The organism is Arthrobacter sp. NPDC093128 (assembly GCF_040683875.1).
GTDB lineage: Bacteria > Actinomycetota > Actinomycetes > Actinomycetales > Micrococcaceae > Arthrobacter.
Genome location: NZ_JBFBEY010000007.1, coordinates 110,612 through 165,283 on the forward strand (window position 1 = coordinate 110,612; position 54,672 = coordinate 165,283).

At 67.9% G+C, this 54,672-nt stretch carries 58 protein-coding genes (2 of these 58 only partly in view); 21 read left to right on the forward strand and 37 right to left on the reverse strand.

What is annotated here, in order from left to right:
- The 3 genes from AB0N24_RS10285 to AB0N24_RS10295 form a co-directional block, all read right to left on the reverse strand.
- Positions 1-618 carry the 5' portion of a class I SAM-dependent methyltransferase gene (locus tag AB0N24_RS10285; protein ID WP_364123430.1) on the reverse strand. Its footprint begins 138 nt before the window's first position, so 618 of the gene's 756 nt are visible here — the first part of the coding sequence; the start codon lies at positions 616-618; its stop codon lies beyond the left edge, outside the window.
- Between the two features lie 78 nt (positions 619-696).
- Positions 697-1,446 (reverse strand): 3-hydroxybutyrate dehydrogenase, encoded by a 750-nt coding sequence (locus tag AB0N24_RS10290; protein WP_364123432.1) that lies wholly within the window; start codon positions 1,444-1,446, stop codon positions 697-699.
- Positions 1,447-1,523: 77 nt separating this feature from the next.
- Entirely contained in the window at positions 1,524-2,903 is a 1,380-nt protein-coding gene (locus AB0N24_RS10295; protein ID WP_364123434.1) for an MFS transporter, read from the reverse strand.
- A gap of 132 nt (positions 2,904-3,035) precedes the next feature.
- Between AB0N24_RS10295 and AB0N24_RS10300 the strand changes: the two genes are divergently transcribed.
- Both AB0N24_RS10300 and AB0N24_RS10305 read left to right on the forward strand, forming a co-directional pair.
- Positions 3,036-3,932, forward strand: coding sequence for a LysR family transcriptional regulator (locus AB0N24_RS10300; RefSeq protein WP_104173765.1), 897 nt, complete (start codon positions 3,036-3,038; stop codon positions 3,930-3,932).
- A 45-nt stretch (positions 3,933-3,977) separates the two neighbouring features.
- Positions 3,978-4,175, forward strand: coding sequence for an ANTAR domain-containing protein (locus tag AB0N24_RS10305; protein ID WP_364123436.1), 198 nt, complete (start codon positions 3,978-3,980; stop codon positions 4,173-4,175).
- A gap of 190 nt (positions 4,176-4,365) precedes the next feature.
- Here the strand turns inward: AB0N24_RS10305 and AB0N24_RS10310 are convergent, their stop codons facing one another.
- Genes AB0N24_RS10310 through AB0N24_RS10320 form a run of 3 tightly spaced genes read right to left on the reverse strand, consistent with a single transcriptional unit; the run spans position 4,366 to position 8,348 of the window.
- Positions 4,366-5,298 (reverse strand): fused MFS/spermidine synthase, encoded by a 933-nt coding sequence (locus AB0N24_RS10310; RefSeq protein ID WP_364123438.1) that lies wholly within the window; start codon positions 5,296-5,298, stop codon positions 4,366-4,368.
- A 33-nt stretch (positions 5,299-5,331) separates the two neighbouring features.
- Positions 5,332-6,885 (reverse strand): D-glycero-beta-D-manno-heptose 1-phosphate adenylyltransferase, encoded by a 1,554-nt coding sequence (gene rfaE2 / locus AB0N24_RS10315; protein ID WP_364123440.1) that lies wholly within the window; start codon positions 6,883-6,885, stop codon positions 5,332-5,334.
- The gene (locus tag AB0N24_RS10320; RefSeq protein WP_364123442.1) at positions 6,882-8,348 is read right to left on the reverse strand and encodes an aldehyde dehydrogenase family protein; all 1,467 of its coding nucleotides are present in this window, start codon (positions 8,346-8,348) and stop codon (positions 6,882-6,884) included. Before AB0N24_RS10320 ends, rfaE2 begins: the two co-directional genes overlap by 4 nt.
- A gap of 241 nt (positions 8,349-8,589) precedes the next feature.
- Between AB0N24_RS10320 and AB0N24_RS10325 the strand changes: the two genes are divergently transcribed.
- The gene (locus AB0N24_RS10325; protein ID WP_364123444.1) at positions 8,590-9,822 is read left to right on the forward strand and encodes a glycosyltransferase family 9 protein; all 1,233 of its coding nucleotides are present in this window, start codon (positions 8,590-8,592) and stop codon (positions 9,820-9,822) included.
- Here the strand turns inward: AB0N24_RS10325 and AB0N24_RS10330 are convergent.
- Genes AB0N24_RS10330 through AB0N24_RS10360 form a run of 7 tightly spaced genes read right to left on the reverse strand, consistent with a single transcriptional unit; the run spans position 9,776 to position 16,598 of the window.
- On the reverse strand, positions 9,776-10,513 hold the full coding sequence (locus tag AB0N24_RS10330; protein WP_364123446.1) for an SDR family oxidoreductase: 738 nt from the start codon (positions 10,511-10,513) through the stop codon (positions 9,776-9,778). The two genes, AB0N24_RS10325 and AB0N24_RS10330, sit on opposite strands and share 47 nt — an antisense overlap.
- 33 nt (positions 10,514-10,546) lie before the next feature.
- Complete coding sequence (locus AB0N24_RS10335) at positions 10,547-11,965, reverse strand: PfkB family carbohydrate kinase (RefSeq protein ID WP_364123448.1); 1,419 nt, start codon at positions 11,963-11,965, stop codon at positions 10,547-10,549.
- Complete coding sequence (locus tag AB0N24_RS10340; protein WP_364123450.1) at positions 11,962-12,708, reverse strand: SIS domain-containing protein; 747 nt, start codon at positions 12,706-12,708, stop codon at positions 11,962-11,964. Before AB0N24_RS10340 ends, AB0N24_RS10335 begins: the two co-directional genes overlap by 4 nt.
- Positions 12,705-13,961 (reverse strand): glycosyltransferase, encoded by a 1,257-nt coding sequence (locus tag AB0N24_RS10345; RefSeq protein WP_364123452.1) that lies wholly within the window; start codon positions 13,959-13,961, stop codon positions 12,705-12,707. Before AB0N24_RS10345 ends, AB0N24_RS10340 begins: the two co-directional genes overlap by 4 nt.
- A complete protein-coding gene (locus AB0N24_RS10350; protein ID WP_364123454.1) occupies positions 13,958-14,974 on the reverse strand; it encodes a glycosyltransferase in 1,017 nt (338 codons plus the stop codon). Before AB0N24_RS10350 ends, AB0N24_RS10345 begins: the two co-directional genes overlap by 4 nt.
- The gene (locus tag AB0N24_RS10355; protein ID WP_364123456.1) at positions 14,971-16,047 is read right to left on the reverse strand and encodes a glycosyltransferase family 9 protein; all 1,077 of its coding nucleotides are present in this window, start codon (positions 16,045-16,047) and stop codon (positions 14,971-14,973) included. Before AB0N24_RS10355 ends, AB0N24_RS10350 begins: the two co-directional genes overlap by 4 nt.
- Positions 16,044-16,598 (reverse strand): HAD-IIIA family hydrolase, encoded by a 555-nt coding sequence (locus AB0N24_RS10360; RefSeq protein WP_364123458.1) that lies wholly within the window; start codon positions 16,596-16,598, stop codon positions 16,044-16,046. Before AB0N24_RS10360 ends, AB0N24_RS10355 begins: the two co-directional genes overlap by 4 nt.
- A 111-nt stretch (positions 16,599-16,709) precedes the next feature.
- Between AB0N24_RS10360 and AB0N24_RS10365 the strand changes: the two genes are divergently transcribed.
- Positions 16,710-17,663: a glycosyltransferase family 9 protein gene (locus AB0N24_RS10365; RefSeq protein ID WP_364123460.1), complete on the forward strand. Its 954-nt coding sequence runs from the start codon at positions 16,710-16,712 to the stop codon at positions 17,661-17,663.
- Here AB0N24_RS10365 and AB0N24_RS10370 read toward each other — a convergent pair.
- Positions 17,621-18,421: a sigma-70 family RNA polymerase sigma factor gene (locus AB0N24_RS10370; RefSeq protein WP_364123462.1), complete on the reverse strand. Its 801-nt coding sequence runs from the start codon at positions 18,419-18,421 to the stop codon at positions 17,621-17,623. The genes AB0N24_RS10365 and AB0N24_RS10370 overlap by 43 nt on opposite strands.
- A gap of 192 nt (positions 18,422-18,613) precedes the next feature.
- On the opposite strand from AB0N24_RS10370, the gene AB0N24_RS10375 reads away from it, so the two are divergent.
- From AB0N24_RS10375 to AB0N24_RS10405, 7 genes are all read left to right on the forward strand, one after another.
- Positions 18,614-19,657: an NAD-dependent epimerase/dehydratase family protein gene (locus tag AB0N24_RS10375; protein WP_364123464.1), complete on the forward strand. Its 1,044-nt coding sequence runs from the start codon at positions 18,614-18,616 to the stop codon at positions 19,655-19,657.
- A gap of 141 nt (positions 19,658-19,798) precedes the next feature.
- Entirely contained in the window at positions 19,799-20,824 is a 1,026-nt protein-coding gene (locus AB0N24_RS10380; RefSeq protein ID WP_364123466.1) for a hypothetical protein, read from the forward strand.
- Complete coding sequence (locus tag AB0N24_RS10385) at positions 20,821-21,243, forward strand: phage holin family protein (protein WP_364123468.1); 423 nt, start codon at positions 20,821-20,823, stop codon at positions 21,241-21,243. Before AB0N24_RS10380 ends, AB0N24_RS10385 begins: the two co-directional genes overlap by 4 nt.
- 15 nt (positions 21,244-21,258) lie before the next feature.
- Entirely contained in the window at positions 21,259-21,867 is a 609-nt protein-coding gene (locus AB0N24_RS10390; RefSeq protein WP_364123470.1) for a DUF3618 domain-containing protein, read from the forward strand.
- A gap of 75 nt (positions 21,868-21,942) precedes the next feature.
- A complete protein-coding gene (locus tag AB0N24_RS10395) occupies positions 21,943-23,094 on the forward strand; it encodes a YihY/virulence factor BrkB family protein (protein ID WP_364123472.1) in 1,152 nt (383 codons plus the stop codon).
- 88 nt (positions 23,095-23,182) lie between these two features.
- Complete coding sequence (locus AB0N24_RS10400; protein WP_364123474.1) at positions 23,183-24,037, forward strand: universal stress protein; 855 nt, start codon at positions 23,183-23,185, stop codon at positions 24,035-24,037.
- A gap of 85 nt (positions 24,038-24,122) precedes the next feature.
- Positions 24,123-25,109 carry a zinc-dependent alcohol dehydrogenase family protein gene (locus tag AB0N24_RS10405; protein ID WP_364123655.1) on the forward strand — a complete coding sequence of 329 codons (987 nt, stop codon included), beginning with the start codon at positions 24,123-24,125 and terminating at the stop codon, positions 25,107-25,109.
- Between the two features lie 31 nt (positions 25,110-25,140).
- Here the strand turns inward: AB0N24_RS10405 and AB0N24_RS10410 are convergent, their stop codons facing one another.
- The 8 genes from AB0N24_RS10410 to AB0N24_RS10445 form a co-directional block, all read right to left on the reverse strand.
- Positions 25,141-25,365, reverse strand: coding sequence for a hypothetical protein (locus tag AB0N24_RS10410; RefSeq protein WP_364123476.1), 225 nt, complete (start codon positions 25,363-25,365; stop codon positions 25,141-25,143).
- Positions 25,366-25,368: 3 nt separating this feature from the next.
- Positions 25,369-26,124: a polysaccharide deacetylase family protein gene (locus tag AB0N24_RS10415; RefSeq protein ID WP_364123478.1), complete on the reverse strand. Its 756-nt coding sequence runs from the start codon at positions 26,122-26,124 to the stop codon at positions 25,369-25,371.
- 40 nt (positions 26,125-26,164) lie between these two features.
- Positions 26,165-26,878, reverse strand: a complete 714-nt coding sequence (locus tag AB0N24_RS10420) for a glycosyltransferase (protein WP_364123657.1) — start codon at positions 26,876-26,878, stop codon at positions 26,165-26,167.
- A 77-nt stretch (positions 26,879-26,955) separates the two neighbouring features.
- The gene (locus tag AB0N24_RS10425) at positions 26,956-28,365 is read right to left on the reverse strand and encodes a bifunctional PIG-L family deacetylase/class I SAM-dependent methyltransferase (protein ID WP_364123480.1); all 1,410 of its coding nucleotides are present in this window, start codon (positions 28,363-28,365) and stop codon (positions 26,956-26,958) included.
- Positions 28,359-29,414 carry a hypothetical protein gene (locus AB0N24_RS10430; RefSeq protein WP_364123659.1) on the reverse strand — a complete coding sequence of 352 codons (1,056 nt, stop codon included), beginning with the start codon at positions 29,412-29,414 and terminating at the stop codon, positions 28,359-28,361. Before AB0N24_RS10430 ends, AB0N24_RS10425 begins: the two co-directional genes overlap by 7 nt.
- 142 nt (positions 29,415-29,556) lie before the next feature.
- Complete coding sequence (locus tag AB0N24_RS10435; protein WP_364123482.1) at positions 29,557-30,036, reverse strand: DNA starvation/stationary phase protection protein; 480 nt, start codon at positions 30,034-30,036, stop codon at positions 29,557-29,559.
- Positions 30,037-30,159: 123 nt separating this feature from the next.
- A complete protein-coding gene (locus tag AB0N24_RS10440; RefSeq protein WP_364123484.1) occupies positions 30,160-30,837 on the reverse strand; it encodes an O-methyltransferase in 678 nt (225 codons plus the stop codon).
- A gap of 88 nt (positions 30,838-30,925) precedes the next feature.
- Complete coding sequence (locus tag AB0N24_RS10445; protein WP_364123486.1) at positions 30,926-31,279, reverse strand: thiamine-binding protein; 354 nt, start codon at positions 31,277-31,279, stop codon at positions 30,926-30,928.
- Between the two features lie 112 nt (positions 31,280-31,391).
- On the opposite strand from AB0N24_RS10445, the gene AB0N24_RS10450 reads away from it, so the two are divergent.
- Positions 31,392-32,027 carry a TetR/AcrR family transcriptional regulator gene (locus AB0N24_RS10450; protein ID WP_364123488.1) on the forward strand — a complete coding sequence of 212 codons (636 nt, stop codon included), beginning with the start codon at positions 31,392-31,394 and terminating at the stop codon, positions 32,025-32,027.
- On the opposite strand, the gene AB0N24_RS10455 is transcribed toward AB0N24_RS10450, so the two are convergent.
- The 6 genes from AB0N24_RS10455 to AB0N24_RS10480 form a co-directional block, all read right to left on the reverse strand.
- Positions 32,010-32,366 carry a hypothetical protein gene (locus AB0N24_RS10455; protein WP_364123490.1) on the reverse strand — a complete coding sequence of 119 codons (357 nt, stop codon included), beginning with the start codon at positions 32,364-32,366 and terminating at the stop codon, positions 32,010-32,012. The two genes, AB0N24_RS10450 and AB0N24_RS10455, sit on opposite strands and share 18 nt — an antisense overlap.
- Positions 32,367-32,397: 31 nt before the next feature.
- Positions 32,398-32,715 carry a hypothetical protein gene (locus tag AB0N24_RS10460; protein WP_364123492.1) on the reverse strand — a complete coding sequence of 106 codons (318 nt, stop codon included), beginning with the start codon at positions 32,713-32,715 and terminating at the stop codon, positions 32,398-32,400.
- 119 nt (positions 32,716-32,834) lie between these two features.
- Entirely contained in the window at positions 32,835-33,146 is a 312-nt protein-coding gene (locus AB0N24_RS10465; RefSeq protein ID WP_364123494.1) for an AzlD domain-containing protein, read from the reverse strand.
- The gene (locus tag AB0N24_RS10470; protein ID WP_364123496.1) at positions 33,143-33,925 is read right to left on the reverse strand and encodes an AzlC family ABC transporter permease; all 783 of its coding nucleotides are present in this window, start codon (positions 33,923-33,925) and stop codon (positions 33,143-33,145) included. The genes AB0N24_RS10465 and AB0N24_RS10470 overlap by 4 nt, the downstream gene beginning before the upstream one ends.
- Positions 33,922-34,404 (reverse strand): hypothetical protein, encoded by a 483-nt coding sequence (locus AB0N24_RS10475; RefSeq protein WP_364123498.1) that lies wholly within the window; start codon positions 34,402-34,404, stop codon positions 33,922-33,924. Before AB0N24_RS10475 ends, AB0N24_RS10470 begins: the two co-directional genes overlap by 4 nt.
- 44 nt (positions 34,405-34,448) lie before the next feature.
- The gene (locus AB0N24_RS10480) at positions 34,449-35,348 is read right to left on the reverse strand and encodes a glycerophosphodiester phosphodiesterase family protein (protein ID WP_364123500.1); all 900 of its coding nucleotides are present in this window, start codon (positions 35,346-35,348) and stop codon (positions 34,449-34,451) included.
- Between the two features lie 50 nt (positions 35,349-35,398).
- On the opposite strand from AB0N24_RS10480, the gene AB0N24_RS10485 reads away from it, so the two are divergent.
- Complete coding sequence (locus AB0N24_RS10485) at positions 35,399-36,739, forward strand: DUF445 domain-containing protein (RefSeq protein ID WP_364123502.1); 1,341 nt, start codon at positions 35,399-35,401, stop codon at positions 36,737-36,739.
- Here the strand turns inward: AB0N24_RS10485 and AB0N24_RS10490 are convergent.
- The 3 genes from AB0N24_RS10490 to AB0N24_RS10500 all read right to left on the reverse strand — a co-directional run bounded on the left by AB0N24_RS10490 (position 36,736) and on the right by AB0N24_RS10500 (position 39,080).
- Positions 36,736-37,485, reverse strand: coding sequence for a 5-oxoprolinase subunit PxpA (locus tag AB0N24_RS10490; RefSeq protein WP_364123504.1), 750 nt, complete (start codon positions 37,483-37,485; stop codon positions 36,736-36,738). The two genes, AB0N24_RS10485 and AB0N24_RS10490, sit on opposite strands and share 4 nt — an antisense overlap.
- Positions 37,469-38,374, reverse strand: coding sequence for a hypothetical protein (locus AB0N24_RS10495; RefSeq protein WP_364123506.1), 906 nt, complete (start codon positions 38,372-38,374; stop codon positions 37,469-37,471). The genes AB0N24_RS10490 and AB0N24_RS10495 overlap by 17 nt, the downstream gene beginning before the upstream one ends.
- Positions 38,375-38,489: 115 nt before the next feature.
- Complete coding sequence (locus tag AB0N24_RS10500) at positions 38,490-39,080, reverse strand: hypothetical protein (RefSeq protein WP_364123508.1); 591 nt, start codon at positions 39,078-39,080, stop codon at positions 38,490-38,492.
- Between the two features lie 73 nt (positions 39,081-39,153).
- Between AB0N24_RS10500 and AB0N24_RS10505 the strand changes: the two genes are divergently transcribed.
- The gene (locus AB0N24_RS10505) at positions 39,154-40,488 is read left to right on the forward strand and encodes an MFS transporter (RefSeq protein ID WP_364123510.1); all 1,335 of its coding nucleotides are present in this window, start codon (positions 39,154-39,156) and stop codon (positions 40,486-40,488) included.
- A gap of 45 nt (positions 40,489-40,533) precedes the next feature.
- On the opposite strand, the gene AB0N24_RS10510 is transcribed toward AB0N24_RS10505, so the two are convergent.
- The 6 genes from AB0N24_RS10510 to AB0N24_RS10535 form a co-directional block, all read right to left on the reverse strand.
- A complete protein-coding gene (locus tag AB0N24_RS10510; protein WP_364123512.1) occupies positions 40,534-42,909 on the reverse strand; it encodes a glycosyl hydrolase family 65 protein in 2,376 nt (791 codons plus the stop codon).
- A gap of 55 nt (positions 42,910-42,964) precedes the next feature.
- Positions 42,965-43,798, reverse strand: coding sequence for an HAD-IA family hydrolase (locus tag AB0N24_RS10515; protein ID WP_364123514.1), 834 nt, complete (start codon positions 43,796-43,798; stop codon positions 42,965-42,967).
- Positions 43,799-43,941: 143 nt separating this feature from the next.
- Positions 43,942-44,970, reverse strand: coding sequence for a LacI family DNA-binding transcriptional regulator (locus AB0N24_RS10520; RefSeq protein ID WP_364123516.1), 1,029 nt, complete (start codon positions 44,968-44,970; stop codon positions 43,942-43,944).
- A gap of 157 nt (positions 44,971-45,127) precedes the next feature.
- A complete protein-coding gene (locus AB0N24_RS10525; protein WP_364123518.1) occupies positions 45,128-45,745 on the reverse strand; it encodes a phospholipase in 618 nt (205 codons plus the stop codon).
- A 69-nt stretch (positions 45,746-45,814) separates the two neighbouring features.
- A complete protein-coding gene (locus AB0N24_RS10530; RefSeq protein WP_364123520.1) occupies positions 45,815-47,035 on the reverse strand; it encodes a beta-ketoacyl-[acyl-carrier-protein] synthase family protein in 1,221 nt (406 codons plus the stop codon).
- A 140-nt stretch (positions 47,036-47,175) separates the two neighbouring features.
- Positions 47,176-47,679, reverse strand: coding sequence for a MarR family transcriptional regulator (locus AB0N24_RS10535; RefSeq protein ID WP_364123522.1), 504 nt, complete (start codon positions 47,677-47,679; stop codon positions 47,176-47,178).
- A 119-nt stretch (positions 47,680-47,798) separates the two neighbouring features.
- On the opposite strand from AB0N24_RS10535, the gene AB0N24_RS10540 reads away from it, so the two are divergent.
- The 7 genes from AB0N24_RS10540 to AB0N24_RS10570 form a co-directional block, all read left to right on the forward strand.
- Positions 47,799-49,025, forward strand: a complete 1,227-nt coding sequence (locus tag AB0N24_RS10540; protein WP_364123524.1) for an NAD(P)/FAD-dependent oxidoreductase — start codon at positions 47,799-47,801, stop codon at positions 49,023-49,025.
- Positions 49,026-49,139: 114 nt separating this feature from the next.
- Positions 49,140-49,397, forward strand: coding sequence for a DUF6458 family protein (locus AB0N24_RS10545; RefSeq protein ID WP_364123526.1), 258 nt, complete (start codon positions 49,140-49,142; stop codon positions 49,395-49,397).
- A 327-nt stretch (positions 49,398-49,724) separates the two neighbouring features.
- On the forward strand, positions 49,725-50,534 hold the full coding sequence (locus AB0N24_RS10550) for a DeoR/GlpR family DNA-binding transcription regulator (protein WP_364123528.1): 810 nt from the start codon (positions 49,725-49,727) through the stop codon (positions 50,532-50,534).
- Positions 50,531-51,514, forward strand: a complete 984-nt coding sequence (locus tag AB0N24_RS10555) for a hexose kinase (RefSeq protein ID WP_364123530.1) — start codon at positions 50,531-50,533, stop codon at positions 51,512-51,514. Before AB0N24_RS10550 ends, AB0N24_RS10555 begins: the two co-directional genes overlap by 4 nt.
- Before the next feature lie 2 nt (positions 51,515-51,516).
- Complete coding sequence (locus tag AB0N24_RS10560; RefSeq protein WP_364123532.1) at positions 51,517-53,562, forward strand: fructose-specific PTS transporter subunit EIIC; 2,046 nt, start codon at positions 51,517-51,519, stop codon at positions 53,560-53,562.
- Between the two features lie 54 nt (positions 53,563-53,616).
- Entirely contained in the window at positions 53,617-53,895 is a 279-nt protein-coding gene (locus AB0N24_RS10565; protein WP_028270626.1) for an HPr family phosphocarrier protein, read from the forward strand.
- Positions 53,896-54,199: 304 nt separating this feature from the next.
- Positions 54,200-54,672 carry the 5' portion of an SRPBCC family protein gene (locus AB0N24_RS10570; protein ID WP_364123534.1) on the forward strand. The gene runs 151 nt beyond the window's last position, so only the first 473 of its 624 coding nucleotides appear in the window; it begins with the start codon at positions 54,200-54,202; its stop codon lies beyond the right edge, outside the window.

A 54,672-nucleotide genomic window follows, 5' to 3' on the forward strand; every position in this document is an offset into this window, starting at 1 on the left:
GTACCGGTGGGGTGTCCGCCCGATCCGTGCCTCCCGGCCGTCCGCCAGGTCCGGACCGAACCGCACGTGGTGTGAGATGACGTGCTGGTGCAGCACGTCATAGGTATCGACCAGGAGGTACCCGGGCTGGCTCACCTCCACGGTCCCGCCGTGTCCGGGTGGAAGTGAACGCAGCTGTGGCACCCAAAGCTCAATGACGAAGCTCCCGCCAGGTGCAAGGTGGCGGGCAGCATTCCGGAAACACCGGACCTGCTCGTCCTGAGTCAGGAGGTTGGCGATGGTGTTGAACACCAGGAACGCAAGCGAGAAGTTTCCGCCCACCACTGCCTCGGTCATGTCGCCGTGAACGACGGGAATGTGGTCCTCTCCGACCTTCTCCCGCAGGCGGGAGATCATCGCGTGGGACAGTTCTATGCCGCTGACCTGGACCCCCGCCTCGGAGAGGGGGATGGCGACACGACCCGTGCCAATGGCAAACTCAATGGCGGGACCGTCGCCCGCGAGCTTTGACAGGACCTCCACCGTGGGGCCCAGTACCTCGGGGGAGAACATTCCCTCTCCCGGCGTGTCGTACTGTTTCGCGGTGTCGTCGTCCCAGAGCTGTTGCTGGTTGATCATCCCGCCACTATTGCACCTGACCGCGCTCATCATCTACCGTCCGGCGTCATTTCCCCGCGCCGCCGGACCTGCAGCCGGTTAGCGCGCCGACCAGCCGCCGTCCATGGTGTAGCTGGCGCCGGTGACCATGCCGGCGTCGTTCGAGGCGAGCCAGGCGACCAGCGAGGCGACTTCCTCCGGCTCCACCAGCCGCTTGATGGCGGACTCGGTGAGCATGATCTGGGCCAGGACCTCGGACTCGGGGATGCCGTGGACCTTGGCCTGGTCCGCAATCTGCGCCTCCACCAGCGGCGTGCGGACGTAGCCGGGGTTGATGCAGTTGGACGTGACCCCGTGCTCCCCGCCCTCAAGCGCCGTCACCTTGCTCAGCCCTTCCAGGCCGTGCTTGGCGGAAACATACGCGCTTTTGAACGGGGAGGCACGGATTCCGTGCACCGAGGAGAGGTTGATGATGCGGCCGAACCCGCTGGCATACATGTGCGGCAATGCCGCCCGGACCAGCAGGAACGGCGCCTCGAGCATCAGGGTGAGGATGCGCCTGAAGTCCGCGGGGTCGAAGTCCTGGATGGGGCTGATGCGCTGGATCCCGGCGTTGTTGACCAGGATGTCGCAGTCCAGGCTGAGTGTTCCCAATGCCTCGACATCCAGCAGGTCCACGGCCCAGGCGGTGCCGCCGACTTCATCGGCCAGGGCGGTGGCGCCGGCCTCGTCAATATCCGCCACCACCACCTTCGCGCCCCGTGCCGCCAGTGCACGGACGCTGGCAGCGCCGATCCCGCTGGCGCCGCCGGTGACGAGGGCCTTGCGGCCGTTCAGAGTGTTTTCCATAATTCCAGCCCTACATTCCAGAAATTCGATAGTCCAGCAAGAATCAGTCCAGCGACATAAGTCGGGACCCGGTTGGCTTAGCGGACGCCCGCGCCAACCAGGCCTTCGCGCTCGGCATCGGCCCGGTCCACGTCCTCGAGGGCGATGCCCTTGGTTTCCTTGAGGCTCAACACTGCCACCGTGGTGATCGCACACGCCACTACCAGGTAGATAGCGGTGGGCATCCATGATCCGGTGTCCTTGAGCCACTGGGTGGCCAGGAGCGGTGCCAGCGAACCGGCGAAGATCGAGGTGACCTGCGAGCCCAGCGACACACCGGCGTAGCGCATCCTGGTGGGGAAGAGCTCGGCCATGATGGCCGGCTGGCCGGCGTACATGAACGCGTGCAGGCACAGGCCGATGGTCACGGCGAGGACGATGACCACGGCGTTCTTCGTATCAAACATGGGGAAGGCGAAGAACGGCCAGGTTGCGCCGGTGATGGCGCCGATGAGGTAGACGGGCTTCCGGCCCCAGCTGTCCACCAGCCGTCCCACCTGCGGAATGACCAGGAAGTGGATGACGTGGGCGATCAGCAGCGCCAGCAGGAGCGAGGACGTGTCGTACTTGTGGACGCTTTTGAGGTAAACGATCGCGAAGCTGACCACGAGGTAGTACATGATGTTTTCGGCGAAGCGGAGGCCCATGGCCTGCAGGATGCCCTTGGGGTACTTGCGGATGACCTCGAAGACGCCGTAGCTGACGGTCTGCTCCTGCTCCAGCTGCGCCTTCGCTTCCAGGAAGATGGGCGACTCGGAGACGTTGGTGCGGATGTAGTAGCCGACGAATACGATCACGGCGGAGAGCCAGAATGCCACGCGCCAGCCCCAGCTGAGGAAGTCGGCGCTGCTCAGGACGTTGGACATGATGAACAGGACCAGGGTGGCCAGCAGGTTGCCCACCGGGACCGCGGACTGGGGCCAGCTGGACCAGAAGCCGCGGGACTTGTTGGGGCTGTGTTCCGCGACTAGCAGCACGGCGCCGCCCCATTCGCCGCCCAGCGCGAATCCCTGGATGAAGCGCAGGAACACGAGCAGTGCCGGTGCGAGGTAGCCGATGTCGGCGAAGCCGGGGAGGCAGCCCATCAGGAAGGTGGACACGCCGATGATCACGATGGTGAGCTGCAGCGTGGGCTTGCGGCCGAGCTTGTCGCCGATCTGGCCGAAGACGATGCCGCCGAGCGGGCGGGCCACGAAGCCCACGGCGTAGGTGATGAAGGCCTGGATGATGCCGTCCAGCTCATTGCCGGTGGCGGGGAAGAAGTACTTTCCGAACACCAGGGTTGCGGCGGTGGCGTAGAGGAAGAATTCGTACCATTCCACTACGGTGCCAACCATGGAGGCGGCGACGATTTTCTTGAGGCCGGCGCCCTTTGGGGCGGAAGCGGCGGGTGTTGCAGAGCGTTGTTCTACGCTCATCTTGGTTCTCCTTAGTGTCCACGTCGACACGTGCTGTGATCCACAGCACTGAATGGGCTCAAATGAGTATTGCCGCACAAACTCAGCGATTCAATGGCCAAACCGGCACCCCCTGTGTGCAGAATTGCAGATATGGATACTAATCCCGATGACCTGCTGGTCCTGCTGGCCGTCTCGCGGTCAGCCAAATTCACGACGGCGGCGCAGGCCCTCGGCCTGAACCACACCACGGTGTCGCGCCGGATTGCTGCCCTGGAGAAGACCCTGGGCGGACGCGTCCTCTCCCGGGCGGCCGGCGGCTGGGAGCTGACGGAACTCGGGGCGGAGGCCGTGCTGGTGGCCGAGCAGGTGGAAAATGCGGTGCGCAGCCTCGGCCAGCCGGGCCGGGCGCCGGATCCCATCACGGGCGTGGTCCGCATGACGGCCACGGACGGCTTCAGCGCCTACGTCGCCGCGCCCGCCGTCGCACGGCTGCGGCGCAAGCATCCCGGGCTCAGCGTGGAGATCGTGACCGTAACCCGGCGGGCCCTGCAGCAGCGGTCCGGCCTGGACATCGAGGTGGTGGTGGGCGAGCCCCAGGTGCATCGCGCCGAGGCCTTCAAACTGGGCGAATACGTGCTCGGCATGTACGCCTCCCAGGCCTATCTGGCCGAAAACGGGACCCCTGCCACGGTGGAGGAACTGACGGAGCATCCGCTGGTGTATTTCGTGGATTCCATGCTCCAGGTGGATGACCTCGATGCCCCGCGCCGGCTTGTTCCCGCCATGAAGGACGGCCTGAGTTCCACCAACGTGTTTGTCCATGTGGAGGCGACACGCGCCGGCGCGGGCATCGGCTTCCTGCCGTGCTTCATGGGCGATCTGCACCAGGACCTGGTCCGGCTGCTTCCGGACGCTTTCTCCGAGCGGCTCCCCTACTGGATGGTCCTGCGTCCGGACTCCATGCGGAGGCCGGCCGTGGCGGCGGTGGTGCAGGCACTTCGCGACCAGACCGTGGAGCACCGCGAAGCCCTCCTGGGCCGGCGCTGACGTTCAGCGGCCGGGCGGTAAATATTCGGACGGCCGTTCCGCGTAGTGTCAGAGGTAGGAGATGTCGGAGACCCTGTCGACGCAGCTGTTTCGCTGATCATGGTCCAGAACCGCTGCAGCCGGGATCAGGCGATGGCGCTCCTGAACCTGGCGGCACGTGCCACTGACACCAGGCTTCACACCATCGCCACGGACATCCTGTCCGGTGCCGAACTTCCCGGCGGTGGGGTCCGGCCAGAATGAAGAAACCCCCGCGCGAGTCGTGGGGACTCAAGCGCGGGGGCTTCTTTGCCCTCCGGTCTTGGGGGAAAGCGGAGAGCTTCCATAAACTTACAGCGGGCGTGGGGCCCACAGGGACAAAAGTGGCCCCGAAGGCACATTCTTGAGGCAACTTTGTCCGTACCGGCACTTTTGTTGCGGTGGCCTTGCGCAATTATTGCGGGTCAGGACGAGATGGCTCGTCCCCGGAATCCGGTGGCGCCGGATCATGGCGGACGGGCGCGCCCGCAGCAAAAGCGCGCACCTTCGCGTCATCCCAGATGTGCGCGGGGACACCGCCGCCCAGGAGCCTGCGGGCCAGCCGGGGATCGTCGTCGAACGGCTGGTCGCTGCCGGCCATCACCATGTTGCCGTAGCGCCGGCCCTTGAGCATCGCGGGGTCGGCGATGATCAGCGTGTGTTCGAACGTGGCGGCGATGCCGGCGGCGTCCTCGCGGGCATTTTTCAGGTCCGGGGCATCGCCGGAGTTCACCACATAGATGCCGCCGGGTGCCAGCACGCGCCTGGCATGCTCATTGAACTCCGCGGTGGTCAGCGGCCGGGGCGTCAGTGCGCCGGCAAACACATCGCGGATGATCAGGTCGCGGGTCTGCGGGGTCAGGGACTCGGTGACCTCGCGCGCTTCCCCCACGCGCAGCCGCAGCAGCGGCGCCTTGGGCAGGTCGAACCAGCCGCGGACGTACTCGGCGAGCTTGCCGTCCAGTTCCACCACCACCTGGCGCGCCTCCGGGTAGGCGGTGTGGAAATATCGGGCCAGCGAGCATGCTCCGCCGCCAAGGTGCAGGGCGCGCAACTTGGGCCTGGTCTCCCGCGGCCACCGCGATTCCACCAGCGCGGACATCCACCGCATGTACTCGAAGTCGAGGAAGAGCGGGTCCGCCAGGTCGATGTGCGAGCTCATCACGCCGTTGATGCGCAGGAGCCAGCCGTTCGAATTGTCCTGGTCCGCGATCAGCTCGCAGTCCCCGGTGTCGATGTAGTAAACGCCCTCAACCGGCCCGTCAGGGCGGGTTCCCTTCGGCACTTCCACCACTCCCGGCGTCGAACGTTCAGCGTTCCTGCCGGCCGCCCGGCCCTTACGCGCCACTTAGCCAGCCACCGTATTGCTCATGCCTCAACCCTAGTTGACCGGCGCCTCGCCGACCGCTGCGCCTTCACCGTTCCGGATCCGTTGCACGACGGCCGTGGTGGACAGGTCCGGTACGTAGTCCAGGATGGTCACAGTGCCGCCGAAGCGTTCCACCGCTTCCGTTTCGGCCAGCATTTCAGGGGTGTAGTCGCCGCCCTTCGCGTAGATCTCCGGCCGGATCTTTTCGATCAGCGGGATGGGCGTGGGGGTTTCGAACACCGTCACGTAGTCCACACAGCTGAGCGCCGCGATCACGGCGGCGCGGTCAGCCACCGGGTTGATGGGCCGGTCCGGCCCTTTCAGCCGGCGCACCGACGCATCACTGTTCAACGCCACCACCAGGACGTCCCCGAGTTGCTTGGCCTGGTTGAGGTACCGGGTGTGGCCGCGGTGCAGTACATCAAAACAGCCGTTGGTGAGCACAATCCGGCGCCCCTCGGCGCGGTCCCCCTGGATGTGTCGGGCGAGTTCGTCGGCGCTGAGGGCGGTATCGGCGAAACTTGCCAGGTGCCGGGTAAGGTCCGCGGAGCTGCAGACGGAGGTTCCCGGGTGGTGGACCACGACGTCGGCCGCGGCCTGGGCAAAGTCCACGCTGGTGCTGAGCGGCAGCGCGGCGGCGCGGGCGAGCGTCAATGCCGCCACGAACGTATCCCCGGCGCCGGAGGCCTGCTTCTCCGTGGCAGGCCTGGCCCAGGTCCGGTGCGTATCGCCTGCCGCGGGCAGCAGCAACGTTCCGTCACGGTCCAGGGTGACCACCACGGCGCGTGCTCCGGTGGCGTCGATGAGGTCGTCCCGGCGGGCCGCCATGACGGCCGGCCGGTCGCTCCCGGAGGTGAACCGGATGCCCAGGAGCCTGGCCGCTTCCTCCGCGTTCGGCGTGGCCAGATCCGGCCGGAGCGCCGCCCAGGGACGGGGGTCGTGGGCGTCCACCACGGCAAGCTGCGTGCCGGCCCTCCCCCCGAGCGCGTCAAGGAGGGCGCTCCGGACCGGACCTTGCAGGGCCCCCGCGCCGTAGTCGCATACCACCACGGCGTCCTGGCCCCGGACAGCTGCCGGCAAGGTCAAGGCGAGCGCCGCGAGCGCGTCCGGCGGGACCTTGCAGGCCACGTCGTCGAACCTCAGCAAAACCTGGCCCGCGCTGCTGATGCGGGTTTTGGAGGTGGTGACCATGCCGGTGTGCTCATGCAGGTGGCTGGTGTTCACTCCCGCTGCGCGGAGCTGCCGCCGCAGCTCCATCCCGGCGTCGTCGCAGCCGATCAGGCCTGCGACCCGGACCTTTGCCCCCAATGCGGCCAGGTTCATGGCGGTGTTGGCCGCCCCGCCCGGGGCGAACATGCGCCGGCTGATGTCAACCACCGGGGCGGGAGCCTCGCGACACAGGCGGTCGATGGATCCGCTCCACCAGCCGTCCAGCATGACATCCCCAATGACCGTGACAGAAGGGGCGACGGCGGCAAGTCGGGCGGGCAGCCAGTCTGCCAGCCCGCGCTGATCAGACAGCCCGCGCTGGTCAGCCAGTCCGCGCTCTTCATCCCCGCCGCTCACCACGCCTCCCGCCGCTCCACAGCGTCCGCCTCCACAACCTCAGCCGCCGCAGCGGCCACCGCGGCACTGGCCGGTGGCGGGGCCGCCAGGTGCACCACCTTGACCCGGGTGAATTCATCCAGCAGCTCGGGCCCGTAGCCGAAGCCGTGCCCGCTCTCCCCGCGCGGCTGTGCAGCCCCGCCGGGGGCGCCGCCGAACACCTCGTTGATCTTGACCGTTCCCACCGGCAGTGCGGCGATGGCCTGTTGTGCGTGAGCGATCCGGCCCGTCAGCACGGTTGCGGCCAGGCCGTAGCGGCCGCCCGCCGCCAGCCTGAGCCCTTCATCGAAACTGTCCACCACCTGCACCGGGGCCACCGGGCCAAAGGTCTCCTCCGCCATGATGTCCATGTCTGCCGTGCAATCGAGCAGGACTGTGGCCGGATAAAACGCCCCCGGTCCGCCGGGGATCGATCCACCCTCGACGGCCCGCGCCCCGGATTCCAGGGCCTCGGCAACCTGCCGGTGGACCGCCTCGCGCATGCGGACATCCACCAGCGGTGCCAGGTGTCCGTCAAGGTTGCGGCGCCGCGCCTGGCTTTCCAGCGCCGCACAGAACGGCCCGGCGATGGCCCGGTGCACATAAATGCGCTCCACGGCGGTGCAGATCTGGCCGCTGTTGCTGAACGCTCCCAGAGCCGCCTGCTCCGCCGCCCACACGGGGTCGACGTCGTCGTCCACCACCAGCGGATCGTTGCCGCCGTTCTCACGGATGACGTGCGCCCCCGTCAGGTTGGAGGCCCGGGCAATCCGGGCCCCTGCCGCGCTGGAGCCGACGTGTGCCACGACATCCACCCCGGTCTGTTCGGTCAGCAGGGCGCCAATGCCGGAACCGCCGGTCAGCGAGATCAGTACACCGGGCGGGAAAGTAGCGGCGAGGACTTCCCCGAGCATTGCGCCAAGGTGCGGGCACCGTTCGCTGGGCTTGTGGACCACCGTGTTTCCGGTAACCAGGGCCGCGCCGATGAGGCCGCAGGCCACGGCCACGGGGTCGTTCCACGGCGTCAGCACCACCGCCACCCCGCGGGGCTCGGCAATGGTGTAGTCAGACGCCAGCGGGTTGCCCCTCAGGCTGTGCCCCCGGTGTACCGGGCCGAGTTCGGCATACTGCTCCAGGGTGGAAACTCCGGCGGCGATCCCGGCAAGGGCCTCGTCCACGGCCCGCCCGGTCTCACGGTTGTTCATCCGGGCAAGCTCCGGCGCCGCTTCGGCCAGGGCACGGGCGGCCGCGCGGAGGCCAGCCCCCCGCTCCGCCGGCGGCGTTGCGGCCCACCCTTGGAGGGCTGCACGGGCGGCATTGACCGCCTTCCGGACGTGGAGGGGCACAGCTTCCGCCAGGGCGCCCACGTCCTCCCCTGTTCGGGGGTCGCGGATGACTATCATTTCCCGCGCGTGGTTGTGGATGCGCTGGACGATCGCGGACATGGGACTCCTTCCGAAAGACGGCCGCGCCAGAGTTCCAGGCGACTGCCCGGTGATCAGGTGTGGGGACGCGCTGAGGCCTCCTATGACCAGTTCCGTACCCCGGTTCACTCCCGGTTACACCCGCCATGGCCTTCGGATTTTCACGGTGTGTGCATCCGGCACCGGGCGTAGCCACGAACCGCGATCCGAACTAGGGTGGCGGCACGGTAGGGGGACGGATACACCGGCAGGGAGGTGCGGAATGGGACCGGACGGTGGAGCGGACAGGCGTCCGGCCGCGCATCCGCCCGAGTTCGGCGGCGTGGAAGTGGTGGGCACGGGAGTGGGCCCGGTCCTGGAAAAATTCCGGGACGTGGCCCGGATCGCCGTGCTCCGCGGTGGAGGCCTGGGTGACCTGCTGTTTGCCCTTCCCGCTGTTGCCGCGTTGAAGGCCGCCTACCCGGGGTCCACTGTCACGGTGCTCGGGACGCCGATCCATGCTGCATTGATCGAGGGCACGGCAGGCCCGGTGGACAGAGTCTTCGTGCTGCCATTCGCCGAAGGAGTCCGTCCCGGCCCGGAGGACCGGGACGCGACAGACAACTTCTTCGGCGCGATGAAGCGGGAGAGGTTCGACCTGGCGCTCCAGCTTCACGGCGGAGGACGGTACTCGAATCCGTTCCTCCGCCGGTTGGGCGCCCGCCACACGGTGGGAACACGGGCTCCGGACGCAGTTCCTTTAGAACGCACACTGCCGTATGCGTATTACCAGCACGAACCGCTACGGGCCCTGGAAGTGGCAGGGCTCGCCGGGGCGGCCCCGGTTGGGCTGGAAGCACAGCTGCGCCCCCTGGGCCAGTTCCGTGCCGGCGCCGAGGCGCTGCTGGGGGACGGCTGGCTACAGGGGGACGGGACCGGGGCGGCCGGATCCGCTGGCGCCCCGGCCGGCGTCGTGGTGGTCCATCCGGGGGCAACGGATCCGCGCCGGCGCTGGCCGGCCGCCCGTTTCGCCGAGGTGGCAGCGGCGTGCGCGGCAGATGGCTGCACGGTGCTCGTGGTGGGCGACGCCAGCGAACGCCACCTTGCAGCGGACGTGGTGCAGGCCTCGGGCTCGGACAACGTCAGGTCCATCGCCGGCGAAGCCGACCTCGGGACCTTGGCCGCGCTGCTGGCGCGGTGTGACGTCATGGTGGCCAACGACAGCGGTCCGCGGCACCTGGCCCAGGCCCTGGGAACGCCCACAGTGGGGATTTACTGGGCAGGGAACGCCCTCAACGCCGGGCCCCTGGGCCGCAGCCTGCACCGCCTGCACCTATCCTGGCTCACGCACTGCCCGGAGTGCGGAGCGGACATCACCCAGGTGGGCTGGACCGCCCCGCGATGCGGCCATGACAGCTCGCTGGTGTCCGGGGTCCGCCCGGAGGATGTTTACGCGGACGTTCGGCTGCTCAGGGCCATGAACCCTCGTCCTCGTGGCAGATCAGCATCTCCCTGATCTCACAGCCCCGGGGCTGGGACAGGGCGAAGAGGATTGCCTGGGCCACGTTGCCGGGGTCGTTCAGCCTGGAGTCGTCCTGCGGCTTGTACTGCTCCGCCCGGTCGTCGAAGAACCGGGTCTTCATGCCGCCCGGGATCATGGTGGTTACGCCGATTTCCCCTCCGGTTTCCGCGGCAAGAGCATGGCTGAAGCCCACCACACCGAACTTTGAGGCGCAGTATGCTGTCGCCTCGGGCAGGGCTCGTTTGCCCAAGGTTGATGCCACGGTGACCACCCTTCCCCGGGATGCCTTGAGGTACGGCAGTGCCGCGCGCACCACGGCCACAGTGCCGAACAGGTTCACGAAGACCACCTTCTCCCAGTCCTCGGCCGGAACGTCCTCCAGCTTGCCGCAGCGGTCGATGCCGGCGGCCGTCACCACGGCGTCCAGGCCTCCCAGCGTTTCGGCGGCTTCCTGCACCGCCGCGGTGACGGCCCGCCGGTCCGCGACGTCCACTTCGATGGCTTTTGCCGCCGAGACGTTCCGGATGTCCCGGTCCAGTACCACGGGCGTGCCGCCCGCCTGCAGCACTGCGTGGACGACGGCGGCGCCGAGGCCGGAGGCTCCCCCGGTCACCAGCACCCGCCCGGGACGAAGCGCTTCACGGGAGGTCGTGCGGGAGGTTTCGCGGAAGGTCTCTTGAGTCATGGTGTTCCTCTCATCCGGGGATTCGGTTGGCGGTCAGCTCACGCGGGACAGTGCGTCCGCGAGTCCGGTGGTGGAGCGCGACGGGTGGTATGGAACCGTGGTGCAGCGTCCGCCCCAGCTCTCCACCAGGGCCGTTTCAGGCAGTTCGGTGACGTCGTAGTCGCCGCCCTTCACCCAGAGGTCCGGCCGCAGGGTAGCCAGGCAGGCCTCCGGTGTGTCCTCGTCGAACACCAGCACGGCATCCACGAACTCGAGTGCCAGCAGCAGTTCGGCCCTGTCCTCCTGGTTGAGGATGGGCCGGTCCGGGCCCTTCACCCGCCGTACGGATGCGTCCGAGTTCAGGCAGACGATCAGGCAGTCGCCGAGGCTCCGGGCTGCGGCCAGGGCCCGGGTGTGGCCCGCGTGCACGAGGTCGAAGCAGCCTCCCGTGGCCACGACGATCCCGCCCGCCTCATGCACGTTGCGGGCCAGGTCCAGCGCGTCGGTATTGCGCCCGTGCACCCTGACCGGTTTCGGCTCCCCCGCCAGCGCGGCAACGCCGCCGTGACGCAGGAAGGAGGCCGCCTCCCGGACTGCCAGCACGGCTGCCACGTCCAGGGTATGGCCTTCGAGGAGGTGCACGGCCAGGCTGGCGGCCAGCCGGTCTCCGGCCCCGCAGGGATCCGTCACCGTGGTTTTCGGCGCCGGTATGGGCAGGGCCGGCTGACCGGCGTCGTACACGAGCAACGCGCCCTGGCCGCCCATGGTGACCATCACCGCTTTGCTCCGCCAGCGAAGCCTGAGCGTCTCGGCCACCACCCCAACGTCATCGCTTCCGGCCGCGTTTCCAGCCTCGTTTCCGGCATCGCTGCCAGCCGCGTTTCCGGCAGGCCCGACGCCTGCACCGGCCAGGCTCCGGGCTTCGGCCAGGTTGGGAGTCACCACCGCGACGCCGGGAACCGGTTCGGCCCCCGTCCGGTGGGGGTCCCAGACGATCGGGACGCGTTCGGCCAGGCCGGCCAGTACCGTCCTGAGCTCCTGGTTTGCGGTAAGGCCCCTACCGTAATCGGCCACAACGATCACCGCCGCCCGCTCCAGCGCGTGCAGCATTGCCGGGGTGACAGGAGGTACGGGCGGGCGGGCGCACGCTTCATCGAACCGGACCACCGGGTGGCCCTCCGCACGTACGCGGGTCTTGACGGGCGTCGGAGCCCCGGAGGACCCGGCAACAACAGTGATGCCTTCCAGCGCGCGCTCGAGGTGCAAGGCCGCGTCGTCATCGGCGAGTACGGTTACGAGCGTGACGTTGTGCCCGTCCCCGGCGAGCATCCTCGCCACGAGCCCGGCGCCGCCGGCCCGCCGCTGCACAGTGGACACGTCCACCACGGGCACCGGGGCATCCGGGCAGAGCCGGGTGGCCTCGCCGTCGATGTCGACGTCCAGCAGCACATCTCCCACTACAACGATCCTCACGGCCTGCTCCCTGGAAACGGTCCGCCTTGGCCCCGGCGGCCCACCTCCGCGTCGAAGGCCCGGCACACGGCGTGGAGCGCAATGAGGTGGCCCTCCTGGGCGTTGGCGGAAAGGGCTTGGATGGTCACGGCCTCGTCGCAGCAGGAGGCGAGGGGATTTGGCGCGGGCCCGGTGAGCGCCCACGTGGTGATGTTGAGCCGGGCTGCCGTCTCGACGGCGCGGAGCAGGTTGGGGCTCTTTCCGCTCGTGGACAGCAGCATCAGCACGTCCCCGGAGCGCCCATGGGCGCGGACCTGCCGGGCAAAGAGCTCCTCGAACCCGTAGTCGTTGGCTATCGCAGTCACGGCGGAGGTCTCGGCGTGCAGGGAGATGGCCGAGAACGGCACCCGTTCGCCGTCGAACCGGCCCACCAGTTCGGCCGTCAGGTGCTGGGCTTCGGCGGCGGAACCGCCGTTGCCGGCGGCGAGCAGCCGCTGCCCCCGCAGGAGCCGGCGTGCCAGCTCCTCACCCCAGGCGGCGAGGTGATGCGCCTGGCTGCGCAGCGACTCCAGCGCTGGAATCACGTTGTCCAGGTGCCGCTGGACAACGTGGACCGAATCCGGGCTCGTGGATCCTTCCGCAGCACCTGCGGGGCCCCTGTCTGCGGTTTGTCCCCGGTCTGCGGTTTGTCCCGGCGGTCGGGGCATGAGCGGCGGCAATACGGGTGGGAGCTCCTGCTCGCGGAGCGGCCATTCGGTAGTCACAGCGCTGCTCCTTCCGCTGGCTGCATCCGACCGGACGTGGCACGGTCCGCCAGCGCATGCCGGTAGGCCTTCTCCGTTTCGGCGGCCACCCGGTCCCACGAGTAGCGCGAGGACGCCCTACGCTGGCCTGCCCGTCCGAGTTCGGAACGGAGCTCCGGACTGGCGAGGAGTTCGGCCAGGGCCCCGGCGATGGCGGCCGGATCCAGGGGCGGCACATGCAGGCCGGTTGCCCGGTCCACCACCGTGTCCGTGAGTCCTCCGACGGCGGCGGCAACCACCGGGACGCCGCAGGCCATTGCTTCCAGCGGCACTATGCCGAACGGCTCGTACCAGGGCGTACACACCACGGCGTCCGCACTCCGCAGGATGCCGGGCATGTCCTCCCGCGGCACCTGCCCCCGGAGAGTCACCTGGTGCTCCACCCCGAGTCCCCTGGCCAGCTCCGTGAGCCGGCGGGCCTCGGGATCGGCTTCCAGGGCGGCGACACCGCCCCCGCCGCCCACAATCAGGAGTTCGACGTCGTCGAACCCCGCCTCGCGGAGCAGCGGCAGAGCCCTGATCACGAGGTCCACGCCCTTCCGCGGAACCAGCCGGCCCACGGAGAGGATCCGGTGGGCCCGCGGCCGCGCCTCCGCGGCGCCCGTACCCCCGAAGAGCTCCAGGTCCACCCCGCACGGGGCGATGGAAATTTTGGCCGTGTCGATTCCCATCGCCTTGAGCTCGAACACCTCGTCCGAACAGGTCGCAATGATGCGGTCAGCAGCGCGGCCCACGGAGGGCTCCAGCCAGCGCCGCTGCGGCGGGCTGGTGTCGTCGCTGCCCTGGTGCCGGCGCTTGACGGTGCCCAGCGCATGGAAGGTCTGCACCACGGGCACGGCTACCCCGCCGCTTCGGCGGGCCGCATCCAGCGCGGCAAGGCCGGACATCCAAAAATGGGCGTGCACGATGTCCGGAGGCCTGGCACCCCAGTCCTCTGCGATGCCCTGGGCGAGCCGGTCCATGTAGGGCAGCAGCTCGTCCTTGGGGACGTGGCGTGCCGGGCCCGCCTCAACGTGCACCACGTCCAGCAGGGGCTGGATGGCCACCCGTGGACGAAGTGCGGCGTCATCCTTCCGGGTATAGACGGTGACGTGGTGTCCCCTTCGGGCCAGGGCTATTGACAGGGCGGCGACGTGCACGTTCTGTCCGCCCGCATCCACGCCGCCCAACGCCGCCAGCGGGCTGGCATGTTCCGAAACCATGGATATTCTCACTGGAGCTTCCTTTCGTGCGCGGGGATAAGCACCCGGGATTTCCTGAACTGCCGCGAGGCGATCTCGTCGAGAAGGGTGTCCCAGGCGCCGAGGAATGGGCCCAGGCTGTAGCGTTCCAGGGCCGCCTGACGGGCCGCACGCCCCCGTTCCCTGGCCTCGTCCGGCTCCTGGATCAGGAGCCCGGCCTGGCGAACCAGTTCCCCGACGTCCGTCGAGATCGCACCGGCCTCCGGCGGCACCGCGCGGGCGGCCTCGGTAGTGGCAAGCGCCACCACCGGCATACCAAGGTGCATGGCCTCGAGCAGCGCCAATCCCAGGGAAGTCCACCGGAGGGGGTGGACATACACGCGGCAGCGGGCCAGTTCCCGATGCAGCGCGTCCGTGGCCAGGTCGCCGCGGACGGTCAGGTGCGACGCCGGCAACCCGGTGTACCGGGGCAGGTCGTCTCCGCCCATGCCAAACACCTGCAGCGGCGCGGCGGCGGCGAACCGCGCGAGCAAGTCCGTCCCGGTAACCCTCCCCCGCCGGACGGGCTCGTTGACCACGACGGCCAGCTCCGGAAGTTCGCCGGTATAGAGATGCCCCGGGTCCGGCACGCCGTGCTCAATCACCACTGTGGGGGTTGAGCCCGTGTCCCAGAACAGCGCGTTGAAGTGCGTTACGTGGACCACGGGTATGGCGTGCTGGTCCGCGAGCGGATGCAGAGTGAAGGGAACGTCGCCTTTGGGCGTGTTGTGTTCGAGGTAGACCGCCGGGAGCTCCGTCCCCGGCTGCCGCCCGAGCGCCCGGGCCACCTCCGCGAGCTCCTCCGGCCGCTGCAGCACGACGGCGTCGATGCTGTCCGCAGCGAGCCGGCTGAGGTCAACCTCGCGCACGGACTCCGGCCAGTTCCTGCCCGCGCGGCCCAGCCCCCAGGGTCCGCCGTCGGGAAGTACCGGCAGGAGATATTCATGCGGTCCGCGGACGAATGAATCCGTCCAGGAACCGTGGACATGCCACAGCAGGATCCTCATTGGTGCCGCACCTCCCGCCGCGTGGACAGCGAGGACACTCCGCTGAGGAGCCGTTCCACCGCGTCCACCACCTGCTCGGGGGAAACCGAAGCGAGGCATGGATGCCCCGGCACCGGACACTCGCGCGCCCTGCTCAGTTTGCATGGCGCGCTCTGATCGCCCAGCAGCTCAAGCTGCACGCCATATGGTGCCCACCTGCTTGCCGGAACCACCGGGGAAAACAGGCAGGCGACGGGGGTTCCGACGGCGGCGGCCAGGTGGGCGGGACCGGTGTTTCCCGTCACTAGGGCGCCTGCCCCGGCAATGACACCCGCCAGGGTCCGCAGGTCCGTACGTCCGCCAAGGTCCAGCCCTGACGGGCCGGCCACCGTTGCCGTCAGCGAGGTTTCTCCGGGACCACCCGTTACCACCACACGGTGTCCGGCTCCTTCGAGGAGTTCCACGGCCGCGGCATGGTGCAGGGGCGGCCACGCCCGGGACGGCGCCGAGGATCCCGGGTGCACCACGATGTATGCCCCTTCCCCCACGAGGTCGCGGGGATCGGGGTAGTCCCGGATCCGGAGCCTGCCGTCGTCGCCGGGCGGGAGGGTAAATCCGGCGGTCCGGGCGATCCCCAGGGCGCGCTCCGCCTCCGGCCGGTCTTCGGAAAAATCCTCGCCGGGCCGGAGCCGGACATCCAGCAATGAGCCGGCATAGTCAACGGACGCCCCCGTGATGCGCCGCACTCCGGCCAGCCGAAGCAGCAGCGCCAGCGGCAGTGGGGACTGGTGAAAGGATGTCAGGATCACCGCCTCGGTGATCCTGGAATTGCGGATGAAGGTGACCAGCCGGTCCACGGTCTCCGTGGTGGCCGGCGGGGCGGGGTTGATGATCCACGGGCAGGCCCAGCTGTAGACGTCCGACACGCCCGGCAGCAGGGATCCGGCCGCGTCTCCCTGCGGTCCGCACAGGAGCACGACGTCGTTCGGCGCACCGCCGTCGGCCCGCCGCCCGTTAGCTATGGCCCGCACGGCTGGTCCGGCGAGCAGGACGTCCCCCACGCTGTCCAGCCTGGCCGCGAGCACCCTTGTCATTGACGGCCCCCCATCGGTGCCGGGCCCAGGAGGAGCGACACCGCGCCGGACAGGTCCGCGGCCACCTCCCGGGCAGCTGCCACTTCTTCGGGCCGGGTGAGCGCCGTGGGTATGAGTATCCCCCGCACGCCGGCGGCTGCGGCGGCTTCCATGTCGCTGCCGATATCACCGATGTAGGCGGCGTCGGCTGCCGCAATTCCGAGCCGCCTGCAGGCGCTGAGGATCATCCCGGGCGCAGGCTTACGGCAACCGCAGCCATCCTCGGTGCCGTGGGGGCAGATTTCCCAGATGTCAAAGGGGCCAATGAGGTGGTCGATGCGGTCATTGACCCGGTCCACCTGGCTGCGTGACAGCAAGCCGCGGGCCACTCCCGACTGGTTGCTGACCACACCGGTGGCGATGCCCCGTCCGCGCAGCTCCGCAAGGACCTGTCGCGCGTCGGGCACCGGCGCCACCAGTCCGGGATCGCCGTTGTAGGGCACATCCTGGACCAGGGTGCCGTCCCGGTCGAACAGCACCGCCTTGGGGATCGGAGAGCTGGAACTGCGCATACTCACTCTGTTCCCCGCGGACGGGCCGCTCAAACAGGTTGCTCGCCGTTTACCGGATTAGACTCCGGAACCAGAAGGTCCACGCGGGCCGGAACGAGGAAGGTTGCACTAATGGGCTCCACCGGACCGTCCAATGACCAGCCAACGCTGTTGGTCCTGCGGGCCCTCAAACTCGGCGACCTTCTGGTCGCAGTCCCGGCCCTCCATGCGCTGCGCAGGGCCTTCCCCGGCCATCGGCTGGTCTATGCGGGGCCGGCGTGGCTGGCGGACGTCCTTGAGCTGGTGGGAGGCTTCGAGCTGCTCCCGGCGAACGGGCTGGAGATGCCGCTCGCCGTTGCGCCCGGCACCGTGGACATTGCGGTGAACATGCACGGCCGCGGGCCCGAAAGCACGTCGCTGCTGGAAGCCCTCGGAGCGCGGCGGTTGATTACGCATGGGGCAGCCGGCGGCGGGCCGCCGTGGGTGGAGCAGATGCACGAACGGGAACGGTGGACGCGTCTCCTGCGCTGGCACGGCATTGACGCCGATCCCCTCGACGTGCGGCTGAGCCGGCCCGTGGCCAGCCCGCCGGTGGCGTCCAGCACCCCGGCGGCGGCCGTGGTGCACGTCGGCGCGGCTTTCGGCAGCCGGCTGTGGCCGGAAGCGCGATTCGCGGCAGTCGCTGCGGCGCTGAACGGCGCCGGTCACAAAGTGGTGTTGACGGGAAGCGCCGACGAACGCGAACGGGCCCTCCGCGTGGCCCGCCGGGCGGGCCTCCCGGACACCGCCGTCGTGGCGGGCTCCCAGCCCCTCTCGGAATTCGCTGCCCTGGTCTCCGAAGCCGGCGTGGTGGTTTCGGCGGACACCGGGGCGGCGCATCTTGCCGCCGCCTACGCACGGCCGTCTGTTGTGCTTTTTGGTCCCGCGACGCCCGAGCAGTGGGGGCCGCCCCCCGGCCCCCACATAGTCCTGACCCGGCCGGAGCTGCGCCGCGGGGACGTCTTCGCTGCCGAGCCTGATCCGGCATTGCTGGGTGTCAGCGTTCAGGATGCGCTGGCGGCCCTCCGCGAGCTTGGAGTGCTCTGATCGTTGCCGTCCTGCAGCAGGCCCTGGAGCCGCACCAGGACACGTGAGAGACGCCGTGAAACCTGCATCTGCGAGACGCCGAACCTGCGGCCAAGCTCCGCCTGGCTTTCCTCGCAGAAATATCGCCGGTACAGCAGCTCCTGCTCCTCCGTGCTGAGTTCCCGGATTGCCTGGTTGAGGCAGATCAGTTCCTCCAGCCTGTCCAGCGGATCGTCATCCTTGGATACGAGGGTTTCGGCAAGTGGCGTGCTGTCATGGCGGGCCTCAACGGCATCGAGGGAAGCGGGATGCATGCTGGCGGCGGCCGCCATCGCTTCCCGGACCGCGTCCGGGGAAACATCCAGTTGCACGGCCAGCTCAGCGGCTGTCGGCGGATGGCCCAATGCCTGTGCGAGCACCGGTTCGGACCGCAGGAGTTCCGAACGCAGATCCTGCAGATGGCGGGGCGGCCTGACCATCCAGCACCGGTCCCGCAGGTATCTCTTGAGTTCACCCGTGATGGTGGGCGCGGCGTAGGCGGCGAAGCTCGTTCCGCGGCCCGCGTCGAAGCCCCTCGCCGCCTTGACCAGGCCAAGGTAGGCAACCTGGTTCAGGTCCGCCCTATCCCGCCCGCGGGCCTGGAAGCGCGCCGCCAGCGCCTCGGCCAGATCCAGGTATTCAAGTACTAATCGGTTGTCAAAAGTTTGCCGGATCCGGCCCTGATGCCTGTGCCGTTGTTCCGGTTGCAGTGTCTGAGGCGATTGCTGGGGTTCCGCCATTGTGGCTCGTTCCTTTGACCTTGGAGCGACCGAATAAGCCTGTGGCAAGACTTAGGAAAGTAGGAAACCATAAGCTTGCTTATTAATCAATGGCCGGTAGCGTTAACGCCAAGGAGGACGCGTCGGCCGGCCCCGGTCAAACCTGACCGAACAGCCGGCCGGGCTCCCAGCCTTTCGGAAGGGTGATCCGGCATGCGGGTGGCAATCGTTGGCGCGAGCGGAAATGTGGGCACAGCCGTGTTGCGGCGCCTCCAGCAACAGCGCACGGAGCAGCCGGACGCGCTTGAACTCGTGGGAATCAGCAGGCGCCTGCCGGACCAGTCGGCAGCGCCTTATGGCGGCGTCGAATGGCACGCAGTGGACATTACCGACGACGGCGGGCGGCTGCGCGCCGCGCTCGCGGGAGTGGATGCCGTGGTGCACCTCGCGTGGATTCTCCAGCCGAACCACGACATGGCGGCACTTCACCGCACCAATGTCACGGGAACCGCGAATGTCCTCCGGGTCGCAAGGGAGGCGGGCGTGGGTCACGTCGTGTGCGCCTCCTCGGTGGGCGCCTACAGCAGCTCAGCCAAGGAACCCCGGAGGACCGAGGACTGGCCGGCCACCGGCATCCGGGAATCGCATTACAGCAGGCACAAGGCTGAGCAGGAAGCCCTCCTGGACCGGTTCGAGGCCGAAAACCCGGCCACCGCAGTCGCGCGGCTGCGCACAGCGCTGATATTCCAGGGTGAGGCCGGGAGCGAGATCGGCAGGTATTTCCTGGGGCCGCTGATCCCCAGGCTGCTGCCGGGCAAAATCAGGCTCCCCCTCCTGCCGTTCCCAGCGGAACTCGCCTTTCAGGCCGTGCATGCGGACGACGCCGCCGACGCGTACTGGAGGGTCCTGGACCGCCGTGCCGCCGGCGCGTTCAACGTCGCCGCCGAACCGGTGATCACTCCGCCGGAACTGGCCAGGCTGTTCCACGCGCGGCGCTGGCTTCCGATTCCCCTGGGCCTCCTCCGCGCGGCTGTGGATCTGAGCTGGAGGCTCCGCCTGCAGCCAACGGACGCGGGCTGGATTGCCATGGCTGAAGGCGCTCCGATCATGGCTACCGGACGCGCCCGCGAAGTGCTCGGCTGGGAGCCGCGCACTTCATCGCTGGACGCTGTGCGCGAAGTGCTCGAAGGGCTGGGAACCGGGCGCGGCACAGCAGGTTCCCCTGCCCTGAATCCACGAAAACGACAGCGCCGGTAACACCTCACCTGCAAACAACCTGGCCCCGAAAACTAATACACCAAGGGTACTTACTATTTTTAGTAACCATGCTTACTATTTTAACGCCAGTAATTGCTGGTTCTTGATCAGCAGCCGACCTTTTTGAAAGAGAGCGCGAAGATGACGGAGAACCAATGGCCGCAGGACGGGAGCTACGGCACCCCTGGGGTCGCACAGCAAACGTCCGTCCCGGCAGCGCCGGACACAAATGCGCCGGAAACAAATGCCGGCTACCCGGCCCCTCAAGGCACAACACCTCAAGGCACAACGTCGAAGTCGGAGACCGCCAAGCAGGAGGCCGGAGATGTTGCCCACCAGGCGACAGACTCCGCCCAGCACGTGGCGGAAACCGCCAAGGCCGAGGCCGCCAATGTGGCAGGCGAGGTTAAAGCCAATGCCAAGGACCTGCTTTACCAGGCCAAGACGGACCTCACCGACCAGGCCGGGGCGCAGCAGCAGAAAGTAGCCCATGGCCTTCATTCCATTTCCGGCGAACTGCGCACCATGGCCGACGCGTCCGAGCAGCCCGGCGTGGCTACCGACCTGATCCGTCAGGCAGCCGACCGGTCCGCCTCCGTGGCGTCGTGGCTGGAAGGCAGGGACCCTGGCTCGCTGCTCAACGAGGTGAAGACCTTCGCACGGCAGCGCCCGGGCACGTTCCTGCTGCTGGCCGCCGGCGCGGGAATCCTGGCTGGCCGGCTGACCCGCAGCCTCAGCGAGGGTGCCCCGGGCTCCGCTGGCGGTGTTGCGGGCGGACATGCCGCACGTGCGCCGATATCCAGTGTGCCCGGTACCGGCGCCCCCGGTTCCTATGTTCCCGATACGGGCATGGCGGTTCCGCCGCCGCCGGTACAGATGCCGGCTCCGAACGTCACCACGGCAGGCATGGCCGGCGCGGGAGTGGGTGCCGGAACTTATGCCGGTACAGGAGCGTACACGGATGCGGCGGGCACCAACTACGCCGCCGACGACGACTATCAGGCGGACACCTATCCGCCCAACCCGCTGGCGGACGAAGGAACGCCGCAGGACCAGTGGGCGGACGATCCCCTCGCCGTCGATCGTGTCGCGGAGTCCCCGCTGTCTGAAGACCGCGCGGAAGACGACCCGTACCGTGACGATCCCCTCCGTGGCGGTCAGCGATGAGTAGCCAGTTTCCGGAACCATCTGCCTCGGAGTCGCATGCGAAGGCGGAGACGACGTCCCTCGGTGACCTGCTCGGCGACGTGACCCGGGACATCTCCACGCTGATGCGCCAGGAGGTGGAACTCGCCAAAGCAGAGCTGAAGCAGTCGGCCACCCGTGCGGGGAAGGGCGGCGGGATGCTGGCCGGCGCCGGTGTGGCCGGCCACTTCGTGCTCCTGTTCCTGTCCCTGGCGCTCTGGTGGGCGCTGGGAACGGTGATGGGGCTGGGCTGGTCCGCCGTCGTCCTCGCCGTGATCTGGGGCGTCATCGCCGCAGTCCTGGCCGCCGTCGGCCGGAAGCAGCTCAACGCGATCAAGGGCATGCCCCAGACCGCGGAGACGCTCCAGGAAATACCGCCCACCCTCAAACCCAGCCACTAGAGCAAGGTACAGACGATGACTGAAAACCCGGACGCCATCCGCGCCGACATCGAAGCAACCCGTGCACGGCTCGGCACCAACGTCGACGCCGTGGCGGACAAGGTCACCCCGTCGCACATAGTCCAGCGGCAGACGGACAAAGTTAAGGACGCCGTGTTCGGCGTGAAGGAGAAAGTCATGGGAGCAGCTGAGCACACCACCGACCGGGTCCATTCAGCGGCCCACTCAGGCACCGGCAGCGCCGGCGCGCACCTTTCCGATGCCGGCGCGGCGATCGGCGACGCGCCGCACCAGGTCAAGGCCAAGACCCAGGGCAACCCGCTGGCCGCCGGGCTGATAGCGTTCGGCGCCGGCATGTTGTTGTCGTCCCTGATCCCCGCCAGTGAGAAGGAACGTGAAGCCGCCGAGGCGCTCAAAGTAAAAGCCGAGCCGCTCACTACTGAACTGACCGAAGCCGCCAAGGACATCGCCGAAGGCCTGAAGGCACCCGCGCAGGACGCCATGGAAAACGTCAAGGCCACTGCCGCGGAAGCCACTGACCACGTCAAGGCCGAAGGCCAGACCGCCGTCGACGACGTGAAGTACCGCGCCGCGGACGCCAAGGACAACGTCCAGCAGGCGTAACTACGCCGATACGTGTCAGGCCTGCCCCGCCGTTCCGCGGGGCGGGCCTGACCGGCAGATGTGAGGAAATTTCCCATGGCTAAGAACCCCGCCAACGCAGCCAGCGCCAACGCCGACGCTGAAACCGATGAAAGCAGCACGGCAAAGGCACGGACGGCACCGGCCCCGGACGATTCCCGCAAACCGGACAGCCCCACCGACGTTTCCAAGCCCTCCTGGAAGTACATCGCCAAGAAGACTTTCCGGGAATTCACCAAGGACCAGTGCGGAGACCTTGCCGCCGCCCTGACCTACTATGGCGTGCTGTCCTTGTTCCCGGCGCTCCTGGCCCTCGTTTCGCTGCTCGGCATCTTTGGCCAGGCCGAGAAGACCACGGAGGCGATGCTGGAGATCGTCCAGGGCATTGCCCCCGGTGCCGCGCTGGACGTCATCAAGCAGCCCATCCAGGAGCTGGCCAGCTCATCCACCGCCGGCTTCACCCTGATTCTCGGTATCCTGACGGCACTCTGGTCCGCCTCCGGCTACGTCGGAGCCTTCGGCCGGGCGATGAACCGCATTTACGAAGTGGACGAGGGCCGCCCCTTCATCAAGCTGCGGGGCGCCATGCTGGCAGTCACCCTCACCGCCGTGATCATTGTGGCGCTGACGGCGGCCATGCTGGTGCTCAGCGGCCCCGTCGCCGAGGCAGTCGGAAATGCGATCGGCGTGGGCGGGGTCTTCCTGACGGCCTGGAACATCCTCAAATGGCCGGTGGTGGTGCTGCTGGTCATCGCCGTCATCGCCGTCCTCTACTACGCCACACCCAACGTAAAGCAGCCCAAATTCCGCTGGATGAGCCTTGGCTCCTTTATCGCCCTGATGATTTTCGTGCTCGCTTCCCTGGGCTTCGGTTTCTACGTGGCCAATTTCGGCAGCTACAACAAGACCTACGGCGCGATCGGCGGCGTTATTGTGATGCTGCTGTGGCTCTGGATCCTGAACATGTCCCTGCTTTTCGGTGCCGAGTTCGACGCCGAGATGGAGCGTGGCCGCCAACTCCAGGCCGGCATCGAGGCCGAGGAGACCATCCAGTTGCCGCCGCGCGACACCAAGCAGAGCGACAAATTGCAGGTCCGGGAGGAAGAGGACATCCGGCGGGGCCGCGACCTGCGCGAACGCCACGACCGCGAGCGCCGGGAGCAGGAAGACCGGGAGCAGGATCACCGAAAACCGGACCGCCGGGGCTAAAGCCGGGACCAAAGCCCCTAGCGCAAACTGCCGGCCCGTTCTCTACTGAGTGGACATTGCCCCGGCACCGCCTAGGAGGGGAGGTTCCATGCCGGCTACAGCAGGAAATCCGGACGGACCTATCGTGGTGGGCTACGACGGGTCCGAGCCGTCCGAGCTTGCAGTCCGCTGGGCCGCCGGGTACGCCGCCGCCACGAATCGGAAGCTGAAAGTCATCCATGCGTGGGTGTGGCCTGTCTTCACCAAGAATCTGGGCCCGGTCAAAGGGATTTCGGGCAGTGGCCTGCGCCATGCTGCCGAGGCCACCCTGGCGGAAGGCCTGGACCTCGCCCGGTCGGTTTCGGCCGAGCTCGGCGCCGTACTGGATATCGACGGCGTCATCGAGCCGGGCCTTCCCAGCCAGGTTCTCCGGCCGGCCGCAGAAGGAGCGAGCGTCCTCGCCATCGGGCACCGTGGCATGGGCCGGCTGCTGGGCCAGCTCGTCGGTTCGGCCTGCCTCGACCTGGCCGTCCACGCGCCTTGCCCCCTGATGGTGGTCCGCTACCCGGGCCGTCCCGGCCAGCCGATAGCTGCCGGAATCGACGAAAAACCCCGGAACCAGGCTGTGGTGGCGGACGCGGCCCGCATGGCAGCGGTGTTGAACGTACCGCTGCAGCTGATCCATGTGGCCGGGGAGCACGGCCACGCAGCGCACGGGCGGCACGCACCGCTGCACGGCAAGGAGTTGCTGGACCTGGCGGTGGAACAAGCCCGGGGACTCGCTCCCGACGTGCCGGTGGAGGGCATCCTGTTGGAGAAGCACCCGGTCTCAAAGGAACTCCTGGCCGCTGCCGCCCAGGCTGACGTCCTGGTGCTGGGAGCGCATCACCGGGAGGGCCACCCGGGAAGCACGGTGTCCTCGGCGTTGGAGCGGGCACTTTGCAATGTGCTGATCACTCGGTGATGCGCGTTCAGGGATAACGGTTTGCTTCCCGGCCCCCGGAGAGGCAGGGAGACAGAACAGGAAGTGTGCAGTGCGTGCGTGGTGGGTGGGCAGACCGGGTCCCGTGGCCGGGCATCCGCTGGTGTTCGGTGAACGCCCCGATCCCAGCCCCGGGCCAGGCGAGGTCTTGCTTTCCGTGCACGTGTGCGGAGTGTGCCGCACGGACCTTCACCTGGCCGAAGGCGACCTCCCGCCCCGCCTGCCAGGGATTATTCCCGGCCATGAAGTAGTGGGGGAAGTGGTGGCGCTCGGCGACGGCGCCGCGAGGTTCCGGATCGGGGAACGCGTGGGGGTGGCCTGGCTGGGCGGCACCTGCGGCCGCTGCCGCTTCTGCCAACGCTCGGAGGAGAACCTCTGCCTGTCACCCATTTTCACAGGGTGGGACCGGGACGGCGGCTACGCGGACCGGGTGACGGTCAATGAGGACTACGCCTACCGGATACCGGAAGCTTTTTCGGACGAGCAGGCCGCGCCGCTGCTCTGCGCGGGCATCATCGGCTACCGGGCGTTGAACCGGGCCGAGGTTCCGGACGGCGGCCGCCTCGGCATCTACGGCTTCGGCGGCTCGGCGCACCTGGCCGCCCAGGTGGCCATCCACCGCGGAGCCAGCGTGTACGTCATGACCCGCTCGAAGGAAGCCCGCCGCCTGGCCCTGGAGCTCGGGGCAGTTTTCGCCGGAGACACCGACGACGAACCACCCGTGCCGCTCGACTCGGCCATCCTGTTCGCGCCAGCAGGCTGGCTGGTGCCGCAGGCGCTGCGCGCCCTGGACCGCGGGGGCACGTTGGCCGTCGCAGGAATCCACCTGAGCGACATTCCGCCGCTGCACTACGGGTCCGAGCTGTTCCAGGAACGCCAACTGCGCAGCGTCACCGCAAATACCAGGACCGACGGCGAAGAGTTCCTCCGCGTCGCGGCGGAAATTCCGCTGCGCCCCACCACCGTGCCCTACCGGATGGAGGCGGCAGGGCAGGCCCTCCAGGACCTCGCGGAGGACCGCATCACCGGAGCTGCAGTTTTGCACGTTTCCTGAGGCCTGCAGGTGTCACGCGGACAGCGGCCGGCTATCCCGCCAGCAGGCTGTCCAGGGTGATGAAGCCGTAGCCGGCCTGGCGCATCCGGTCGATCATTTGCGGGAGGGCGTCCGCGTCCAGGGTTGAGCCGTCATCCGGATTGGACCCGATGTGCATCAGGACGATTTCCCCGGGTTGCAGGGCGGAGAGCGCCCGGTCAGCCACCTGCTGAGCTGTGACTCCCCCGCCGGTACCTTTCCAGCCGAGCGTGTCCACGGATCAGCGCACCGGAACATAGCCCAGATTGTTGACGGCGGCGACGGTGCGGGCGTCGCGGGCACCGAACGGGAACCGGAAAAGCGGCCGGGGATCCGCCCCTGCGGCCTGGATTGCCTGCTCTGCCCCGAGGAGCTGATCCCCGATCGCGGAATCGGACAGGCCGGTGAAGCTCGGGTGAGTCTGGGAGTGGTTGCCCACCCGATGGCCGCCCGCCACGATGGCGGCCACCCCGGTGGGGTTTGCAGTGGCCCATGAACCCGTCAGGAAGAACGTCCCGCGGATCCCGGCGCCGGCCAGTGTGTCCAGGATGGCGGGAAGGCCCGCTGAGTTGCCGCCGGCGTCGAACGTCAGCGCAACCGACGGGCCGGCACCGGGAACCACTTCCACGTCAGTGCCGACCAGGCCGGCCGGGAACGTAGCCGGCGGCGGAGTGGGCCCCGGTGCCACGGGAGGCGGCGACGGTGCTTCTCCGGGATTTTCCGAGGCTTCCGGCGGCTGGCTTTCCGACGGCGGCGGCGACGGCGACGACGGCGACGTCGGCTCTCCGGACAGTGTGGCGGAGGGCGAGGCGGCGGAGGGCGAGGTGGCGGAGGGCGAGGTGCCGGACGGAGTCGGCCCGGTTAGCGGGGCGCCCCCTTGCGGAGCACCAGCCAGGAACACGGCGAGGACCACCGCGGCGACGGCGGCGGTCACCGCGAGTACCACCGCTGCGAGCCTGCGGCGCTTGCGCTGAACAACGGACGGCCGTGGTGCCATGATCAACCATGACAGCAGTGGCCCGGATAGAGCTAGTGCGCTAGGCGGGCGGCCGGAGCCCGGCTGCGGCGGGACGTTCCCTTCCGAGTGCCCGGAGGTAGGCGGCGAACCCCTGCGGTGCGCGGGCATGCGTGCGCCCGGACGTCAGAACCCGGATCGTGTCCGTTGCCACCACGGCGAAGGCGCGCCGGCGCAGCCTTTCCACCAGCGCCCGGTCCTCGTGCACGTGCAGCCTGGGAAATCCGCCGGCGGCGAGGTAGCAGGACGCCCGGACGCCAAAGTTGGCGCCGTAGATGTGCGGGTGGTCCTCCAGGAACGGGTGCCGCTCCAGCCAGCGGCGAAGGATCACCGGGTCCATGCCGGCAGGATCCGGTTGCACGGAACCCAGGACGGCGTCTGCCCCGGCATCGGCCAGTTCCACCTGGCGCAGGAGCCAGTTCTCCGGCACCGCGGAGTCGGCGTCGGTATTGGCCAGCCAAGTACGCCTTGCCTCGGGATCAGCGGGGGCCAGCGCGGCCCTGACCCCGGCCACGCGGCTCGACCCGGTGCTGCGCAGCCGGACGTCAACGGCCGCGAAGCGCGCGTCGGAAAGGACGTACGCTGCAGTGATTTCCGCGGAACGGTCCGTGCAGCTGTCCAGCACCACAGTGACGGTGACCCGCACGCCGGGATGCTCCCGCTGCAACGCGTCGGCGGCGGCCCGCAGCGAGGACAGGGCCCGGCCGATGTGCTGGTCCTCGTTGTGGGCCGGCATCACCACCGCCACCCGGCTGATGCCCTGCCCGGCAGGTGGCTGTGGTGATGCCTGCGGGCAGTCCTGCACGGGCCCGGTCATCCCAGCGGGCTTCCGGAGCCGTGGCCGGGATCCCCGGCCACAGCCGGGCCCTTCTCCGGGGCCACGAGCACTTCCAGGACGAAGTCCTTCTCACGGTAAAAGCCCTTGGTGGGCCAGCGGAGCTGCCGGCGTGCCATAGCGTGGACCGCGTCGCCATCGAGCTCCCAGCCTGCGACCGGGTGCCGCCAGTGGCAGAGGACCAGAGTTCCTCCGGGGTTCGTCGACGCTTCCACCCGGGTGAACAGCTCGGCCAGTTCGCCGGGCGCCAGGTAATAGCCCACCTCCGATACTGCCACCAGGTCGAACGTGCCCCCGGGCCACTGCTGCGGAACGGTGAGGTGGAGGGTCTGCGCGGACGCATGGCCGGACAGCCGTTCCGCGGCCCGGACCAGGGCGGCGCTGCTCGCGTCAACCGCCACGAACTCCCCGCAACGGGCAGCGAGTTCCACGCTGAGCGTCCCGATGGAACAGCCGATTTCCAGCCCGGCACCGTATTCGGCCTCAGGCAGGATGGCGAGGGTGAGCGCCCGTTTGCGCCGTTCATACCAGCTGCTGGTGTAGCTCCACGGGTCGGCGGTCCCGCCGTGCACGGCGTCAAAAATCCGTTCGGCGTCACCCGCGCTGTTGGTTCCGCCCGCGGGTCCGTGCCAGGCGAACGTTTCCCAGGGCCGGGAAAAGTGCTCCAGGAAGGCCCCGGAAAGGAGCGCCTCGTCGCCGGGCTGCCGGGACAGCGGTTGTGTCTGCGAGGCATGGGCGCGCATGGCAGCTGCCTTGGCCCTTTGCTGGTCCGGCGTCAGCGGCACGCGGACCCATGACTGCCAGGCCTTGTCCGCAGGGGACGCCCACAGCCAGTACCAGACAGGGTACTCCAGCAGTCCGTGGCCATCTTCCGCCGCCACTTCCGCGGCCACCGACCCCAGGGCGTCGTGGTCCGCGTGGCCGTCGGCGCGGTAGGGCGCCACGATGGCCACCTGGTTCGCCGGGCGTCCTGAAGCTGCGATCGCCTCCCGCACGGCCGCGGTGATCCGGTGACGGTCGGCGGCAAGCTGCCCGTCCGCGAGGTGCAGGAACCGCCAGGAAGCGGCCGGTACCAATCCGGACACGGCCGCCCCGAACTCACCGAGCCTGACGGCGGCAAGCTGTTCCGGCGTCGTCGTCCGCGACTCCGGGTGCGACGCCTCCCCCGCAGTGCACAGCAGGACGTCCACTGCCGCACCGGCAGCGTGCAGCCGGGACAGGAATCCGCCGGCGCCCAGGGTTTCATCGTCCGGATGCGCCGCCAGCACAATGAAGGTCATGGCCGCGAGTTCGCCCGCGTCGAGGGGAAGCTCCGGGAGGACGGCCAGTCCGCTGGCCTCCCACTCAGACTCGGCCGTGCCGGCATCCGCGTGCGAGAAGGTCACCATGACCGGTCCCCTTTCAGTGTCAGGGCGCCCAGCTGGGCGTCGTCCCGCATTGCATGGTGCTGGCGGATGTAGAGCGACAGGTCCGCCATGCGTTTTCCGTACGCGTCGTTGAAGGCCAGGGGGCCCGGCCCCAGGTTCTGCGCCACCAGGGCCTGGACGCGTTCGACGGCGGCGGCAACTGTCCCGCGGACGCGCAGGGCTTCGCTCCACGCACCGGAGCCGGACAGTCCGCCGGAGTCGATCCGCTCCGCCGTCCGCGCGAGGTAGCCGGAAAGGGACGTGATGATCCTGTCAGTTTCGCCCAGATGGGCCAACGCGATCTGGTCCGGTTCCCGCCCCTTGTACGCGGCAGCCGCCAGTGCGGAGCTGAAGTCACGTGCCACGGCCACGGCCCCGCCGAACCAGCAGGCCGCAACGCCCATGCCGCCCCAGGCGAAACCGGGACGCTGGAAGTACCACCCCGGTCCACCCACCGGAATGGCGCTGACCCCGTCGAAGTGCACCGTGCCGCTGGGGATTTCGCGCAGGCCCCGGCTGGTCCACTGCGGGGTATCGCAGGAAACCCCCGGGGCGTCCAGGCTGACGGCGTAGGCCGCCCTGCCGCCCGACTCCGTTCCCGTGGTTCCCGCCGCGGGTTCCGCGCTACCGCCGCCTTCGCGGGCAACATGCGCGGTCACGACGGCGCCATCCAGTTGGGCAGCCAGCGAGCACCACGGCTTGGAACCGTTCAGGACGTACGCCCCGGCGCCGTCCGCCACTGCTTCGAGCCGCAGGCCCGGGCCCTCGGCGGCAAACACGCCCCAGGCTGCGTCCGCAGCGTCAGGTACCAGGGCACCGGCCTGGGACAGAATGGCCACGGCGTCAAGGTGCGGTTCGAGCGCCCGGCCGGCCGCCACGTCCACGGCGGTCACCGATGCCAGCAGTTCCCACAGCCGGGCGGTGCTGCCCTCGCCCGGCCGGGGCGCTGTCCGTCCGAGGTCCCGCGCCAGGGCCAGCAGCGCCGGGACATCCCCCACGGCTTCGCGCACTGAACCAAGCAACGGTGCCATGGCGCCGAGTTGGTCCGGCGTGGAACTGATCCGCACCGCCTGCGGTCCCGCCGGAACGTGGCTCCGGCCCGTTAGGCCGCCGTCCCGGCCAGGCCCGCCGGAATCATGCCTGTCGGATTCCATTCCGCTTGCCGTTGGGGTTTCAGTCTTCGTCCGGAGCCGTGACGGAAGCCGCCGGAGTCATGGTTTCGGCGTTCACCATCCAGGCCAACTGCTCCAGGCGGGCAATACCGGCGTGAAGGAGGTCGGCGCTGGTGGGATCTTCCTCGTCGACCTCGTCGTGAACGTCGCGCATGGTCTTCACGGTGCGCTCCAGCCGAGCCGTAATCAGCTTGACGGCGTCCTTGGTGGACGTGAGCCCCCCGGGGAACTGTTCGAGCCGGGTGTCCGAGGACACCGTGGTGCTGCGGCCGTCGGGCAGTGCGTGCAGTGCGCGCATCCGCTCAGCCGTCTCGTCCGCAAACAGGCGGACGCTGGTGACGATTTCGTCGAGCTGGAGGTGGAGGTCGCGGAAGTTGGTTCCCACGATGTTCCAGTGCGCCTGTTTGCCTTGGACGTGAAGTTCGATCAGGTCCGTAAGGACCATCTGGAGATTGGTGGCGAGGGTCGGTGAAGCCTTCATTTCTTCCTCCACTGCAGGCGAAGCGGGACGGGTCCGTCCGGCATTAGCTTATTCTAAGCATACTTACCATCTGGAGGGGTCCGCTTCTCCCAGGGCGGAAACTGCCGGCGCCCCTCCGTGACTTCAGCGCACCACGGCCAGCGCGAAGCCGTCCCAGCCCTTTGACCCCACGGTCTGCATGACCGTCCCGTCAAGGCGCGGATCCTCCCCCATCATTTCCAGGGCGCTGATGATTCCCGGCGCGTTGATCTCGTCCATGGACGGATCGAGCAGCGCACCCTCCCACACCACGTTGTCCATCACGATGGCGGTGCCCGGCCGGCCCAGCCTGACGGCCCAGTCGAGGTAGTGCGGGTTGTTTTCCTTGTCCGCATCAATGAACACAAAATCGAAGGGTCCGCGGCCGTCATCCAGAAGCTGCGGGAGCGTGTCCAGCGCGGCTCCCACGCGGATGTCCACTTTGTGCCCGACGCCCGCAGCGTCAACGTTCGCGCGTGCCACCAGGGCATGTTTGGGGAGGTATTCGCACGTGACCAGCTCGCCGTCGTCGGGCAGTCCCTGTGCCATCCAGATGGTGCTGAAGCCGGCCAGCGTGCCGATCTCCAGGACCCGCCGGGCGCCTGATAGCTGCACGAGCAGCTTGAGCAGCTTCCCGGCGTTGGGCGCCACTTCGATGGGCGGCATCCCGGCCTCGAGGGCGGACGCTACCGCCCGCTTTAGCGGGCTGCCGGGGCGGACCACGACGTCGGACAGGAACTCTTCGACGGCCACCCACTGGGGTTCTGGCTTGTGCTCAATCATGGGGCCCAGTCTGGCAGTTGCCGCTCCTCCGTGGGAAGCCTCACGGGAAGCCCCTCGCCCGGCAGCGCGGGAGCGGTAACCGGCTGTACTAGCCTGGGACGTTGGTGATGGCGTTTTCCAGCCGCTCCACTTTGCCGGTGAGTTCACCGGAATACCCGGGGCGGATGTCGGCCTTGATGACCAGCGAGACGCGGCTGCCGAAGCGGCCCACGGCTTCAGTTGCCTGCTTGACGACGGCGAACACTTCGTCCCACTCACCCTCGATGGTGGTGAACATGGAATCCGTGTGGTTGGGCAGTCCGGAGTCCCGGACGATTTTGACGGCGGCAGCGACGGCGTCGTGAACGGAAGCGTCAGCGGACGCACCGCTGGCCGGGGCGGCCGAATCCCCGGCCGGATGGGCGGGCTGACCGGACGGTGCAACTGAGAATGCAAGCAACATGGACCCAGTCTGCCACAGCGGAAATGGTCGATACATACGTCACATACGAGTACATTCACCGCTACCAATCAGTAACCCGGGCGCTCAGGCGCAGCGTTGCTAACCTTGAAAAATGAACCTCGCAGTGGAACGCAAGCCCCTCCGTGCGGATGCTGCGCGCAACGTGGACAAGATCATTACGTCCGCCCGCAAGTGCTTCCGTGAGTACGGTCCGGAAGTGCCGCTGCAGACCATCGCCGTCACAGCCGGCGTTGGGCCCGCCACCCTCTTCCGGAACTTCGCGGACAAGGAGCAGCTGGTACTCGCCGCGCTCAACCGTCAGCTCCGCCTCATGGTGGACCCGGTGATCGACGACGCCCTGGCCGGACCTGACGCCGCCGCGGGACTCTTCCGCGTGATCGATGCGCTGATGGCGGCCGCCAGCGAGGATGCCAACCTGCTCGGAGCCGTTGCCGGCCGCCGCGGCCTGCTGACCGGAATCACCGGCAGCCTCTTTGAGTCCGTGGCTGTCCTGCTGGGCCGCGGCCAGGGTCAGGGAACCCTGCGCACAGACATCTCCATGACCGACGTGATCCGCCTGCTGGCCATGCTGATCGGAGTGGTGGACACCATGGAACCCGGGTCGGACGCCTGGCGGCGTCCCGTGGCGCTGGTGGAGGACGCCATCCGCACCGAACGGCCGCACCGGGCTTTGCCTCCCCAGTCGCCGCTGCCCGGGACGGCATTCGATTCAATCGTCCTGCCCTGATTCATCCTCCGGCCGGTCCGTGTCTTCGTGCTGCCGGTCCTCGTGCACCCGGCCGGCGTCTTCTGAGCCGCGGCTGTAAGGCGCCCTGCCGTCGGGTGCATTGATCTCGTCCAGCCGCTCATTCAGGGCGTGGGCCAGGATGTCCCGCTGCAGGGACTGCAGCGCGATGGCGCCGTGGATGTACGCCTCGACCTCAAACTGTCCTGCGATGCCGCCGATGCTGAAATACCTCAGCCACAGTTCTTCAATCCCCAACTCGGCATTCCGGAGCATCTCTTCGAACCGAAGCCGCTGCTCATCCTCGTCCTTGCCCAGCGCCAAAGCGCACCCCCCGCTCACCGCGGCTGCCGGGTGGAGGACACCAGCTCGGCTAGTCGGCCGGCTTCTCCCCGGGCTCCGGCGCGGCGTCCCCGGGTGGAGAAGCCGCCGCTTCCGCATCGTCGCCGCGGGAGTCCTCACTGCCTGATTCATCCTTGGCGGCTGATTCCTTCAGATGGGCCTGCACGTGGGCCTCGTGCAGCTGATCCGCTTCCTGCAGGTGCTGCTGGAGCTTCTCCTCAGCGTCCCTGCGGCGGCGGGACATCTCGCGCATCTCACGGGTGGATTCGGACCCGGCCGACGGCACATATGGCCTTGTTTGAGGGTCTTTGTTGGCAGCAGGAACTACGGGCGCTTGTTCTTCGCTCATGTTCGAATACTCCCACAGCAGGTTCAATGCCACTAGGGCCTAATGGCCGTCGCCATCCTTGCCGGCCCCCGCTGCGGCGGAACGCAGCGTTGATTCCGGGTCCGCCATATACGGCCGTATCAGCTCCAGCCCAGCAGCCGCAGCCCGGCGGCCGCTCCCGCCCCGGCCAGGACCACCACAAGGAACGGAGCCCGGAACCACAACGCGATTCCTGCCGCGGCCAGGGCGCCCATCCGGGCGTCGAAGGCCAGCGCCTGGCCGGATGCCACCGCGTTCACGATGGTGAGCGAAGCGAGCAGGCCGATGGTCATGGTGCCCGCGATCCGGGACATGCGCGGGTTGCGAAGCAGGCTGGCCGGGACCAGATAGCCCAGGAGTTTCCAGGCGTAGCCAAGGAGGCAGGCAAGCAATAGCCACATCCAAAGGTTCATTTTGCGTCGTCTCCGGAACGGGGAACACCGGGGCGGGGATGACTCAAATGGGGATCGTTGTGCGGGTGATGGTGCTCGGCATAGGGGTCCACATCGGGCTCCAGGCCTTCGTCGCTGCGGCCGTGGCTGAACCAGCCGATCGCGGCCGCCACCACCGCGGCGATCAGGATGGGAACGCCGCCGGGCACGAACGGCACGGCGAGGACGGTGGCCAGCGCGCACACCACGGCGATGGCCACCGGCTCGCGGCCTTTGAGCCGCGGCCACAGCAGGCCGAGGAAGGCAGCCACCGCAGCGCCGTCGAGCCCCCACTGCTTGGGGTCCCCCAACGCGCTGCCCGCAAGCGCCCCGACGGCAGTGAACACGTTCCAGAGCACAAAGATGCCGATCCCCGCGGTCCAGAATCCCCGCTTCTGCTCGCCAGGATCGGTCTGCCCGGTGCTCGTGGCCGTTGATTCGTCGATGGTGACATGGGCGGCGGCAAACTTGCGCCACCCGCGCGGCTGCAGCAGCGCGTTGAGCTGCATGCCGTAGATGCCGTTGCGCATGCCCAGGAGCGTGGCAGCGCCCATGGCAGCGGCCCCGGACCCGCCGCCGGCCACCACGCCGATGAATGCGAACTGCGAGCCGCCGCTGAAGAGCAGCAGGCTCAGCGCCATGGTCTGCCAGAAGTCCAGCCCGGACGTGACGCCGAGCGCCCCGAAGGATATCCCGTACAGCCCGGTGGCGATGCTGATGGAGAGGCCCACACGCACGGCCGGGGACTGCAGCAGCTTCATGGCCAGAGGCCGGTAACACGTCCCGCGGCAGGCCACCCCAGGGCCGGCTTCCGCAGGCTCCAGGCCCAGAGGATCAGCGGTACCTGCAGCGGGAACCGCGCCGTGTGCACCTTCCGCTGCCCGGGCGTTCCGGCCGGACCGTAGGCGCGGCGCAGGGCATCGGCATGTCCGGCAAGGAACACCGTGAACATTGCGGTGACGGCGCAAGCGGCGGTTTTGCGGGTGGCCGGAATCAGGATTCCGACGGCGGCACCCGCCTCGAGCAGGCCGCTGAGCGCCACCCATTCATCGCGGGTCATAACGGCGAACGGGCCGTTGGGCCGGTCGCCGGAGTCCTCGCGGCGGCACAGGAAATCGGGAACCACCTGGTGGAAGAACGCGGGGTCGCGGAAGTGCTTCATGGCGCTCGTCAGCAGGAGTGCGCTCATGGCAGCCGCTGAGAGGGTCTGGGTGGCCCGGCCGGACCAGGTGAATGGCATGGATCCATGCAACCACAGCCGCGCATGCTCCGGTAACCGCCGGTTCAGCTGACGGTGTGGCTGCTTTCCGAGAGCTGGGCCAGCACCTGTGCCGGCCGGTTGGTGGTGATCTCGTGGATCCCCAGCTCCTGGCACAGCCGCACGTCCTGTTCCGAGTCCACGGTCCACACCCTGAACCTGCGGCCGGATCCCAGCCATCGGCGGACGGCACGGGCGTGCCGGCGGACATAGTCGATGCCCGGTCCGGCCAGCCTGACTTCGCAGTCGTCCAGGATCCGCTCGCCTTCCGCCTGTGCCGCCCGCATGACGTTCGCTACGGCCCCGCCTGTTATGAGGCCCAGGCCCAGTTCCTCGCGGACTTCGTCCACGGTGATGTCGTCCACCAGCTGGCAGATGGACTCGGCGGGAACGGTCGCGAGCAGGTGCTTCACGGAGTCCGGGCTGAAGCTCATGAAGGAGACACTGACGTTGTCCACCTTGGACGTCTGCGGATCCCAGCCCTCGGAGGCGAGCACCTCGAGCACCCGGTCCTCCAGCGCCAGCAGGTAGGGGCTCGGATGTTTGAGTTCAATGGCGAGCCCGATTTCCCGGCCCGCCGCCCGGAGGATGTCCAGCAGATCCGGCAGCGTCAGCAGCTGATCAAACTTCCCGCCGTACTCGAGCGGTATCCGGGCGCCTTTCCACGAGGAAAAATCCAGTTGCCGCAGTTCATCGAGGGTCCGGTCGGCCACGGGCCCGGTTCCGTCCGAGGTGCGGTCCAGGTTCGCGTCATGCAGCAGGACAACGTGCTGGTCCCGGCTGAGGTGGACGTCGCATTCCACCCCGTCGGCGCCGTCCGCAATGGCCTGGAGGTAAGCAGCCCGGGTGTGCTCCGCGAAGGCGGCGCTGGAACCGCGGTGGGCGTAGACCAGCGGCCGGGTGGACGCGGACTCGTCGGTAGTCATGGTGACACGTTAGCGGAGACCCGCCACGGATGCGGGGCTAGGCTGGGCACATGCAGGTGAACAGTGAACAAACCACCCGTCCCGCCGCAACGCGCCCGGCGCATGCGGGCCCACCCGCTAGCGGTGCCGCCGTCGTCGATCCCGGGCTGGGCGGTGACGCCGAAAAAGCCGCTGCGCTGCGCAAGATGAAGCTGCTGGCGCTGGGACTGCTGATCGTGATGGCAGTGATTTTCGTCTTTGCCTTCGCCCTGCAGAAGCAGTACCCGTGGCTGGAGTACGTGCGGGCCGCGGCGGAGGGCGGCATGGTGGGCGCCCTGGCAGACTGGTTCGCCGTAACGGCCCTGTTCAAGTACCCCATGGGCATCAAGATCCCGCACACCGCCATCATCCCGCGCCGCAAGGACCAGATCGGCGCGTCGCTGGGCGAGTTCGTGGAAACCAACTTCCTGTCCGAACAGGTGGTCCAGGAAAAGCTCGCCTCCGTGGACATCGCCCGGAAGGTGGGCGCCTGGCTGTCCGGTCCCGGCGGTCCCGAGCGCGTGGCCAAGGAAGGTGCCGCCGTGATCCGCGGCGCGTTCAAGGTGTTGAACGACGACGATGTCCAGGCAGTGATTGAGAGCATGGTCCGCAAGCACCTGCTCGCTCCGCCGTGGGGGCCGCCGGTGGGCAGGCTCGCCGAGCGGATCTTCGCCGACGGTCACCACCACACGCTGGTGGACCTGCTGGTGGACAGGACGGTTGACTGGGTCAGGGACAACCACGAGACAGTCAGCAGGCTGGTTTCGGACCGGTCCCCGCAGTGGGTCCCGCAGTTCGTGGACGGGCTGGTAGGAGACAAGGTCTACGTGGAGATCCTCAAATTCACCAAGGCGGTCCAGGCCGATCCGCAGCACCAGGTCCGGCAGTCCATCGACACGTACCTGACCGAGCTGGCAAAGGACCTCCAGCATGACCCCGTGATGATCGCCCGGGCCGAAGGCATCAAGGCCCAGGTGCTGGGCGACCCCGAGGTGCGCGAGCTGGCATCCCGCACGTGGGGCACCATCAAGGCGGCGCTGCTCGGCGCCGTCGACGATCCGCACAGCGAACTGACCCTCAAGTTCAAGGCGGCCGTGCACGACTTCGGCACCCGGCTGGTGGTGGACCCCGAACTGGCAGGCAAGGTCAACGCGTGGATCGGCGACGCTGCAGGCTACCTCGTGAGGACCTACCGCTCGGACATCGCCGGTGTCATCACCGAGACCGTGGCCCGCTGGGATGCCGAGGAGACCTCACGGAAGATTGAGCTCCAGGTGGGCAAGGACCTGCAGTTCATCCGGATCAACGGCACGGTGGTGGGCGCCTTGGCCGGCGCGGCCATTTTCACGGTTGCGCACCTGGCCTTCGGCTAGGCGAAGGGTTCCAGCTCCACGCCGGCTGCTTCCAGCGCCTTCCGGACGGCCGTTGCCGTCTCGACGGAGCCGGGGGTGCCGCCCTGCAGGCACAGCGAGTGGGGCTGGAGCCTGATCACGGAGCCGTCCACGGCCTCCACTTCGCCATGGATGGCAAGCCGGACCGCGCGTTCGGCCACCTCCCTGGCGTCCTGCAGCAGCGCACCGTCTTCGGAGCGCGGCACCAGTGTTCCGTCCGGCAGGTAGGCGCGGTCGGCGAAGGCCTCGTGGAACACGGGGTGGCCTGCCTCCGCAGCGAAGGACAGGAGCGCGGACCCCTGCTGGCCCAGGATGGGCAGCCCGGGATCGTACGCCTGGATGGCGGCGGTGACGGCGGAGGCCTGTTCGGCGTCATACACAGTGCGGTCGTAGAGCGCGCCGTGGGCCTTCACGAAGTCCACGGATGCCCCGACGGCGTGCGCCACGCCGTCGAGCGCGCCGAGCTGGTACAGCACCGCCCCGAAGAGGTCGTCGAAGGTCATGTCGATGGACCGGAGGCCAAAGCCTGCAAGATCCGGGTACCCGACGTGGGCACCCACGCGGACGTCCAGTTCAAAGGCCGCCCGGCAGGTGTCCAGCATGGTGACGGGGTCCCCGGCGTGCAGGCCGCAGGCCACGCTGGCGCTGGTGATAAGCGGGAACATGGCGGCGTCGTCCCCCATGGTCCAGGAGCCGAAGGACTCCCCCAGGTCAGCGTTCAGATCCAAGGAATCCGCCTTTCAAGGTTGAGTCCCCACCGGGGGTGTTTGTGCCGGCGGGGTTGTCCGCGGCGGAGTCGATTGCGGCCGGCACGCCGGCACTGCTGCCGGATGTCTTGCCCTGAGTCGGGTTGCCGGGGGTCCCTGCGGTCAGTTCGCCGGGAATCGTGTCCGGCATGGGGCCAAAGGCCTCCTTGGCGGAGGCGACGACGGCGCGCCCCATCACGCGGTTGCCCACGCCGCCCACCACGGCTCCGACGCCGAACGGCAGCGCCCGGCCCAGCAGCGCCGTCCCCTGCCGCTGCAGCAGGCTGCGGAGGAACGCCCGCTGGATGCGGTCCCGCACCGAGCCGAAACCGGGGAAGGACGTCTTGCGGGCGAACGCGGAACCCCAGGCGTCCGTGGGGCCCTTGCCCCTGCCGGCGGCCTGGCCGCTGAGGCTTCCGAGGAGGGCAGTCCCTTCCTCGCCCAGCATGATGGCCATGACCAGCGTGCTGGCCTTCTCGGGATCAACCATGCGGATGCCGTGCAGCTCGGCCAGGGACGTGGCGTACAGTGCGGTGGCTTCGAGGAAGCCGATGGTGGCTGCCGCGGAAAGGCCCAGCGCAGCAACCGTGCCAACGCCCGGAATGACGGCCGTGCCGCCCACGAGGGCGCCGCCGCCGGTCACGGCGAAGAGGTAATCGCGTTCCAGCTTGTCCGCCAGTTGCGCGGCCGTGGCTCGCGGGTGCCTGCGCTGGAGCCGCCGGAGGTTGGCGAGCACCAGCGGGCGCTGGACTTCGACGGCCCGCAGCAGCATGCTGTGCAGTCCTGGCTTTGGCTTGCCTTGGGAGTCGAACACCGCCTTGTGGGCGGTTTTTTGTGCAATTTTCATTGCCGGGTTCTTCCGCATGGCCATCGTCACCTTTCCTGGAACGGGAACAGCCGCCGGTGCCATCAGGGATGGCAACCGTGGTTGCTCCGTGCGGGGACAGCTCGTGGCTGCCACTCACCCTTAACACTAGGCCACGCCGCTACATCACCCAGGATTCGGCCACGGCAATATACGCGGACGACGACGGACCCCGGGGCCCCGGGTACACCGCCGGTGAACCGGGCCATTCCACCCCGAACTCCGACAGCCGCCCGGCGCTGCACGGAAGGTACACGTTGCTCAGGGCGGCGCTGCTTTCACCGAGCTGGAAATCCGGCGCCGAGAACTGGCGGCGGTCCAGGACGCCGCTGATCTCCAGCTCCGCCTTCCGCCCCACGGCCCGGAAGCCGCGCCCGATGTCCAGTTCGACGTCGAACTCGTCCTGGGTGTGGGTGATTTCAGTCAGCGGGAAGCGGGCGGCTTCCGGAAAATATCGGGTCAGTTCATTGGCCAGGTTCTCGGCGAAGTAACCGTTGGCGCCGTAGCTACGCCAGCCTTGGCGGGTGGCGACCAGCAGGGCGTTTCCGCTGCCCCACTTGGACCACTCGGCCATCCAGAAGGAAGCGAAGCAGCTGGCGGGCTCGCCGGGGACGTGGACGCCCTCGCCGTCTACCGGATGCAGCGCCAGCCCCGGGTTGTTGCCGATGAATGCCATGCTGCGGCGCCACGTGCCGGCCGGACTGTTCCCCATGGGCAGAGCCTAGCCCGGCGGCGGCCACCCGTAGCGGCGGCACGGCCGGGCGGAGCAGGCCTAGACTAGCCCTATGCCCGCCCCCAGAGCCCTCCGGCCCTTTGTGCACCGTGAGTACCGAGTGCTGATCGCGGCGCTGGCCGTTTCGATTTTCGGTTCCGGAATGTGGGCCGTTGCCATGGTCTACCAGGTCATCCACCTCGGCGGCGGGCCGCTGGAGCTGTCCCTCGTTGCCACTGCGGGCAGCGTGGGGCTGGTGGCATTCGTCCTGGCCGGCGGGATCGCCGCGGACCGCGTGCCTCAGCGGCTCCTGATCGTCGCCGTCGAAGGCACCAACCTCGCCGTCATCGCCGGCATCAGCGGGCTGGCCCTGGCGGGCTGGCTGCAGCTGTGGCACCTGGTGATCGGCGCTTTCGTGCTTGGCGTGGGGGCGGCTTTCTTCTTCCCGGCCTACTCGGCCATCCTGCCCAGGATTCTGCCGCGGGAGGACCTGCTGGCGGCCAACGGCATGGAGGGGACCATGAGGCCCATCCTGCAACAGGCTGCCGGTCCCGCCGTCGCCGGTATCCTGGTGGCCGCGCTGTCCCCCTCGCACGCCGTCACGGGTGTGGCGGCATGCCACCTGCTCGCCTTCATCATCCTCAATTTCCTCGGCCAGCACGCCCTGGACGCCCCCGGCGCCGACGGCGGGCCCGCCCCGGAACGGGCCAAAACATCCTTCTTCCACGACCTCCGCGAAGGTGTCAGCTACACCGTCCGCACGCCGTGGCTGCTGTGGACACTGCTCTGGGCCTGCATCTCGGTGCTGTTCCTGATCGGGCCCATCGAGGTGCTGCTGCCGTTCGTCGTCCGCGACCAGCTGGGCGGCGATTCCCGCATGTTCGGTTTCCTGCTGGCTGTGATGGGCGTGGGCGGGGCGGGCGCTTCCCTGGCCACGGCATCCTTCCCGCTGCCACGCCGCTACCTCACGGTGATGATGGTCTCGTGGGGTGCCGGCAGCCTGCCGCTCGCCGCCATCGGGATCATGGACAGCTTCTGGATGGTTGCGGCGGCGCTGTTTGTCTTCGGTGCCACCGGAGGCATCGGAATGGTCATCTGGGGGACGCTCCTACAGCGCCGCGTCCCCCCGCATTTACTGGGCCGCGTCTCCAGCCTGGACTTCTTCGTGTCCCTGGCCCTGATGCCCATCTCCATGGCCCTGGCCGGACCCGCTGCGGCAGTGGTGCCCACGTGGGTGATCTTCCTGGTGGCCGGCGGCGTGTGCCCCATCATGGCGGTGGTGGCCATGATCGTTGCCCGGATGCCGTCCGACGAGCTCTCGCATCCGCTGGACAGCAGTTCAGAAAACCCGGCGCCCGCGGACAGCCCGGCGCCGGCAGACAGCCCGAATTCCGTGGACAGCCCTTAGACGGGGCTGTCCACGGTCCGGCCACTGGATTGCTCGGGCCGCTTGCTAGCTCTGGCCCGCGTACGTGTGGGCGCGGACGATCGGGATGGACGACGTCGGAAGGCCGCTCGGAAAAACGGTGGGCTCCGGGGCGCCGACGGGGGCCAGCGGCACCCTGGCAACGTCACTGCCCACGGTGAGAACATCGCCGCGGACGTTGACGTCCAGGGGTTCGCCCTCCCGGATACTGAGGCCGATGGACCCCTGCTCCAGCTCAACGAACAGCAGTCGTCCCTGCACCTTGAGGTGGAAGGACAGCCCCTCCCATTCGACAGGCAGCCTTGGGTCGAAGTACGGAACTTCGCCCTGGTCGCGAAGGCCCGCAAAGCCGCTGACCAGCGAACTCCAGACGCCGCCGGTGGAGGCGATGTGCACGCCGTCGATGGTGTTGCCGTGGGTGTCGTCGAGGTCGATGAAGAGCGCGTGGGTGAAGTGGTCCAGCGCGGCCTTCCCGTAACCCACCTCGGCGGCCATGATTCCCTGGACGCAGGCGGACAGGGTGGAGTCGCCGGTGGTGATCGGATCGTAGAAGTCGAACGCCCGCCGCTTTTCCTCGGCCGTGAAGTCCTGCCACTGCAGGAACATCGCCAGCACGGTATCTGCCTGCTTCAGCACCTGGTGCCGGTAGATCACCAGCGGATGGTAGTTCAGCAGCAGCGGGTACTTGGACCGGGGCGTACTCCAGTCCCACGGCTCCAGCGTCATGAAGTCGTTGTCCTGCGAATACACCTCGAGGTCTTCGTCGTAGGGCAGCTGCATCCGGTTGGCGGCCTGCTCCCAAAGCTCGCGTTCGGCGTCGTCGATCCCCGGGTGGTCAAGCGCCGCCGCGGCGCGCAGGTTGAACCGGGCCATGACGTTTGTGTAGAGGTTGTCGTTGACCACGGCAGTGTACTCGTCCGGGCCGGTTACGCCGTGGATGTGAAAGAGCCCGTCCTTGCCGAAGAAGCCGAGGGAGACCCACATCCGGGCGGTTTCGATCAGCAGCTCCGAACCCATGCCGTGATTGAAGTCCGCGTCGCCGCTGGCCCACATGTACCTGTTGGTGGCGAAAGCGACAGCGGCGGCGATGTGGAACTGCGCGGTGCCGGCGGCGTAGTAGGCGCTGGCTTCGAGCCCGTTGATGGTGCGCCACGGGAACAGCGCGCCGTCCACGCTGAGTTCCTTGGCACGCACCTTGGCGTCCGGCAGCATCTCGTGCCGGAACTCCAGCACCTGGCGCGCGTTGTCCGGGTTGGTGTAAGTCAGGTACGGCATCAGGTACACCTCCTGGTCCCAGAAGTAGTGCCCGTCGTAGCCGGAGCCGCTGACACCCTTGGCCGGGATGCCGGCAACGTCCGCGCGGGCGGTGGCCTGGGCCAGCTGGAAAAGGTTCCAGCGGATGGCCTGCTGCTGCTCGGGCTGGCCTCCCACCACGATGTCCGCGGTGGCCCAGTAGTCCCGGTAATACGCCTCGCTCTCGGCGAAGATGGCGCTGACGGGCTGCAGGGCGCTCTCGGCCGCTTCGGAGGGATCCTGCGCCGACCCGCCGTCGACTGCTCCCTCGCGGAAGGCCCGCGCCACGGCGTAGCTGGCGCTCTTCTCCAGGCGGAAGGGCCGGTCCTCGCTCACGGCCAGCACGTACCGGACGCTGCTGTCATCCTGGTCCACCAGGGTCTCGAAAGGCTGCACTTCGGCCGACGTCCAGTGGTCCACGGCCAGGCCAACACGCTGACGTGACTCCGCTGCTTCCCAGGACAGGCGCAGCGAGCCGTCGCCGCCGTCGAGCCGTACCGGGAGGAGGACGCGCCCGGCGTGCCGTCCGGCGCGCCGCGGATCGTGCGTGGAGTGGTCCTCCACCGGCTGGTCCTGGCGGTTGATCACCGAGGATGTCACATCGGCGTACACGTCCCGGTCCGGCGCCACTTCGAGGGTGACGCCCATGGTGCCGCGGGACTGGTAGCCCACGGCCCGGCGCTCCGTGGTGGTCACGGTGGCGCCGGAACGGCACTCCCAGGTGATCCGGCATTCGTAGATACCGGTGGCGAAGTCCACGGACCGGCGGTAGTCCAGCACCGTTGATTCGCTGAGGCTCAGCGTCTCGCCGTCGATGATCACCGTGAAGTTGTTGACGTCCGGGATGTAGAGGATCCGCTGGCCCGTGCGGGCGAAACCGAAGGCATTCTCTGCGTGCTTGATGTCCCAGGTTTCGTGGAAGCCGTTGATGAAGCTGCCGGGAAGGTCGGCGTCCGCGGCGGCCCAGTGGGCGCCGCGGATGCCGAGATGGCCGTTGCCCAGGCTGAAGAGCGTCTCCAGGGTTCCGGCGTTTCCGGGCAGGTGGACGGTTTCGACGAGCTGCCAGGGGTCGTTCGGGAAACGGGCGCGGTCAGAGGTGATGAGTGCCATGGCTGTTGGGGTTCCTTTTGGCGTTGTGCAGGTTAGGGGGTGGGGGCTGGCCGGGTTAGAGGAGTTCGTTCAGGTCGTCGACCACCAGGGTGGCGCCGGCGTCCAGCAGCGTCTGGCGGCCGGCTCCCCTGTCCACGCCGATCACCGAGTGGAAGCTTCCGGCGCTTCCGGCCTGGACGCCGGACACGGCGTCCTCCACCACGACGCACTCGTCGCTGGGCAGGTTCAGCAGTTGCGCGGCGTACTCGTATGTCGCGGGGTTCGGCTTGCCCGGCAGGCCTGCGGCCGCTGCCACGACGCCGTCCACCACCACCGCGAAGTGGTCCGCCAGTCCCGCTGCCAGCAGTACCGCCGGCGCGTTTCGTGAGGAGGAGACGACGGCGACCTTGAGTCCCAGTGCCTCCGCGGCTGCCAGGAAGCGCACCGAGCCTTCGTACGGTGCCACGCCGCCGGATTCGACGATGTCGTTGAAGACCTTGTTCTTGCGGTTGCCGAGGCCATGGACCGTGTCGTTCGCCGGGTCGTCATCCGCGGGGCCCTCGGGCAGCACAATGCTGCGCGACGCGAGGAAGTCCCGGACGCCGTCGAACCGGGGCTTGCCGTCGATGTGGTCGAAGTAGTCGCTTTCGCGGTAGCTGTCCGCCCCGGGAACAGCCTGCAAGTAGCCGTCGAAAAGCTCCTGCCAGGCGCGCTCGTGGACGATCGCGGTGGGGGTGAGCACACCGTCGAGGTCAAAGAGGATGGCGGAAGCGCCGGTCCAGCCGCGGCTGCTGCCGTTGCCGGCAGTGCTGTTGCCGGCAGTGCTGGTGCCTGCGGCGGTGCTGTTGCCGGCAGTGCTGTTGCCGGCAGTACTGGTGCCTGCGGCGGTGCTGTTGGAGAGCTCAGTCATGCGGTACTCGGTGTCCTTTCAGACGGCGTGCAGGGGACGTGCGTGGATACTGCCGGGTTTGGTACGGAGCGGACCGTCCGGCGATGGCCGGAGGGCGGAGTCGGGCGTCGATGCCCGGGAATGCATGTGATTGGCGTTTGCGCTCAGCGTTTTCGTCGCGTGCTCTTGCGTTCAATCAGCTTGGTATCCAGCACATGGCTGGCGGGGGCGGTCAGCGGCCCCGGACGTTGGAGTCCCTCAATCAGCAGGTTGGCTGCAAAGGCGCCCTGATCGGCTACTGGTTGGGCCATTGTGCTCAGGCCCAGGAACCAGCTCATCTGATGATCGTCTATTCCTATGATGGACACGTTTTTGGGCGCTGACAAACCGAGGTCCCGTAAAGCCATAAGGGCGCCGAAGGCAGTTTCGTCGCAACCGGCGAAGATCGCGGACGGCAGTCGGCGGTTTTCGATGAGCTCCGTCATGGCCCGGCGACCGCCTTCAATGCTCGAGCCGGCGTCCATCACCAGGTCCGGATCAACGGTCAGGTCATGCTCGGCAAGGGCCCGCCGGAAGCCGTTAAGGCGGTCCGTGGCCGTGACCACCGAGCGTGCTCCGGGTTCGCGTCCGGACAGAATGGCCAGGTCCCAGTGACCAAGCCCCAGGAGGTGGTTGGTGGCTTTCCAGGCCGCGTCCTCGTTGTCGATGCCCACGTTGTCCCAGGGGACGTTATGCATGCCCACGCTCGCAACGGCCAGCCCGGAGGAGGCCAGGGCTTCGATTTCGTCGTCGCCGAGGGCGATGTTGAGGAGCAGGACGCCGTCCACGCGCTGGGACAGGGCGTCCAGGTCTCCGAACACCTTGCGGTGCACGCTCGGGGTGTTCCGCAGGCTGATGAGGACGGTATCGAAGCCGCTGTCCGCGAAGACTTCCTCGGCCGCTTCGACGGCCTGGGCGAAGAACCAGGCGGTGGCCGTGGGCGCAATGATGGCTACGGACCCCGTGATTCCGCCGGCCAGGCGCGACGCCGCGGAGGACGCCTTGTAGCCGAGCTTCGTGGCGGCATCGGCCACCTTCAGCTGGGCGGTTTCGGAAACGTTGGGGAGCCCGCGCAGCGCACGGGAAACGGTACAGATGGACAGCCCCGACAATGCGGCAACGTCCTGGATGGTCACGCGCGGTGCTTTAGCCATGCAACACGGGCTCAGCCCTTTCTTCTCCTGAAGTCCTGGGCCCGATACCTGGCCGAAGAAGAGTGTAAGCGCTTACAAATTTAGCGCGCAACTGGTTTTTCTTCTGTGTTCGGATTCTTACGGGAATCCCAAGGCAGGGACGGCTGTAACTCGCGCCTTAGCGCAGCACGTAGTGGCGCAGGAAGGCGCCCACATCCACCATTTCGGCCTTGGAAATGGTGTGGCCCATGCCCGGGTAGGTCCGTGCCGTCAGTTGTGTGTTCCGCTCCAACCATTCCTGGGTGTGCTCAACGGCATCGTCATTGATGACCAGGTCGGCCTTGTCCCGGCCCCAGAAGAACGGCGGCTTGGTGTCGAACGCTTCGCTCATGGCCAGCAGTTCGTTGTCCAGGACGAATCCGGAAAGGCCCACGACGGCCCGAAAGTCGTGGGGCCGCAGCCGCAGCAGCGTGCTGGCCATGGCCATGCCCTGCGAGAAGCCCAGCAGGCTGACGCTGGTGTGTTGCCCCTTGACCGAGTTGATCCAGTCGAACACCTTGTTGCTGACGGAAATGACGTCCGCGAAGTCATGGGTCAGGAAGTAGTCCAGCAGGAACCAGCCGTAGTCGTCGCCGATCACCTTGGGTGCGCGAAGGGCCGCGCAGGTGAAATCGGGCGGCAACAGGCCGAAGAGGTCCGACATTCGCACCTCATCCGTTCCGTATCCGTGCATCATCACCAGCAGCGGCGTTGCGGCGCGCTGGTTCTCCGGCTTGGACCACACGACTGTCTCCATCGGAACAGCCTAACTTTGCCGGCGGCGCTCACGAGCCGGGCTCACCCGGCGGGGCTCACCCGGCGGAACTCAGCCGGCCGTGATCACCAGGGAGGTGCTGTGTCCGCCGAATCCGAACGCGTTGGAAATACCGGCCTTCGCCGCCAGTCCCCCGGTTGTCTGCGAAACGATGTTGAGGTGGATGTCCGGGCCCGGGCTTTCAAGGTTGATGGTCCCGGGGACCGTGCCCGTGCGCAACGCCTGGATGGTGACGATGGCACCCAGCGCTCCGGCCCCGCCCAGCAGGTGCCCGGTGAGGGATTTGGTGGACGTGACGGGAACGGAATGCCCGACGACGGCGCCGATGGCTTCCGCTTCGAGCCGGTCCCCCACAGGGGTGGACGTGGCGTGGGCGTGGACGAAGCCGATGTCCTCTCCGGTGAGGCCGGCGGCGGCAATGGCCTTTTGCAGGACACGGCGCTGCATGGCGGGGTCTGCCGCCACGATGTCCACAGCGTCCGAGGTGACGGCGCTTCCGGCGATGACGCCGAGGATCTCGGCTCCGCGGGAACGGGCATGGTCTTCGCGTTCCAGCACCACGATCCCGGCGCCCTCGGCCATGACAAAGCCGTCGCGGTCCCGGTCAAAGGGGCGGGATGCGGCCTGCGGGCTGTCGTTGCGGGTGGAGAGCGCCCTGATCTGCGCGAAACCGCTGATGGTCAGCCCGTTGATGCAGGAGTCCACCCCGCCGGCGATCACTACGTCGGCGGCGCCGCTCCGGATCATGTCGGCTGCCTGGGAAATGGCCTCAGCCCCGGAGGCGCAGGCGCTGACGGGCGTCCGCGCCCCGCCGCGGGCTCCAACATCAATCGAGACCCAGGCAGAGGGTCCGTTGGTCATGATCCGGGTGAGGGTGTGCGGGGAAACCCTGCGCGGTCCCTTGCCGTCCAGCGTCCGGGTCTGCTCCAGTGTGGTGTCCAGGCCGCCGTAACCGGAGCCGATCACGACGGCGAGCCGTTCCGGGTCAGTTTCCGGCCGGCCGGCATGTGCCCATGCCTCGCGGGCGGCGATGAGGGCAAGGTGGCCGCAACGGTCCATCCTCTTGTACTCCAAAGTGGACAGCAGCGAGGGTACATCGGCGGTGACGCGTCCCGCCACACGGACAGGCAGCCCACCGGCCCAGTCGTCGTCGAGGGCCGAGATTCCGGAGCGTCCGGCCAGCAGCGCAGACCAGGTATCGCCGGCCGTCGAGCCGACCGGAGTGACGGCTCCCAGCCCTGTAACCACAACCGTGGGGGAAACTTCAGACATCGGTAACCATATTTCTGTGAGTACGCCGGGAGATGCGTGGCGTCCACCAAAGGGGGGACCCGCGGAGGAGCCGGGATGGGCTCCACGTACCCATCAAGGCTAATGGCCCACGCCGCAGCCGCCGCGCTGCAGCCGGGTTGTTACGCCGGGTCCGGCGCCTGGTCGATGTTTGACGCCTGGCCCAGCCGGCCCGCCGCTTCCTGTTGGATCCGGGCCGCCCTCCTGGAAAAATCGGCGATCACCCGGAGTTCATCATCACTGTAACCCTCTAGCAATGCCGCCAGTCCCGCCATGAAATCTGCGAAATGCGGGGCGGCCGCGGCCGGCTGGTCGCCCACCAACTCGATGAGGACTTTGCGTTTGTCCCCGGCATGGCGCACCCGTCTGGCCACTCCCTTGCTCTCCAGCCTCTGCATGAGTCCCGTGACGGAGGCCGGCGCGAGCCCGGAGTGCTCGCCAAATTCCCCGGCCGTCATGGGGCCGAACCGCAGCAGGATGTCGATCGCCTTGCCTTCGGTCGCCGAGAGCCCACGGAGTTCGGAAAGCTTGGCATGGAACATAACCGAGGCCGTGGACAGTTCCCTGCCTGAGTCGTAGACGGCTTGTACCAATGCTTCGCGTTGACTCATCCGGGTTTGGTCCATGGTCCGAGGTTAACAAAGTCTTTCGCCAAACCGAAAGGATTGACTCTTAGCCATTCGGGGAATATATTTCTTTCGACCGAACGAAATACTTTACGGAGGTATCCCAGATGTTGCATTGCATGGTTATCGGCTCCGGAATCGCAGGGCTTGCAACAGCCCTCTCCCTTACCAAGGCGGGCCACACCGCCGTCGTGTACGAGGCCTACGACGCCGAGTCTGACGGCGTCGGCGGCTTCCTCACCCTCGCCGTCAACGGCTTCGACGCACTGGACACCCTCGGCCTCAAACAAGGCGCCAGTCAACTCGGCTTCAGCACCCCGACGATGTCCATGCACCTGGGCAGCACCGGGCGGCATCTGGCCGACTTCGACTACGGCGGCTCGCTGCCGGATGGGACCACCGCCCGAACCCTGACCCGCTCCGAGCTATACGGGCTGCTGCGGTCCGAGGCTGCGAGGCGGGGCGTCCGCATCGAACACGGAAAGCGCCTCGAATCGGTGGAAGAGGCGGACGGGTCAGTCACCGCAGTGTTTGCGGACGGCACGTCCGCCAGAGGCGACCTGCTGGTCGGGGCGGACGGGCTGCGCTCGGCTGTCCGCACCGTGATTGACCCCACCGCCCCCGAACCCCGCAGCATTCCCCTGCTCAACACCGGCGGAATTGTCCCGGCGGGAATGCTTCCGGAAGGGACGGTGTTTCCCGAAACCGGACGAATGAAGATGGTCTTCGGCAAGAGGTGCTTCTACTGCTACATGCGTGATCCCCAGGGGCGGACGTGGTGGTTCGCCAACCCGCTGCAGCGGTCCTCGGAGGACCTTTCGCAGCTTTCACCGGCCGAACTGAAGGACTGGCTGGCCGGCCTGGCTTCCGGTGACCGCACACCAATGGCGGCCATCATCGCAGCCACAATCGACATCATCCGGCCCTACCGCACCTACGATTTCCCCAGTATTCCCCGCTGGTACCGCGGCCGCATGGTGCTGGTGGGGGACGCCGCCCATGCCGCCTCGCCGTCGTCCGGGCAGGGTGCTTCAATGGCGATCGAGGACGCAGTGACACTCGGGCGCGCCCTTCGCGGCGCCACTGCCCGGCCCGAGACGGCTGCCCTCGAACAGGCCTTCGGCCGCTATGAGAGCGAGCGCCGCGCAAGGGCAGAGGCGGTGGTGGAGTGGGGCAGGCGCAACGCAGCCCCGAAGGTCCGGGGGCAGTTCAAGCGCGTCTTCGAGGACATCATCCTCAGGGCCGTGTTCCGTTCACTGTCCCGGAAGACCGCGGAAAACTTCGACTGGGTCTACGGCCATCACATTGAGTGGGAATCGGCGCCGAGCGCGGACTTCCACCACTGAAACGGACACCCCCGCCCGGTTCATTGAATCAGCAGGGGGCGGCCTGTAGCCTGTCGCTAGACAGCATGCTGATCAAGTTTGCCCGCACGTCCCCCGGACAGCTAGGAGCAAGTCATGAGAATCGGTTCCTCCATTTTCCTTATCGCCATCGGTGCCATCCTGGCGTGGGCCATTAGCCCCGGCCTGGTCCCCTACGTGGACCAGACCCTGATCGGCTACATCCTGATGGCCGTCGGCGTCATCGGCCTGATCGCCTCGCTGGTCCTGGCGTCGCCCGGCCGCAGCCGCCGGGTGAGCGAAACCCGGTCCGTGGTGGATCCGAACACGGGCGAACGCATTGTCCGCAACGAGAGCCGGGACGGCGGCATCTAGCCATGACCCTCCGGCCGCCACTGTCCACGGACACAGGCGAACCGCAAGTGAACATCCCGGAAGCCGGGCCAGACCATCACGGTCCGGCCCGGCTTCCGGCTTTCATGGAAGAGTTTTTGTCCACTTATCGCGACTTCGGGGGCCTCGAAGTCGCTCCATCTGGACAAAAACTCCAAGCTGGGATCTGCGTTCATGTTGTTTTCGTTGACAAACCAACATGAACAAAGATAAAGTCAAACAATTCAACATCATGTGATGGCAGTCACTGGAAGCCGGTCCTGAAGCCAGCCCCGGAACTACCGCAGTCTTTTACGCAATGGAGGGTAAGTGTTCGCCGAGGAGCGCCAACAGCTGATCGCGGGTCTAGTCGCCGAAAGCGGCCGGGCCAGCGTCACCGCCCTTGCCGAGCGCTTCAACATCACCACCGAGACCGTCCGGCGCGATCTTGCCGCGCTGGAGTCAGCCGGTACCGTCCGCCGGGTCCACGGCGGCGCGGTCGCCCCGGACCGGATCAGCACCACCGAGGAAAGCATCCTGGAGCGGACCGTGCAGCGGCAGCCGGAAAAACTGCGCATTGCCGAGGCCGCCCTGGCGTTCATCCCGCAAAATCCGGCCGGCAGCATCCTGGTGGACGCCGGCTCAACCACCGAAGCCTTGGCGGACCTGATCGCCCTGCGTCTCTCCGACCCCTCCGCTGCCCCGGACTCCGGTCCGGAAAACGAACTCGTGGTCATCACGCATGCGATCCCCATCGCCGCGAAACTCGCCGGCGAGCCGGGCATCGCCCTCCATCTCCTGGGCGGCAGGGTCCGCGGACTCACCCAGGCTGCCGTAGGGCAGTCCACCGTGGAGGCAGCCCACCGGATCCGTCCGGACATCGCCTTCATCGGCGCCAACGGAGTTCACTCGGCCTTCGGGCTGAGCACGCCCGATCCTGAAGAAGCAGCCGTCAAGGCTGCCTTCGTCCAATCGGCACGCCGCATCGTGGTGCTGGCCGATTCGTCCAAGCTGGATGCGGAAACGCTGGTCCAGTTCGCCTCGTTGAAAGATCTGGACACCTTGATTACAGATAGTGAACCCAGCCCGGAACTCGCAGCGGCGCTTGCTGACGCCGGCGTGGACGTGGTGATCGCATGATTGTTACCCTCACCGCGAACCCAAGCCTTGACCGCACCGTGTCCCTGCCTTCGCCCCTGCTGCGCGGCGAAGTGCAACGCGCAACGTCCGTCAGCCAGGAATCCGGCGGGAAGGGCGTTAACGTCTCCCGCGCACTGGTGGCCTCCGGCCTGGAAACAGTGGCCGTCCTCCCGGGCGGCGACTCCGATCCCGTCCTGGCGGGTCTCCGTGACAGCGGCGTTCCCTTCGCCGCCCTCGCCATCCACGAACCGCTGCGCACCAACGTGGCGCTGACGGAGCCTGACGGCGTCACCACCAAGATCAACGAACCCGGCCCGGTATTGAGTGAAGACCAGCAGGAAGCCCTGATCGGGCTGTTGCTGGAGCGCTCCCGCGGTGCCAGTTGGGTTGTCCTCGCCGGCTCGCTCCCACCCGGGGTCCCGGCCGATTTCTACGCCACCGTCACCCGGCGGCTCCGCTCTACCCGTGACGGCGCGGCCCCGCACATCGCCGTCGACTCGTCCGGCGCACCGCTGGCCGCCGCCCTCTCGGGCGACGCGTCAGGAATGCCGGACCTCCTTAAGCCCAACGCCGAAGAACTGGCTGAACTGGCTGCCGCAGCCGGTTTCGCTACGGCGTCCACCGCTGACGAACTTGAAGCGGATCCGGAGGCTGCCGCGGCAGCCGCCGCCGCCGTCGTGCGTTCCGGTGTAGGTGCCGTGCTGGCAACGCTCGGTTCCAAGGGTGCGGTGCTTGTGACGTCCGACGGCGCGTGGCTGGCCACGCATCCGCCGGTCAAAGCGGTCAGCACGGTCGGCGCGGGCGATTCGTCCCTTGCCGGCTACCTGCTCGCCTCCAGCCTGGGCGCCGCCCCGGCCGACTGCCTCCGTCAGGCCGTGGCACATGGTGCCGCCGCCGCTTCCCTGCCGGGCTCCACAGTTCCGGCGGTCCACCAAACCACCCCCGATGCCGTAACCATCACGGCCCTCCGGAAGGACTGACAGTGACTCAGCTCATTACTACTGAACTGGTCGAGCTCGACCAGAACCTGGGCAACTCGCCCGAGGACGTGATCCGCCATCTGGCCGGCAGGGTCGCCGCCACCGGCCGCGCCACCGAAGCCGAAGGCCTCTTCACCGACGCCTTTGCCCGCGAATCCAAGACCGCCACCGGCGTTCCCGGCGGAATTGCCATTCCGCACTGCCGTTCCACTGCAGTGACCGTGCCCACCCTGGCCATGGCCCGGCTGTCGCAGCCCGTGGACTTCGGCGCCAAGGACGGCCCTGCGGACCTGATCTTCTTCATCGCGGCCCCCGAAGGCGCGGACCAGGAACACCTTAAGCTTCTCTCCAAGCTGGCCCGCTCGCTGATCAAAAAGGACTTCACGGCAGCCCTCCGGGCAGCCGGCACCCAGGCCGAAATCGTCGAACTGGTGGACGGCGCCCTGGCCGACAAGCCCGCGGCCGCAGCGGAACCCGCAGCCGCTGCAGCACCGTCCGCCGGTGCCGCCACGGGCGCGCGTTCAGGCGGCCCCAAGCGCCTCGTCGCTGTGACGGCCTGCCCCACGGGCATCGCCCACACCTACATGGCGGCCGATTCGCTGGTTGCCGCGGCCAAGGAAGTCGGCGTGGACCTGCAGGTGGAGACCCAGGGTTCCTCCGGCGCCAAGCCGCTGGACCCGGCCGTGATCGCGGCCGCCGACGCCGTGATCTTCGCGGTGGACGTGGACGTCCGCGGCAAGGAACGCTTCGCCGGCAAGCCGGTCATCAATGCACCCGTCAAGCGCGGCATCGACGAACCGGACAAGATGGTCCAGGAAGCGCTGGCCGCGGCTGACAACCCCAACGCCCGCCGCGTCCCGCACTTCGGCGCAGAAGAGCAGGCCGAGACCGAAGCCACCGAAAAGGGCGAGCACATCGGCCAGAAGCTGAAGAAGGCACTCCTCACGGGCGTCAGCTACATGATTCCGTTCGTGGCCGGCGGCGGCCTGCTGATCGCCCTGGGCTTCCTGATGGGCGGCTATCTGATCACCCAGTACGCGGACGCCATCGTGGTGGACAACAGCATTTTCAACTTGCCCACCGAATACCCTGAGAACGCCTGGGGCCCGTTCGGCGCCTACCTCGGCGCCGTGCTGTTCAAGATCGGCGCCCTGTCCCTCGGCTTCCTGGTCCCGGCCCTGGCAGGCTATATCGCCTACGCCATCGCCGACCGGCCGGGCATCGCCCCTGGCTTCGTTGCCGGTGCTGTTGCCGGGTTCATGGGTGCAGGCTTCCTGGGCGGCATCGTGGGCGGTCTGCTCGCCGGCTACATCGCCCACGTCATCGGCCAGATTCAAGTGGCCCGCTGGCTGCGCGGCCTGATGCCCGTGGTGATCATCCCGCTGGTTGCTTCCATCGTGGCCTCGGGCCTGATGTTCCTGATCCTGGGCGCCCCGATCGTCGCCATCACCGTTGGACTGAACTCGTTCCTGTCCGGCCTGACCGGCGCCAGTGCCATCGCCCTCGGCATCATTCTTGGCCTCATGATGTGCTTCGACCTCGGCGGTCCGGTTAACAAGGTGGCCTACGCCTTCGCCGTCGCCGGCCTGGGCGCCGCAACGCTGGACAACCAGGCACCGTGGCAGATCATGGCAGCCGTCATGGCCTCCGGCATGGTTCCGCCGCTGGCCATGGCCCTAGCGTCCACGGTCCTCGACAAGAAGCGCTTCAGCCTGGCTGAGCGCGAGAACGGCAAGGCCGCCTGGCTGCTGGGCGCATCCTTCATCTCCGAAGGTGCCATCCCGTTCGCCGCTGCCGACCCGCTCCGCGTCATCCCGGCCAGCATGCTGGGCGGCGCAGTGACCGGCGCCATCTCCATGGCGGCGGGCGTAGGCTCGAAGGCCCCGCACGGCGGCATCTTCGTCTTTTTCGCCATCGACAACTTCCTGATGTTCGTTGTCTCGATCCTCGTCGGAACGGTCGTCACTGCCCTGGCAGTCATCGCCCTCAAGCGCTGGGCCGTCCGCAAGTCCGTTGATACCGTGGAGCCGGTTCCAGTAACTGTCTGACCCGGTTCGGTATTTCCCAACCATCTGTCCCGACCTGATATCCAAGGAGCACAAATGTTCGAACGCACCGCCACCATCGCCAGCCGCGTCGGCCTGCATGCCCGCCCGGCCGCCATCTTTGCCGAGGCCGCCGGCGAGTACCCGCACGAGATCACGATCGCCCGCCAGGGCGAACCGGCCGATGAGGCCATGGACGCAGCCAGCATCCTGTCCCTCATGAGCCTGGGCGCATCGCACGGCGATGTTGTGGTCCTGCGTGCCGAGGGCGACGGCGCCGACACCGCACTGGACCACCTGGTCCAGATCCTGGAAACCGATCACGACGCCGAGTAGCAGCTCGACGGGCTAGTACAGTCCGCTTAGGTCAGCGTCAGGCGGCCGGCCCGCTGCGCCACGGTAAGTCCCGAATTCCGGGCACGTGGCGCACGGGCTGGCCGCTGCATTTAACCACCGATTGCCCCCTAAACAGGTTTACCGGCTCTTAAGTCCCCTTCCGCGTCCCCGACCTGGGATCACTAAGCCGCCTTAGTAAGTTCCTTGTTTTTGCCGGATGGCCCTACTAGCGTGGAAAACGTGGCGACACGCCGTTCAACAGACCGCATTCGGAGCCGTACCCGGACTGAAAGAGGATGAGACAGTGGCTACCCTGCAGGAAACCATCGAGGTGGATGTTCCTGTGTCCACGGCCTACAACCAGTGGACGCAGTTCGAATCGTTCCCGGAGTTCATGAGGGGCGTGGAGTCCGTGGAACAGATCGACGAGACGTCCCTTCATTTCCGGACGGACATCGCCGGAGTCAGGCGCGAGTACAACGCCCAGATCACCGAACAGCTGCCGGACCGCCGCATCGCCTGGGTCAGCACGGACAAACCACGCAATTCCGGCGAGGTCTACTTCGAACCCCTCGGGCCGGAGCAGACGCGCGTCACCGTGGCGCTGGAATGGGAACCCGAGGGATTGGTGGAGAAGGCAGGCTCCGCCGTCCACGCGGACAGCCACCAGATCAGTGCCGACCTGAAGCGGTTCAAGCAGTTCATCGAGGAGCGCGGCATTGAAACCGGTGCCTGGCGTTCCGCCGTGGACGGCGGCGAAGTCGAAGAAACCGACGA

Excerpts from the sequence above, each read along its gene's own strand:
- AB0N24_RS10485 (WP_364123502.1), top strand. The coding sequence starts at position 35,399 with ATGCAGGTGAACAGTGAACAAACCACCCGTCCCGCCGCAACGCGCCCG.
- AB0N24_RS10295 (WP_364123434.1), bottom strand. The coding sequence starts at position 2,903 with ATGAGCGTAGAACAACGCTCTGCAACACCCGCCGCTTCCGCCCCAAAG.
- AB0N24_RS10520 (WP_364123516.1), bottom strand. The coding sequence starts at position 44,970 with ATGGCTAAAGCACCGCGCGTGACCATCCAGGACGTTGCCGCATTGTCG.
- AB0N24_RS10505 (WP_364123510.1), top strand. The coding sequence starts at position 39,154 with ATGCCCGCCCCCAGAGCCCTCCGGCCCTTTGTGCACCGTGAGTACCGA.
- AB0N24_RS10470 (WP_364123496.1), bottom strand. The coding sequence starts at position 33,925 with ATGAAGCTGCTGCAGTCCCCGGCCGTGCGTGTGGGCCTCTCCATCAGC.
- AB0N24_RS10540 (WP_364123524.1), top strand. The coding sequence starts at position 47,799 with ATGGTTATCGGCTCCGGAATCGCAGGGCTTGCAACAGCCCTCTCCCTT.
- AB0N24_RS10435 (WP_364123482.1), bottom strand. The coding sequence starts at position 30,036 with ATGAAGGCTTCACCGACCCTCGCCACCAATCTCCAGATGGTCCTTACG.
- AB0N24_RS10385 (WP_364123468.1), top strand. The coding sequence starts at position 20,821 with ATGAGTAGCCAGTTTCCGGAACCATCTGCCTCGGAGTCGCATGCGAAG.
- AB0N24_RS10480 (WP_364123500.1), bottom strand. The coding sequence starts at position 35,348 with ATGACTACCGACGAGTCCGCGTCCACCCGGCCGCTGGTCTACGCCCAC.
- AB0N24_RS10325 (WP_364123444.1), top strand. The coding sequence starts at position 8,590 with ATGGGACCGGACGGTGGAGCGGACAGGCGTCCGGCCGCGCATCCGCCC.
- AB0N24_RS10465 (WP_364123494.1), bottom strand. The coding sequence starts at position 33,146 with ATGAACCTTTGGATGTGGCTATTGCTTGCCTGCCTCCTTGGCTACGCC.
- AB0N24_RS10460 (WP_364123492.1), bottom strand. The coding sequence starts at position 32,715 with ATGAGCGAAGAACAAGCGCCCGTAGTTCCTGCTGCCAACAAAGACCCT.
- AB0N24_RS10370 (WP_364123462.1), bottom strand. The coding sequence starts at position 18,421 with ATGGCGGAACCCCAGCAATCGCCTCAGACACTGCAACCGGAACAACGG.
- AB0N24_RS10530 (WP_364123520.1), bottom strand. The coding sequence starts at position 47,035 with ATGTCTGAAGTTTCCCCCACGGTTGTGGTTACAGGGCTGGGAGCCGTC.
- AB0N24_RS10365 (WP_364123460.1), top strand. The coding sequence starts at position 16,710 with ATGGGCTCCACCGGACCGTCCAATGACCAGCCAACGCTGTTGGTCCTG.
- AB0N24_RS10430 (WP_364123659.1), bottom strand. The coding sequence starts at position 29,414 with ATGGCACCGTTGCTTGGTTCAGTGCGCGAAGCCGTGGGGGATGTCCCG.
- AB0N24_RS10515 (WP_364123514.1), bottom strand. The coding sequence starts at position 43,798 with ATGACTGAGCTCTCCAACAGCACCGCCGCAGGCACCAGTACTGCCGGC.
- AB0N24_RS10355 (WP_364123456.1), bottom strand. The coding sequence starts at position 16,047 with ATGACAAGGGTGCTCGCGGCCAGGCTGGACAGCGTGGGGGACGTCCTG.
- AB0N24_RS10510 (WP_364123512.1), bottom strand. The coding sequence starts at position 42,909 with ATGGCACTCATCACCTCTGACCGCGCCCGTTTCCCGAACGACCCCTGG.
- AB0N24_RS10375 (WP_364123464.1), top strand. The coding sequence starts at position 18,614 with ATGCGGGTGGCAATCGTTGGCGCGAGCGGAAATGTGGGCACAGCCGTG.
- AB0N24_RS10525 (WP_364123518.1), bottom strand. The coding sequence starts at position 45,745 with ATGGAGACAGTCGTGTGGTCCAAGCCGGAGAACCAGCGCGCCGCAACG.
- AB0N24_RS10390 (WP_364123470.1), top strand. The coding sequence starts at position 21,259 with ATGACTGAAAACCCGGACGCCATCCGCGCCGACATCGAAGCAACCCGT.
- AB0N24_RS10545 (WP_364123526.1), top strand. The coding sequence starts at position 49,140 with ATGAGAATCGGTTCCTCCATTTTCCTTATCGCCATCGGTGCCATCCTG.
- AB0N24_RS10440 (WP_364123484.1), bottom strand. The coding sequence starts at position 30,837 with ATGATTGAGCACAAGCCAGAACCCCAGTGGGTGGCCGTCGAAGAGTTC.
- AB0N24_RS10445 (WP_364123486.1), bottom strand. The coding sequence starts at position 31,279 with ATGTTGCTTGCATTCTCAGTTGCACCGTCCGGTCAGCCCGCCCATCCG.
- AB0N24_RS10360 (WP_364123458.1), bottom strand. The coding sequence starts at position 16,598 with ATGCGCAGTTCCAGCTCTCCGATCCCCAAGGCGGTGCTGTTCGACCGG.
- AB0N24_RS10330 (WP_364123446.1), bottom strand. The coding sequence starts at position 10,513 with ATGACTCAAGAGACCTTCCGCGAAACCTCCCGCACGACCTCCCGTGAA.
- AB0N24_RS10425 (WP_364123480.1), bottom strand. The coding sequence starts at position 28,365 with ATGGTGACCTTCTCGCACGCGGATGCCGGCACGGCCGAGTCTGAGTGG.
- AB0N24_RS10450 (WP_364123488.1), top strand. The coding sequence starts at position 31,392 with ATGAACCTCGCAGTGGAACGCAAGCCCCTCCGTGCGGATGCTGCGCGC.
- AB0N24_RS10420 (WP_364123657.1), bottom strand. The coding sequence starts at position 26,878 with ATGCCGGCCCACAACGAGGACCAGCACATCGGCCGGGCCCTGTCCTCG.
- AB0N24_RS10555 (WP_364123530.1), top strand. The coding sequence starts at position 50,531 with ATGATTGTTACCCTCACCGCGAACCCAAGCCTTGACCGCACCGTGTCC.
- AB0N24_RS10535 (WP_364123522.1), bottom strand. The coding sequence starts at position 47,679 with ATGGACCAAACCCGGATGAGTCAACGCGAAGCATTGGTACAAGCCGTC.
- AB0N24_RS10350 (WP_364123454.1), bottom strand. The coding sequence starts at position 14,974 with ATGAGGATCCTGCTGTGGCATGTCCACGGTTCCTGGACGGATTCATTC.
- AB0N24_RS10380 (WP_364123466.1), top strand. The coding sequence starts at position 19,799 with ATGACGGAGAACCAATGGCCGCAGGACGGGAGCTACGGCACCCCTGGG.
- AB0N24_RS10495 (WP_364123506.1), bottom strand. The coding sequence starts at position 38,374 with ATGGCCATGCGGAAGAACCCGGCAATGAAAATTGCACAAAAAACCGCC.
- AB0N24_RS10400 (WP_364123474.1), top strand. The coding sequence starts at position 23,183 with ATGCCGGCTACAGCAGGAAATCCGGACGGACCTATCGTGGTGGGCTAC.
- AB0N24_RS10475 (WP_364123498.1), bottom strand. The coding sequence starts at position 34,404 with ATGCCATTCACCTGGTCCGGCCGGGCCACCCAGACCCTCTCAGCGGCT.
- AB0N24_RS10395 (WP_364123472.1), top strand. The coding sequence starts at position 21,943 with ATGGCTAAGAACCCCGCCAACGCAGCCAGCGCCAACGCCGACGCTGAA.
- AB0N24_RS10290 (WP_364123432.1), bottom strand. The coding sequence starts at position 1,446 with ATGGAAAACACTCTGAACGGCCGCAAGGCCCTCGTCACCGGCGGCGCC.
- AB0N24_RS10415 (WP_364123478.1), bottom strand. The coding sequence starts at position 26,124 with ATGGCACCACGGCCGTCCGTTGTTCAGCGCAAGCGCCGCAGGCTCGCA.
- AB0N24_RS10320 (WP_364123442.1), bottom strand. The coding sequence starts at position 8,348 with ATGTCCGCGATCGTCCAGCGCATCCACAACCACGCGCGGGAAATGATA.
- AB0N24_RS10565 (WP_028270626.1), top strand. The coding sequence starts at position 53,617 with ATGTTCGAACGCACCGCCACCATCGCCAGCCGCGTCGGCCTGCATGCC.
- AB0N24_RS10500 (WP_364123508.1), bottom strand. The coding sequence starts at position 39,080 with ATGGGGAACAGTCCGGCCGGCACGTGGCGCCGCAGCATGGCATTCATC.
- AB0N24_RS10300 (WP_104173765.1), top strand. The coding sequence starts at position 3,036 with ATGGATACTAATCCCGATGACCTGCTGGTCCTGCTGGCCGTCTCGCGG.